The following is a 55,954-nucleotide window of genomic DNA, read 5'->3' as shown; positions in this document are numbered from 1 at the left end:
TCACCGGCCGCCTGCACCGTCGGCACCCCACCCTGAGCAAGGTCCTGCTCAATGACGGCCTCCGCCTGGCGAACTCGGACCGCGGGCTCGCACCCCGCGCACGCCGCGACATCGAGGCCGCGGCCGAAGCTGGACGCTTCACCATCGAAGACCCAGAACTGTCGATGACCATCGTCGCCGGTGCCGCCCTGTGCCTCGGACGGCTACTGCACGACCACCCCGAACGCGACGACGCCGAAGCCGCCGACCAGGTAGCCGAAGACCTACTGCGCATGTTCGGCCTCGCGCCCGACGAAGCCCACGAGATCTGCCGACGCCCACTGCCGCCACTGGACCTGCCGCGCGGCGGCTCGACTCCATAGATTCAGAGGTCGCAGCACCAGCGTGCTTGCCGCCACGAGGAACTGGATTGCGAGGTCGGCGTCGACCGATCAACCCGACTCGGCCTGCCCATTCCCACCTGGACCGCCGCCATGCTCAGCAGAGCCGGATCGACCGCGGCGGTGACCCCACCGTTTCCAGCCGGACCCGCACACGGTGGGCGGGTAAGACCGCGAACGTCGCCGTGGCCGAAAGCCACAGCGCCAGTATGGCTCCCAGCACGCGCGGGGTGAGGTCCGCGGCCAATCATGCCGAAGTCGTTGTCAGGGTCAAGGATTCGTCGTCCCGTTCTTCGAGCGAGACCCCAATCTCTGGTCGCGCGCACGGTGTCGCGCCATCATCCCGATCGTGAGAATTTTGTCGGGTGATCGTGAAGTTCGGCTACAAACCTCCCGACGACCGCACCCGGGAACGGTAAAGATCGGCGTGAATGTATTCGTCGCCGGGTTAACGCATATGCGTTAATTTCGGGGTATGGCGGCGAAAGCGCAGATCCTGGCTGCGGCGGAACGGCTGTTCGCGGAGTTCGGCATCGAGTCGGTGTCGTTGCGGCAGATCGCGGTGGCCGCGGGGCAGCGCAATACCTCGGCGGTCGCGTATCACTACGGCAGCAAGGAGGCGCTGGTCGAGGCGGTCTACGTGTGGCGGATGACCACCGTGAACGCGCAACGGCTGGCGCGGTTGAGCGAGCTCGGACCGGACGCCGAGGTCGGCGAGCTGGTGCGGGCCCTGGTCGAGCCGTTGGCCGCGACCCTGCACGATCCGGATCGCGGCGATGAGCCCAGCTGGTATCTGCGCTTCATCGCCGAAACCCTGTGGCGCCCACAGTTCGATCCGGTCGTCAACACCCTGCGCCTGCCCGAGGCCGAGAGCGTCCGGCTCGTCGTCGGCGGCCTGCGCGGTGCGCTCGACGAGCTCGCCCCCGAGATCTTCGACGAGCGCATGCGGCTGGTCTCCATGCTCGTCGTCACCGCACTCGCCGACCGCGAACGCCGTCTCCAGGAACCGAACCCGCCGGAACATCTCGGCGATCTCGGCCTCGATGTGCTCGCCGACGCGGCCACCGCCATCCTCACCGCCCCCTGGCCCACCCGAATCACAAGTCAACCAACAGAACAAGGATCACGATGACCGCCTCCTACGCCACCCTCGGCGAACTGCTGACCGGCCGCTCCCTGGCCGCCGGACCGCGCACCCTGCACCGGCTGCCCGGCGGCGCCGACAGCGCGCCCTACGAACTCTTCACTCTCACACCGCAAACCAATCTGATCGGCGCGGAGATCTCGGGCATCGACCTGCGCGAGCCGGTCGGCCCGGAACTGTTCGCCGAGCTCGACCGCGCGCTGCTGGAGTGGAAGGTGCTGTTCTTCCGCGACCAGCACCTCACCGGGGCGCAGCACCGCGACTTCGCGCGGCTGTGGGGCGAACTCGAGGTGCACCCGTTCCTGCCGCAGGGCGACGTCCCCGAAATCGTCCGCTTCGCCAAGGACGCCGACAATCCCGGCGTCGAGAATGCCTGGCACACCGACGTCACCTGGCGCGAGCGCCCCGCACTCGGCTCGGTGCTGCGCGCCATCGAGGTGCCCGCGGCTGGTGGCGACACCCTGTTCGCGGACATGGCCGCCGCCTACGACAATCTGCCCGACGACATCAAGGCCCGCATCGACGGCCTGGACGCGGTGCACGACTTCACGCTGCCGTTCGGCCGCTTCCTCGACGCCGACGAACTCGCCCGCCGCCAGGCCGAATTCCCGCCGGTCGCCCACCCCGTCGTGCGCACCCACCCGCGCACCGGCCGCAAGACCCTGTTCGTCAACGCCGTCTTCACCACCCACATCGCCGGTCTGGACACCGACGAAAGCGAAGACCTGCTGCGACAGCTGTTCCTACACGCCCGCACCCCGGAATACCAGGTCCGATTCCATTGGGCCGCAGGTTCGATCGCCTTCTGGGACAACCGCGCCACCCAGCACTACGCGGTCAACGACTACTTCCCGCAGCGCCGCGTGATGGAGCGCGCCGCCATCCTCGGCGACCGACCCCACCGGTGATTCGGGGCCGCCGACCGGCTTCGCGTCACGCTCGCAAGCGGGCGTGCGCGAGCTGGTCGACGGCACCGATCATGCGGTCGATCTCCGCGCAGGTGTTGTAGAAGGCGAACGACGGCCGCACGGTCGCCTCCACCCCGAAACGCCGCAGAATCGGCTGCGCGCAGTGGTGGCCCGCCCGAACGGCGATGCCCTTCTCGTTCAACGCCTTTCCGACCTCGAGGGGTTCGTAACCGGCCAGCGTGAAGGACAGAACGCTCGCCTTGTCCGCCGCGGTGCCGATCAGCCGGACGCCCGGGACGGCCGCCAGGCGCGGCGTCGCGTAGGCGAGCAGTTCGTGCTCGTAACGGGCGATATTGTCGATGCCGAGGGTCTCGACGTACTCGATGGCCGCGCCCAGCCCGACGGCATCGGCGATATTGCCCGTCCCCGCCTCGAAACGGCCCGGCGGCGGCTGGAACAACGACCGTTCCACCGTCACGTCGCTGATCATGTTGCCGCCGCCCTGCCACGGCGGAAGATCCCGCAGCACTTCGGATTTGCCGTACACCGCGCCGATGCCGGTGGGGCCGAAGAGCTTGTGGCCGGAGAAGACGAAGAAATCGGCGTCCAGCGCGCGCACGTCGATCCTGGTGTGCGGGACCGACTGCGCGCCGTCGACGAGGGTGACCGCGCCCGCGCGCCGCGCCTGCGCGACGACCTCGCGAATGGGAGTGATGGTGCCGAGTGCGTTCGAAACATGGGTGACGGAAACGAGTTTCGTGCGATCGGACAGCAGGCGCGTGTACTCGTCCATGCGGAGCTGCCCGGTCTCATCGACCGGTATCACCTTCAGCGCCGCGCCGGTCTCGGCGGCCAGCAGCTGCCACGGCACGATGTTCGCGTGATGCTCCAGGTGCGAGATCAGGATCTCGTCCCCGGCGCGAATGTGCCTGCGCCCCCAGGTCTGTGCGATCAGGTTGATGCCCTCGGTGGCCCCGCGCACGAAGATGATCTCCTCGGCCGACCCGGCCCCGAGGAACCGCGCCACCGCCTCTCGTGCGTGCTCGTAGGCATCGGTCGAGCGGGCCGCGAGTTCGTGTGCGGCACGGTGGATATTGGAGTTCTCGTGCTCGTAGAAGTGGCTGATACGGTCGATGACCGCCCGCGGCTTCTGTGTCGTCGCGGCATTGTCGAACCACACCAGCGGATGCCCGTTCACCCGTTCGCGCAGGATGGGGAAATCAGTGCGGACGGCGTGAACGTCGAAGGGCGGGTGTCGATCCGGCGCGGGCTGTCCCGGACCGTCACCGAGGAAATAGAACTGCGAGGCCGCCGGTGCCGCTGGGGCTTGCGGTCGTTCGAGGAAGTAGAAGCTCGGTGCGCCGGGCGCGGCGGTCGGTGCGCTGAAACGCGAAGGGGCCAGCGGCACGTCTAGTGACGGCAGTGGTGGCAGCAACGGATCACTGTGCACCCTTGCGGGTGTCGGCCGGGACTCCCATCCGGGCACCGTGGGGGTCGCTGTGGGACCGCCGGGCGGCACGGATCCCTGCGGAACCCCGCTCGACGCCGACGTCGGCGCAGCCACGGGTGCGGTCGGCAGGCCCGGTTCGGCGACGCCGACCGTGCCGAGCGTCGGCGTCGCCGTGGGCAGCGCCGAGAAGAATTCCCCGGCAAGGCGATTCAGCGTCGCCTCGTCGGGCAGCAGCCCGCTCCACTCGGCGCCGGTGGCTACCACCGGCTCCGGCGGGGTCGGCAGGTCAGCGGTAGGTCGGTGCGTAGTCATGGAACTTGTTCACCTCGGCGCCCTCGAGCAGTCCCACGGCATCGTCGGTCAGGATCGCCAGGGAGCAGTACAGCGACACCAGATACGAGGCAATGGCACTGCGGTCGATTCCCATGAACTTCACCGACAGTCCGGGACTCTGTTCACCGGCCAGGCCCGGCTGATACAGCCCGACCACACCCTGGCGTGCCTCACCGGTCCGGATCAGCAGGAATTTGGTCTTGCCGCCGGTCACCGGAACCTTGTCGGAGGGAATGATGGGAATGCCGCGCCAGGTGAGGAACTGGGAGCCGAAAAGGCTGACCGTCGGCGGCGGCACACCGCGCCGCGTGCACTCCCGGCCGAAGGCCGCGATGCCCTGGGGATGGGTGAGGAAGAATCCGGGCTCCTTCCACACCTTGGCGATCAGATTGTCCAGATCATCGGGCGTGGGCGGTCCCGCGATGGTCGAAATCCGCTGCTTCTTGGGCGTATTCGCGATCAGCCCGTAGTCGGGGCTGTTGATCAGCTCGCCTTCCTGATGCTCCTTGATCGCTTCGATGGTCAGGCGCAGCTGCTGGGCGATCTGATCGTGCGGACTGGAGTACAGGTCCGAGACCCGAGTGTGCACATCGAGAATCGTGTGCACGGCCTTGAGCCGGTATTCGCGCGGTTCCTTCTCATAGTCGATGAAGGTCTCAGGCAGCGGTGACTCGTCGTAGTTGTCGCACTTGATGTCGACGGTCTGCTCGTGGGTCACCCGGTTGCGCCGGTAGATGCCGGCCTCCACCGGCAGCCAGTTCAGCAGATGAACCAGCCACCGCGGAGTGATCGACTCCATCTGCGGAACGGTCTTGGTGGCATTGGCCAGCGTCCTCGCGGCCTCGTCACCCAACGCCACCGGTTGCGGTACAGAGCTCGTCATGAAAACCGCCTTCAATTAGGCAAATTGGCCGTTACCGGCTGCACGGATACTAACTCCGCGAATGTCCGGTGTCCTGGCGAGCACGCGCACGGGCGTGTCTTGGAAGTTCGCCCGGTGTTCACCCTTTCAGCTAACTGTGAGATATCGGCAATTCCTTGGAAACACGCTCGGAACTCACAGTCCGGGTCAGCGCTTTGTCCCACTCACCCGCACCAGCGGCGGCGGACCACCCCGGCCCGGGAACCAGCGGTAGATCGAGGCCGCCCCCGCCAGCGACAGCGCCCCCAGCGCGAGACCGGCGCCGCCCAGCATGGTCGCGCCGCCGATCACGCCGACCGCGATCGGTCCGGTGAACATTCCGATGTCGTGGGTCAGCCGCCACGCTCCGAGGAATTCGACGCGCTGGGACGCGGGCGCGATATCGGTGCCGACGGTCATGATGAGGCCGTTGCTCAGCCCGTTGGCGAAACCGAGCAGCACCGCGACGAGACACAGGCCGGTCGTGGTGGACGTGAGCGGCAATGTCGCGTAGCCGATCGCGAACAACACCAGCGACGGGGTGCCGGTGGCGCGCCGACCGTATCGGTCCAGCCAGAGGCCGGATGGATAGGACATGAGGACGTCGACCGCACCGGCGATGCCGAAGATCAGGCCGATGGTCGGTGCGCTCATCCCGATGTGCGCCGCCCACAGCGGCACCAGGGCGGTGCGGGCGGCTCGGGCCGCGCCGGTAGTGAGTGCGCCGAGGCCGAGAGTGCCCAGCGCACGGCGATTTTCGGTCACCACCGTCCAGAGGCCATGCCGGACCGCGTCCGGTTCCTCGATATCGCGCACCGACATCATCAACACACCGCCGACCACCATCGCCGCGAATTGCAGCCACAGCACGCCGGTCACATCCATCAGATGGGCCGCACCCGCGCCCGCGAACGGCCCGGCGAAGGTGCCGAATCGCTGCGATCCGGCGAGCGCCGACAGCGCCCGGCCGCGGTCGTCCGGCGGTACGACCGCCACCAGGTAGGTCTGCCGGGCCAGTCCCCACAGGGCCGCGGCGGCGCCGGTACACAGCATTCCGGCGGCCAGCACGCCGAGATTCGGTGCGAAGATCGCCATCAGGACGCCGAGCGCGCCGCACACCGAACTCGCGGCGATGGCCTGCCTTTCGCCGATCCTGGCGATGAGCTGTCCCGCCGGTAGATCCGCGAGGATCATGCCGAGGCCGGACAATGCCACGATGAGGCCCGCCGGTCCCGCTGTCGCGCCGAGCTCGAGGGCGCGCAGCGGATACATCGGCGCCGCGGCTCCGGCTCCCAACCCGAACACCGCGGTCGGTACGAACACCTGCCAGGCCAGGCTGCGCAGCCGCACCGGTTGCGCACTGGTACAGACGGATTCGGCGATGCCCTCGCTCACCGCGTCGGGCCGAACACGGGTGGACGCGGTGCGCGGTCAATGGGCATACCGGGATTGAAGCAACCGCCGCCGCGGGCGGACACCGTTTACCTTGGGCTGATTCCAACCTGGCCCGACAGCGGGTCCGCGACTCCGCGGCGCACGGTGTCGAGCATGGATGCGCGACGCACCTTGCCGGCGTCGTCGCGCAGAACCGCGGTGGTGTAGTCGAAGCTGCGGGGAACCTTGTAGCGCGCCAGCCTCGCTCCGGTGAAGACGCGCAGTTCGTCGTCGGTCAATGCGGCGGTGGTCTCCACGATGGCGTGCACGCGCTGGCCGAGATCCGGATCCGGGATACCCAGCACGACGACGCCGCGCACGGCGGGATGCTCACTCAGGGCGGCTTCCACCTCGGCGGGGTAGACGTTCGCGCCGCCGGTGATGATGAGGTCGGCGCGGCGGTCCTCGAGATAGAGATAGCCGTCCGCATCCAGCCGCCCGAGATCGCCGACCGCTTCCCAGCCGTCCACGAGGCGAGCCTCCGCACCCACGTAATGGTATGTGGGCGTGTCTTTCTCGGGGCGGACGAGGATCTCACCGATCTCACCGGGCGGGAGGTCGGTGCCGTCGGGCCCGGCCACGCGGACCCGACCGAAGAGCGGTCGTCCCACCGATCCGGGTCGGCGCAGCCAATCGGTGCCGTCGATGTGAGTCATCATCGTGCCCTCGGTGGTGGCGTACATCTCGTGCACCGCCGCCGCGCCCACCAGATCGATCCACGCCCGCTTGATCCAGTCCGGGCACGGTGCGGCGCCATGCCAGACCGACCGCAACGAGGTGATGTCGTATTCCGCAGGTGCACGCTGCATTTCACGCGCGATCCGGCTCATCATGGTGGGCACCAGGCTGATCCAGGTCACCCGATGGGCGGCAATGGCCCGCAATGCGGCGGTCGTCTCGAATTTGGGCAGCACCACCAGATGCTGTCCGGCCAGCAGGCCGTAGACCGAGAAGTTGAACGGCGCATTGTGATACAGCGGTCCGCACACCAGCTGGGTGTCGCCCTCGCGCTGGTCCAGGATCGTGGCGGTGCGGGTGACGTCGAGTTCGCCCGGTTGTGCCGAGACGATCAGCTTCGGCCGTCCGGTGCTGCCGCCCGAGGTGGGGGCTTTCCAGGACGGTGCGACGACGTCCGGGTCGAGTGGAGCATTCGAGGACTTGGCGGGCTCGAATCCGGCGGGAACCCACCGCCGCTCCGGATCTCGCGGCCGCACTCCGACGACGAGACTCGGTTGCGCCAGCTCCAGCACGGCCTCTCGCTCGGGCTCGGGCAGCAGCGGCGAAATCGGTTGCGGCACAGCGCCCAGCTTCCACAGCGCGAACAGCGCGATGTAGAACTCGGTGCGATTGGGGAGCGCAATGGTGACCAGATCTCCCGCTCGCACACCGAGATCCCGGTAGCCGCGGGCGAGGCGATCGGCCGCCGCGTCCAGCTCGGCGCGGGTCCGGGTGCCCTGTGCGTCGGTGATCGCGGGCGCTTCGGGTGCTCGGGCGGCCAGTTCGGTCAGCAGCCGCCCGAGCGGAATCGGCTCAGCCATGCAGAAACCTGTCCACGAAGGCCGGTTCGACCACGAGCCCGTGCACCTGCATATTGTGGCTGTGGGCCAGTTGATGCAGCGCGAAGGCCGTGCGAATCGCCTCGGGGCGACCCGACGCGTCCTGGGCGGCGTTCACCGACTGCTTGGCCAGCTTCAGGGCGAACGGCGGCTGCTGGGCGATGCGGGCCGCCAGTTCCAGTGTGGCCGTGGTGAGTTCGGCGCGCGGCACCACCTTGTTCACCATGCCGATGCGTTCGGCCTCGACGGCGCTCAACGATTGCGAGGTGAACAGCAGCTCCTTGGCCTTGCGGACGCCGAATTCATAAGGGTGATTGAAGAATTCGACGGCGTTCACGCCCATCGACACCACATTGTCGATGAACTCGGCGTCCTCGGCGGCGACGATCAGATCGCACGGCCACGCCAGCATGAGCCCGCCCGAGATCACCTTCCCGTGCACCTCGGCGATGGTCGGCTTGGGGATATTGCGCCAGCGCTCGCTGAATCCGAGATAGATCTCCTCCTCGCGCGCCATCACCCCGGCCGCACCCGGCGCTTCGAGGTCGCCGATGGGCGCGACGGTATCGAAACGGGTTGTCGCCGCGAGCGGTTCGGGCTCACGCATATCGTGTCCGGCGGAGAAGTGCGGGCCGTTGGCGGCCAGCACGATGACCACGATGTCGTCATCGTGGGCGGCGCGGTCGAAGGCGTCGTTGAGTGCGTAGAGCAGTGCCGTGTCCTGGGCATTGCGCCGCTCCGGCCGGTTCAGGACGATCCGGGCCACCTTCGGGATCGGAACCTCGTAGAGGACGGGGTCGGTGGTGACGGTCATCGCTTGCCCTCCCAGAGGATTCGCTCGTGGCCCGCGGGATCGGCGACCACGGTGACGGTGTCGGAAATGAGTGCGGTGGCCCGCTCGGTCGTGTCGTAGGGCGTCCAGCCCGGGTCGCCGTGGATGATGAACTCGACCCAGGCGCGATGGACGGTGTCGGCCACGGATTGCGGCGGGTTCGGACCCAGCCGCGCCGCCAGCCCGGGATCGGTGATGGTGTCGAAGACGAACGGGATGTCCACGCCATGGCCGGAACCGATGGTGGGAGAAGCCCAGTCGAAGCGGTAGAGCCAGGTGCCGCCGGGCTCGCGGGTCTCGGCGACCCGGATCGACGGGATCCGGAAATACCAGTCGGAGATGACGGCCGAGAGCAGTTCGCCGGGTGTGGCCTCGGGACGATCGAGCCGGTAGGCGCCGAGTGCCTCCGACGCGGGCAGGCCGTAGCCCTCGACGGCCGCCGCCAGGGTGGCCTCGTCGATGAAATCCAGTGCGCCGGAGGCGACCAGAATGGCGCGGGCCTCATCGGCGGTGGTTCCGATCAATAGCTTGACCCCCGCGCTACTGCCCGCGGCGAGCGCTTCCAGGGTCGGTTGCGGCAGGACCGTCCCGTCCACGGTCGGTACGTACGGCTGCTGCGACAGCGCGAGCGCGCCCCACTTCGCCGGGTCGGGTGCGGTCTGGATTTCGGTGATGACCGTGCGGCAGGTCTCGGCGAGCAGTTGCGGGTCCACCGTCGCAAACGCTTCGCGCTCCGGCGCGATGCCGAGTAGGCGGGCCAGCTCACGTGTCACCGTCAGCGACTGTTCGGGCAGCAGATAGTGGTGTGCGCCGCCGCTCTGCGAAATCGCCTGCTGGAACAGACCTTCCGCGTCGGGCGCGGCCAGCAGCGTGTTCACGCTCCACGCGCCCGCGGACTGCCCGGCGACCGTCACCCGGCTCGGGTCGCCACCGAAGGCGGCGATATTGTCGCGCACCCAGCGCAGGGCCGCGATCTGGTCCAGGATGCCGACATCGGCGATGCCGTCCCCGGTGTAGAGGAAACCCTCCGCGGCCAGCCGGTAGTTGATCACGACGGTGACGACGCCGTCACGGGCGAAGGCCGAACCCTCGTATTCCGGAAGCGAATTCGAGCCATTGGTGAACGCGCCGCCGTGGATCCACACCAGGACGGGCAGGCCGTCCGCGTCAACCCTGGTGTGCACGTTCAGGTTCAGGCACTCCTCGCCCGGGATGCGCACCTCGGGATAGAACGGCACATATCCGGCCACATAGTCGGCCTTGGGCACGGTCGGCCCGAACCGTCCGGCATCGCGGATACCGCTCCAGGGCGGGGCGGGTCGCGGTGGGCGCATGCGGTTCTCGCCGAATGGCGGTGCGGCATAGGGGATGCCCCGGAAGGTGAGCAGGTCGCCGTGCTGGACGCCCCGCACTGTGCCCTGCTGCACGGTCACCGTATCCGACACTGTGCTTCCCATTGCGGCCTCCTCGCCTGCGGGACACCCGAAACCGGTGGTGCAACATCTGCACATCGACTTTCAGGGATGAAACATTCTGATGAGATGTTTCACAGGCTAGAGAAGATGCAACATTCCGGCAAGGTGTTACATGAAGAAAAGAAGCGAACGATATGCTGCATCAGTGGCTCCGACACCGCTGCAACGACAGCTCGCCGAGGACTCCGATCCGCGCCGCCCCACCGCGCTCGACGCCTTCGCCCTGGCCCGCGCCGATTTCCTGGCCGGGGACCGGATCGATCTCGGGTCGATCGCGCAGCGCCTCGGCGTCAGCCGCGTCACCCTCTACCGCTGGGTCGGCACCCGCGAGCAGTTGATCGTCGAAGTGGTCTGGTGGCTCACCGAACGCACCCTCGACACAGGCTGGAAGGATCTCGAATCCCTGCCCGGCCCAAGGGTTCCCGCCCTCCTCGGCCACCTGCTGCACGCCATCTGGGACCAGCCGGGCTCGCGCCGCTCCATCGAACGCGACAACGCGATGTACATGACCCTGCTCACCGTCGCCTCCCACGGCTTCCAGCCCCGCATGCTCGCCTACGTCCGCGACAAGCTCGCCGCCGACATCGAAACCGGCCGCATCCACCCCGCTCTCACTCTCGACGACCTCGCCTACACCGTCCTGCGCGTCGCCGAGTCCTTCCACTACATGCCCACCCTCACCGGCGAACCCGCCGACCCCGACCGCGCCGTCCGAGTCCTCGACGCCCTGCTCGGCAACCCCGCCCAACCCTCCCCCGCCACCACGAAACCCGAATCGACAGCGCAACGACCGTCGAAGGAGTAACCGACGGCGAACCATGGACCGGGATGCTCAGCCAGCCGGCGATCAGGTCATCGAGCACACCGCGAAGGCGAATACCTCCGGTCGACCGCCGCATTCACGTCGGCAGGCTGGGCTCGGCCCGCTTCGACTGTCCAGACCCGGGCTGCGGCGTCGCGGGTCAGCTTCTCGAGCAGGATTTTTCGTGGAATCACCTGGCCGGCAAAGTGGTCCAGGGACGGCACCACGACGTGATGTGCATCGGCACGTTTGAGCTCTTCGGTCAACTCGACCAACGCCGTGCCGTCACCCGCGTTGGACTCGTGAAACGTCGCGGCGAAGCAGAATCCTCGCGTCAGCGCGAGAGCACGTAACTGCGCCTCGAGTTCCGCTCCGTGGCCGTCGGCGAGGTCATCGCGCAGATACCCGTACATCAACGCTTCCACCCGAACCTCCATCGATGGGGATCGCTGTTCCGGCAAGACTCCCGCAGGTACAAGTACCGACCTCGAACCCGACTGTCAACCAGTGACACGCAGATTAATCAAGTATGCCTAGAAGAAAATCTCCACTGAAGAACCGAGACAATCGAGTTCCGGGCCGCTTCTGGGCGGTATCCGGCCATACTTGTTCGGTGACGGACACAGGCAGTGGTAGCAATGTCGGCGATCTACCCTCCGGAGAGCTGCGCGCGGTCGAGAAGATCGTCGGTGCGGGGGATCCGGTACCGGTCGGGTCGTTCCGTTTCTGGTTCGACGAGCAGCGCTGGGAATGGTCCGACGAGCTGGCGCGCTTGCACGGCTACGAGCCCGGACTGGTGGAACCCACCACGGAACTACTGCTGTCACACAAGCACCCCGACGATCGCGACCGGGTGGAGGCCGAGTTGGTGACCTCGGTACGTGACCATGCGCCGTTCTCGAGCCTGCATCGCATCATCGATGCCGCCGGTATCGAACGTCAGGTGGTGGTGGTGTCCGAACCGATCATCGACGATGACGCGATCGTGGTCGGCACCAGCGGCTACTACCTCGACCTCACCGACACCATGCCCGATGTCGAGCCCGAACGCATCGGTGAGGCATTGACCGACATCGTGGCGAATAGGGCGGTGATCGAGCAGGCCAAAGGAATCCTGATGATGGTCTACGGGTTGTCGGCCGATCAGGCCTTCGGTGTGTTGCGGTGGCGTTCGCAGGAAACCAACACCAAACTGCGCGACCTTTCCGCCGCCCTGGTCACCGCCGTCAAACCCCTCACTCCCATGGACGCCCGCGTCCGTACCGCCTTCGACCATCTCCTGCTCACCGTTCACCGGCAGCGACCACCGCAGTAATGCCCGGACGCCCCGGTCTCGCAGCCGCGGATCGAGCGCGGCGTGCGAAGGGGTTGCTGCGCGGCGGGTGTGCCGCTGTCTCGTCGTGGATGGAAGGGGCCGGGTGAGCCCGCAAGCCGGATGCTGAACAGGCCCACCCGTCGACGGAAGTTGTCTTGAAATGTGATGCCGGGCAGGTTCAGGCGTTGATGGCCTGGCGGTCGCGTTCGGTGCGGGTGATCTCGATCTTGCGGGGCTTGGCCTTCTCCGCGATCGGTACGCTCAACCGCAGCACGCCGTCTCTGTAGTCGGCGCGGATCGCCTCGGTATCGAGGTTCTCCCCCAAAAACAGCTGTCGGGAGAATATGCCGCGGGTGCGTTCCGCGGCGATCATCGACCGCCCCGGGTCCAGTTCCGGGCGCGAAGCCTTCACTGTGACCACATTGCGTTCGACATCCAGGTCCAGCGAGTCCGGGTCGATACCCGGCAGGTCGAACTCCACGAAGAACTCGTCCCCGTCACGCCAGGCGTCCATCGGCATCACGGCCGGGCGGGCCGGTGTGCCGAAGACCTGCTGCGTCAAGCGATCCAGGTCACGGAAGGGATCGGTACGCATCAGCATGGTCGCCACCTCCAACTCACTCCATTCTCGATCGAAGGAACCAGATAACCTGTGCCATCTGGCACAGATATTTTTTAGCACTCGATGCAGTCGAGTGCAAGTAGATTCAAGAGATAATCCTCGGGAAGGCGAGCATGAGTGACGATCAGGACATTGGAGTCATATCCAGTTGCCGCACAACACCTCTCGAGGATTCTGAAACGACGAGAGGCCCCGGCGCTGGTGCGCCGGGGCCTCGGATCTACGTACACGAAACGAACGAACTGTTCATCGGCCCCCGAAGGCCGATGACCCACACCGCACCCCAGGAGTCCCGGGTCGCGGAACAGGTTGTCGACTACTCAGTGGCCACCACCTCCATCTGCACGGGTCCTGCCTGCGAAGGCCCTTGGCCTGCTACCCCACCCGAACCGGCACTGACCGGCACGTTGCGGACCGGAGAAAGCAGTCATCACGCGACCGAAAAATTCTTCAGTGGAAGCTATAGACACTCGCGGCTGTGTTGTGTAATTTCACTGTCGTTGAAGTGAGAGATCGAGTGGCTGGGCAGGGGAACTGCCTGGTATGCGGTACACACCTGGTCCCCTCCGGCGAAGACGAGAATCCGGCTGACCCCCCGCCGCCGGAGCCGCCGCCGGAGGGAGACCGGGCACACACGACACAGACCCTAGGCAGAGCAGTACTTGGACACGTACGGAGGTGGTGGTCACTGAGTAGTCCCGACCCTGTTTCGAGAACCGAGAAATCTCGGACGCGGTGCACATCATCAGACCCTGTCGGTCGGTGTACAGCGTGACTCTTCCGAATTCGTAGATCTCAGGCCCCGGCGCATCCCGCGCCGGGGCCTCCCGTCGTTGAAAAACCCGAGAGGTGTTGTGCAGCAATCAGAAACCAACTCCACCAGCGCGAGCGGCGGAGCGGACAAATTCGATGACGAGGACTACCCCGCCTACAGCATGGGTCGCGCGGCGGAAATCCTCGGCGTCACCCAGGCATTCCTGCGCACCCTCGACGCCGCGCGGCTGCTGACCCCGCAACGCTCGGCAGGCGGGCACCGCCGCTACTCGCGGTATCAACTGCGCATCGCCATGCGCGTGCGTGAACTGATCGACGCCGGCAACTCGCTGGACGGGGCCTGCCGGATCGTGATCCTCGAAGACCAACTGGCCGAAGCCCAAGCCCTCAACACCACTCTGCAAGACGCCCTCGACGAGCACGAATCTCGCGACCCGCAGAGCTGACCGGGCACGGCGAGATCGGCTTTCCGGCAAGGGCGTTGATGGCCCTCGACCTTGCGGGGCTCGGTGAGCCGGGCTCCGCCGCGCAGCGCTGCTCGATGGTCCGCAGCGCTGCTGAAGGTTTCCAACAGGTCCAGGGATCCGGTCGTGAGGAGGATGGGCGCGCGGAGCCCCTGGAAGTGACCGTTGATAGGGGAGACAGTCGGCGCGGATGTCGGCTCGGCGCCGACGTAGAGCGAGGCCGCTCGATCGAGCATTCCCTGCCAGCGAACGATCGGGTCGCGGCCCTCGTTGACCATGCGGCTGGACTCACTCGAAGCCGGTGGCGTCAGGTCGGACCAGCTCGTGGCGCAATCCTCCAGAGGGAACCTTGCCCTGGCGCTTCTGAACAGGATCGCGTCCGACCTTCCAGATGACGGTGGCGGCCTCGCGCACCCGGCTGGTGTCGTGCTCTTCTCGCCTGACGGGGGATCCTGACCAGGTCGAGGTGAGGGCACGCCACACTGCTGTCACCTGGTCCAGGCCGACGGGATACCGCTGCTCCGGGATGAGGTCGTGGAGACTGCGGGGAGCCCAGTGCCCGCAGCCAGGGCGAGCACGAGGGGATCGACCGGGCCGCCCATGAGGAACGCGCCTCCATGGATGTAGACGATGAAGGGTCGGCCGGACTCTTCCGCGGGCCCACCGCTGGATTCGGCCGTTGAAGTGGCGTGAGGTGTGATGCGGGTGGACTCGCACGCCTGCGACCCTGTCCTCGACCATGCCACCATCGAAATTCGCGAGCGCAGTTCGCATCTGGTGGCGAAGGCCCCAGTTGCTCAGTGCTCGGATGACAGGTGCCGTAGCTCGGTTGATCGGGACGGGGATTCGGCGCGGTGGGGCGGTCGCGGCGATGCGCGCTGCAGCCGCGGAGATCTCGACCGGTCTCGGACTGGAGCCCCCAGCGAGGTCTCGCGCGGGATCCTGAGCGGGTTGTGGAGACATCATGCGTTTCCTTCCCGTCGTGGGGCAGAGACGACACCATGCACAGCGAGCTGGGTTGCGAGCGCCCCGAGCCCGAGGATGTAGACCCGCGGGGTCGGGTGGCTGGTTACAAAATGTCGGTCGATGGCGCTTCATCAGGCATTGGCGGGTGCGCGGCGGAGTTCTTTGCGGTCGTAGTAGCGCGTGACCAGGCCGCCCAGGAGGAGGCCGATGCCGAGCCCGAGCAGCGTCATCCAGACCGCTCGGCTGAGACCGGCCGAGCCGTCGGCATTGAAGTAGAGGATGGCGCGGATACCGAGGTAGACCTGGTGCATCGGTTCGAATTGGGCAAGCCAGGCAACGGATTTGGGGATTGCCTCGACGGGGATGGTGCCGCCCGAGGAGGGCATGCCCAGGACGATGAAAAGCACCAGGTTGACCAGCAGGCCGGCGGTACCGAGAGCGGAGACGATCGACAGGGCGGTGACGCCGACGGCGATGATCGCGAAGGTGCTGTACAGGAACAACATCAGCGGGCGGTCGATCGGCATGCCGAGCCAGTGGCCGATCGCCATGAACAGCACCGACGCGACGGGTGCGACACCGATGATGATGCTCCACTTCAGCAGCAGGGTGTGTAGGCGGGAGATGGGAGTGGCCGGGTAGTGCACGTACCAGGGCCCGAATTCGGTGGGCGCGAATCCCAGTGACGAGTCGACCATTGCGTTGATGACCATGGCCCCGGTGAATCCGGCCAGCAGCACCATCATGGTGTAGAAGAAGGCGGTCAGTCCGCCGCCGGTGCCTTCCGGCAGCGGCCGGAACGGTGTGACGACCACGTCAATCGGTTTGGCGAGCATCAGTTTGCTCAGCCCGGCGAGCTCGGGCGTGGGCGCGCCGCCCGCGCTCTGGAGCTGGGCATGGACGGTTTGAGTGAGTTGCCTGCCGACGTTCTCGTTGGCTTTGGTGAGCGCGGTGCTGGCGATCGACTGGACGACCTGTGCGGAAAACGTCCCGATGCGTGGATTGGTGTAGACCGTGATCATGGGCTGGTCGACGTCACCCGACACCACACTCGCGGTGGCGAAGATGCCGAGCCGTTTGGTGAAGTCGCTGGGGATGATGATGGCCCCGTAAACCTTCCCGGAGGTCAGTTGCCGCTGTGCCTCACTGATCCCGAGCTGCCGCAGATCGACCTTGTCGCTCGGGATCTGTTGCACGAGTGCGTCGCTGATCTGCTTGCCGACATTGGTCGGCTGCCCGCCGAGCATGTCCCCGCTGTCCTGGTCGACCAGGGCGATGGGGAAGTCGTGCATGTGTTTGGACGGGTCGACCACGTAGCCGAGATACATGGTGGCCAGCAACGCCATCAGCAGCGACACCACCACGGCCGGTGCCAGCCACACCCGTAGACGCGACGGCCTGACCTGCGGTTTCGAGCCCTCATCCGGATTGGTCATGACAGCACCGTATTCCTTTCCCGGGTCGCTCAGCGGTTACTGCGGTCGTGTCGGCTTGGCGGGGTTCGGTTCGGCTTTGCGATTTACGGCGATTGGCAGCGCGGCTAATGCGCGGAGTGCCGTCGATGCGCCGAGAGCACATCGAACCCGAAGTCTCCCAGGGGATCTCGCCATACCGAGTGCGCATGGTTGGCGTTGCGCTGGGTGTTGTCGTATTCGATGAGCAGCCTCGGGCCTTGTATCCGGTAGTAGTGCGGGTCGCCGCGCTCGAGGCTACCGGCCCACGCGAAGCGAACCTTGTCGAGGACCGCTTCGTCGGCGTAGTGGCCGGTTTCCCGGTCGGCGAGCGGTTGCGGCGCTCGTCCCGTGTACAAGCCGATCAACTCGCGTAGCCATCCACGCTGCTCATGGTCGAGGCCCTGGGCACAGAGCCCCTTGGGAATGGTGGAGTAGGCGAGGCGAGCGTGATCGGCTTCGCCGTAGCCGCTGGCCTGTTCGGCACGGTGGTCGATCTGGTCGACCAGGTCGGTCAAGGCGGGATCGGCGAACTGGCCGCGCCAGAGGTCCTGCATGTGCATCATGCCGTCACCGTCAGCGAGGTGCGGCCGGTTGCCCGACACGATGTCCGAAATGGCCGAGCGGTGTAGCAACGCCCGATCCAACTGGTCGGAGTCCAGAGATCGCACCAGTCGGCGCGCCACCTCCTCGAGGCCCGCGAGAGGCCGCAGCGAACTGCCCAGCAGGGTCGTCGTCGCGGGATCGGCGCCGATGAAGCATGGCGTGGTGGCGACGAGCTTGCCCTCCACGATGAGGTTGTTCAGCGACACATGATGGCCGCCGAGCCGCCAGGCCCAGACGGTCTCGCCGGGGTGGCCGAATACTCTGAGCCAGTACAGTTCTGGGTCGCGCCCGCGTTCGCGCCCCCACGTGACGTGCCACCCCTCCACCCTGTCGAGGATGTGTTCCAATCCCATGACGGTAGCGACGGTGGCGTAGCCGCCTTCCGACAGACCGGTCGCCACCAATTGCATGGCGAGACTCTGCTGGCTCGGGGTCTGCTCGCGCAATGCCAGACCGCCATGGTCGGTGGGCGTGTAGAACCAGCGCAGCCGTTCGCGATCGGATTCGGGAAGCAGGGGCGAGGCATACCGGGCAGCTGACCTCTGGCCGCCCGTCAGCGAGTTCAGCCACGACTCAGCCGCTTTCGCCATCGCCGCCGCGACGGCGGCCTCGTCAGTCGGTGACATCGAGCATCACCTTGATCGCATTGTCCGCACGCCGCGTGTAGGCATCGAAGGCCGCGGCGATATCGGCCAGCGGGAAACGGTGGGTAACAAGGGAATCGGCGTTCAGGCGTCCCGAGCCCGCCAACGACACCGCACGCGCGACCGAACCTGCGCCCTCCCCACGCACGGTCGCGAGGGTGATGCCGTTCATGACCGCGTGATTGAGATCGGCGGTTACCGGCTGATCGAAGAAGCCGACAAGCACCACGTTGCCGCCGCGGGTGGCCATGTGCAGGGCCGTATCGACCGCAGGCCCGGCCCCGGAGCACTCGAGCACGATGTCGGCCCCGCGACCGCCGGTGGCTGCGCGCACCGCCGCGACCGGATCGCATTCGCGAGAGTTCACCGTCAGGTCGGCACCGTATTGCTTGCCCAGCGCCAGTCGGCCTTCGCGAGTACCGATGAGCGAAACGTGGGCAGCCCCGAGTTCCCGAGCGACCTGCACCGCGAGCAATCCGATCGGGCCGGGACCGATCACGGCGATGTTGGTTCCGACGGTGAGGACACCCAGCCGTTGGAAAGCGTGCATGACGGTGCCCGCGGTCGTGAGTACCACCGCGCTGTCGAAGTCGACGGTCTCGGGCAGCAATGTCAGCGTGGAGACGTGGTTGGCCACGTACTCTGCGAATCCACCCTGGACCGTCATCCCTTGTACGCGATGGCCTTTCGCGTGGACTCCGTAGTTGAGGCAGTTGGTATAGCCGCCGGAGAGACAGTTCGCGCACCGCATGCATCCCCGGTGCGCCTCGGTCACGACACGGTCCCCCACCACGAACTCGTCGACGCTGGAGCCGACGGCGGCAACGACACCGCTGTACTCGTGGCCGGGGGTGAACGTACCCGGATCCGGACCGATGCCACCGAAGAACTTGCGGCTCAGAATCTTCACGTCCGTTCCACACAACGAGGCTCGATGAACACGTACGAGTACGTCATCGGGGCCGATCTCGGGCACCGGCTTTCTCACCGGCTCGATCACTCCGGACTCCCCCAGTACCGCCGCCACCATTGTTTCCGGAACATTCATCCGTGCACAGCCCTTTCGAAGGCAAGGAGACAATTCCTTCCGACTGTATTCGTGAAATCGTCTCCACCCAAACATGATTCGGGCACAGATTCACCACCCGCCAGCCACGTCAGAACGCCCTACCTGCACGTATAAGCGATTCCTATACACCTCGATGGAAATTGATATGACCGGTAAAGCTAGGCGAGTGTTAGCGTCGCACTCAATTACGATGCGATTTTTGCGCACGAACCGAAGTATCGGTTGAGGAGAATCAATGGATCTTGGTATTTCTGGTCGTACTGCCTTGGTTCTGGGTGGCGGCGGCGGGCTGGGCGGTGCTATCGCGGAAACCCTTGCGGCAGAAGGAGCGGCGGTCGCGGTGGCGGATATCGACAAGCGAGCCGCGGAGAAGAGGGCCGAGGCGATCGCCGATCGAGGCGGCCGCGCCGACGCTTTCGAATGGAACATCGCCGATCTGCATCTCATCGATGACAGAATCGCCGCCATCGAGCGCAGCCTCGGCCCGGTGGACATCCTGATCAACAACACCGGCGGTCCCGCACCTTCGTCGGTCACCCACCAGCCGTCCGGCATCTGGGCCGAGCAGTTCATGTCGATGGTGCTCTCGGTCATCGCCATCACCGACGCCGTGATTCCGGGAATGCGCGCCCGCGGCTGGGGTCGAGTGATCACCAGCACCAGCTCGGGTGTCATCGCGCCGATTCCCAATCTCGGTCTGTCGAACACACTGCGCAGCAGCCTGCTGGGCTGGTCCAAGACCTTGGCACGGGAGGTAGCCGCGGACGGCATAACCGCGAACGTGGTGGTCCCCGGCCGAATCGGCACCGCGCGAACCGAATACCTCGACCGGGCCAAGGCCGAGCGCGACGGAATCGACATCGACCAGGTACGCGCCACGAGCACGGCGGCGATCCCGGTGGGCCGCTACGGGGACCCGACGGAGTACGCCGCCGCGATCGCATTCCTGGCCGGCGTGCCCGCCGCGTACATCACCGGCACGGTGGTACGGGTCGACGGCGGCCTCATCCCCAGCGTGTGAACCGAAAACCCAGGTGCAAGAAGGAGTTACAGACCCGTGACGCTCATAACCCGCGAGACCGCAGGCGTGTTCGCCATCGCACCGACCCCCTTCGACGAGAACGGCGCGATCGACTTCGATTCGCTCAGCCGCCTGGTGGACTTCTACGAATCGGTCGGCGTCGCCGGACTGACCTTGTTGGGTCAGCTCGGGGAAGCGCCGAAACTCGCGCACGAGGAGTCGACGCGCATCGTTCGCCATGTGCTGGAACGAACCTCGCTGCCGATTGTGGTCGGAGTCTCGGCGAGTGGCTATGCGGCCATGGCCGCGCTGACCAACGACGTCATGGACGCCGGAGCCGCCGGAGTCATGATCGCGCCGCCGAATACGCTACGCACCGACGACCAGATCGTGCAGTACTACGCAGGTGCCGCCAATACGATCGGCGATTCGGTCCCGTTCGTCATCCAGGACTACCCGCTGTCCTTCTCGGTGGTGATGACCCCGTCGGTCATCGCGAGAATCGCTGTCGCGGCACCGAACTGCGTGATGCTCAAGCACGAGGACTGGCCGGGCCTGGAGAAGATCAGCACCCTGCGCAAGCTCGAAGGCGACGGCCTGCTGCCGCGGTTGTCGATCCTGTGTGGCAACGGTGGGCTCTTCCTGGATTTCGAGATCGAGCGCGGGGCCGACGGCGCCATGACCGGCTACTGCTTCCCGGAACTGCTCGTCGACATCGTCGAAGCCACGGCCGCGAATCGCGACTCCGCGCACGACCTGTTCGACGCGCATCTGCCGCTGTTACGCTACGAGCAACAGCCGGTGATCGGCTTGGCGGTGCGGAAGTACATCATGAAACGCCGTGGCCTGCTTGCCAGTGACGCGCAGCGCAGCCCCCGGCCCGTCCTGACCGACACCAGCCGCGCGGAGATCGATTACCTGCTCGCGCGGCTGTCCCACCACGACCCCCGGGTCAAACTCCTCAAGTGAACCCACCACCTCGGCCGTGAGGAATCTGCGACGGTGCAGCTGCGTCAGCTCGAATACCTGGTCACGATCTGGGATGCCGGATCCTTCAGTGCGGCCGCGGCGCAGCTGTATCTGTCACAGCCCTCGTTGTCGCAGCAGATGCGTGCTCTGGAGCGAGAACTCGGCGTCGAGCTCCTCGAGCGGGGGCGACACGGCTTGTCCCTCACCCCGGCCGGTCGCGCGTTGCTACCGCACGCACGCCGGGTGCTCGCCGCGGCGCAGGACGCCGTCGATGCCGTCCGGCAAGTCTCCGAAAACCGGCTCGGCGATGTTCATGTCCTCACGGTCAGGTCCGTGGCCTCGGGGGTGCTGCCGCCCAGCGCCGCCCGCTGGCACACCCTGTACCCGACGATCATGCTGAGGCTGCACGACTTCTCCCATCGCCGCGAGCTCGAAGCCGCCACTCGCGGCGGGCAAGGTGATCTGTCCATCGGTCCTCGACCGTCCGAGTGGGACGGTCCCGTGATGTCGCTCGGCTACGAGGAGATGGTGCTCGTGGGTCCCGGCGATTACCGCCAGCACGCCCCCGTAGACCCGGGCGAGTTGGGAACGGCCGACTGGGTGCTCTACGAGCCGGAACAAGGCATGAGCGAGATCGTCGATTGGCTTTCTGCCGTACTGGATTTCACCCCTCGCGCGGTCGCTCGCACCGGACAGGTCGCGGCGGCGCTGTCGTTCGCGGTCGAAGGCACCGGGGTCGCGGTGACACCGGCCAATGCCGTGCCCGGTGGATGGGCTCATCACACCAGGCGCATCGGCCCCGGTGTCTTCCGGGAGATCGTCGCCTACAGCCGTCGCGAACCGACGGGCCTGGTCACGCAGTACCGAGACCTGCTGGGGTCGATCGAGCTTCCCCTGACCGCCGACGACAAACTGCCCGTGGGTTCGCTGCGCTGCTGAGCGCCGACGAACTACGGCTCGGTCGGACGACGGAGAACCGTAAGCAATTGGCGCGCAAAGGAATCCATCAGGGAAGGCCACAGCGGAAAATAACGGATACAATGTATCCGTTAATAAGGGGGTCCGACGCCAGAGAGGCATGTGATGCCCGTTCTGATCGCAATAGCGGTCTACGCCATCCGGATCCTGCGTGCTCCCATGGACGTGCGTCTGAAGATGCGCCACGCCGGACCGCTAGGGGTCGTGACCGGCGCTGTGCTGCTCTATCTGGCGTGGGATTGGCTCAGACCCGACGGTGTCACCGCGGTCTACTTTGTCGGCGAGTTCACTGGCGTGCTGGCCGCATACCTCATGTCCTGCAGCCTGGTCCTGGCCACCCGCTCCGGGCGGTTGGAACGGTGGTTCGGTGGCCTGGACCAGATGTACTTCCGGCACAAGCAGTACGCACTTGTATCGATGCTCTTGCTGACCCCCCACCTGTTGCTCCACTTCTTCTTCGGCTTCGACGACCAGGAAAACCATGTCGATGCCGCGGCCGTCCAGCAGGCGGGGGTGGGCCATCTCCTCGGCGCGATTTCCGCCCTCGGCCTGCTCACGCTGGTCGTCCTCTCACTCGGCCAGGTCGGCCAGATTCTGCGACTGCCCTACCACCGCTGGCTGTTCCTGCACCGCTTCACCGGGCTCCTGCTCCTGTCCGCTCTGATCCACGGATGGGCGCTGGACCTCATCATCGGCGGATCGAAGATCCTGCTGGCCATCTACGTCACCATGGCCGCTATCGGCATGGCCGCCTACATCTACGACGAGCTCGTGCTGCGGCGCAGAGAACCCAGCGGTGACTACACGATCGACCGTGTCGAACGGCCCGCATCGGACATCCTCGACCTCACCCTCACCCCGAACGGCCCGACCACCGTTTCCCCGACCAGCGGCCAGTTCGTCTATCTCCGCGTCGGCGGCTGGCATGAGCACCCTTTCAGCGTCGCGGGCACCGAGGACGACGGCTCGGTCCGCCTGACCATCCGCTCACTCGGCCGCGGCACGCGGCGGCTTTACTCGGATGTGCGCACGGGCTTACCCGCGACCCTCAAAGGCCCCTACGGCATGTTCGACTACACGGTGGGCGGACCCCGCCAGATCTGGATCGGCGCGGGCATCGGCATTGCCCCCTTCCTCGGCTGGCTCACCCACCCCCACGGAACACTCCCCCGGATAGATCTCTTCTACTGCACACCTGATGCCGACTTGGCTCCGTTCCTCCCGGAACTCGTCGCAAACACCGCGCGTCTCACGGAAGTTCGGCTCCATCCGATCTACAGCCGCAGCGACGGTCGCCTCACCGCTGACAAGATTCGGGCCGATGCCGGACCACTCACCCCCGACATTCATGTATTTCTCTGCGGCCCAAGCTCGATGGTCGAAGATCTCACCCGCACTCTCCACCGCTGCGGCATCCCTGGAGACCACCTCCACTCCGAACAATTCAACTTTCGCTGACAAGCCAACTCAGCCTTCGAGTGCTCCCGGTTGCGTTGCGGGGAGGGCATTCTCGATGAGAATCGCAGCGATGGCGGCGGCGGTCGGGAGGGTTTCGATGTCGAGTGCTCGGGTGCGCGCCGAGGCGCCGTCGAGAAGTAGCGCCAGTTGTTCGCCGAGTTGTTCGGGATCGGTGGCGCCGGCTTGGCGGGCGGTTTCGGCGAAGCGGGCAGCGACGGAAGTCTTGTAGTCGTGTGTGCGGCGGCGTGCGGGGTGGTGGGGGTCGGTGATCTCGACCGCGGCCGCGATGAACGGGCACAGCGGTGTCACCTCCTGCGGCAGTAGCTGCTGCGGCTTGTCGAAAGCGGCGAGCAGACGTTCGCGCGGGGTGAGATCGGGGCGGTCGAACACGTCGGGCATGGTGTCGGGATCGAGCCGACGCAGGTACTCCGTGACGAGCTCGTCTTTGCCGGTGAAGTGCTGGTACGCGGTGCGTTTCGACACTTCGGCGACCGCGCAGAGCTGGTCCATACCGGTGTTGTTGATGCCTTGTTCGCGAAACAGCCGCCGTGACGCGTCGAGGATCCGTTCGCGTGCCCCCCTTCCGCGACGTTGGCCGCGGGGACCCTTCTCCAACTCGGTCACCGTTCGATACTACCGCACGGGTAACGGTCGGTGTACTTAGCTTGCGTACTGGTTGGCGAGTCGCTAGCTTAAGCACACCATCCAGTTTACATAGTTGGGTTTGTGCAGGTGGAAGCGATGCTTCCGGCCGCTGCGAGATGAAGGAGTGATCATGGGCAAGCTCGATGGCAAGGTCGCGGTAGTCACGGGAGGGTCGAGCGGTATGGCGTTGGCGAGCGCCGAACTGTTCGTCGAGGAGGGCGCCTACGTCTACATCACAGGCCGGCGGAAAGACACTCTGGACGACGCCGTCGAACGGATCGGGCGCAATGTGACCGGCGTGCAGGGTGACGCTTCCAACCTGGCCGACTTGGACCGCCTGTTCGAGACGGTCGCACGGGAGCACTGCGGCATCGACGTGCTCTTCGCGAGTGCCGGGACGGCAGCGGCGGCCAAGCTCGGCGAGATCACCGAATCGCACTTCGACACCACTTTCGGACTGAACACGCGCGGCACGTTGTTCACGGTGCAGAAGGCGCTGCCATTGTTCAACGATGGCGGGTCGATCTTCATGACCGGGTCGATCGCCTCGGTCAAGGGCTGGCCCGACTACAGCGTCTACGCGGCGAGCAAGGCCGCGCTGCACGCACTGGCCCGCGTGTGGCTGTACGAGTTGAAGGACAGGCGGATCCGGGTCAATGTGCTGAGTCCGGGCCAGATCGCCACCCCGATCCAGGAACAGTTGTTCGACGCGGAGACCAAAGCCCGGTTCGAAGCCTTGATTCCGCGGGGGAAGATGGGCCGACCCGAGGAGATCGCCTCGGTCGCACTGTTTCTCGCCTCGGACGACTCGTCGTTCGTCAACGGCATGGAGTTGGCCGTCGACGGCGGCACCTCCGCGATCTGAGCTCACCTCGCTCCCGAGTCGAACTCACGAGCGTGGCTCGGCCGGTGCGCGCAATGGCCGGCAGGAGCGGGCCGTGCGCCTACCTCGAGCTACCGTCAGAAGGCCGATTCCTCGAGGGCCATGATGTCGGTATCGAGGCCGGCGATGACATCGCGGTCGGCATTCAAGTGGGGCAGGATCTGCTGGGCGAAGAAGATCGCCGTGGCCACCTTGCCCTCGTAGAAGTGACGATCGGCCGCAGTCGGGTTCGAATCCAGTGCTACGAGAGCAGTTTCGGCCCCCACGATCAGTCGCCACGCGATGAGCAGATCGCCTACCGCCAGCAGGAAGCGAACCGAGCTCAGCCCGACCTTGTACAGCTCGGCGGGCTGTTCCTCGGCGGCCACTAGATAGTCGGACAACACCCACAGCATGTCTGTCACCCGGTCCAGTGCGGAGGACAACAGGGTCCTGGCGATCTTCAGCTGTTGCGAACCACCATCTTCCACTGTCCGGCCAACCTGACGGAGCACGTGCGTGAGTGCGACGCCGCGGTTGCGGGCGATCTTACGAAAGAAGAAGTCCTGCGCCTGAATGGCCGTGGTGCCCTCGTACAGCGAGTCGATCTTCGCGTCGCGAATGTACTGCTCGATCGGATAGTCCTGCAGGAAGCCGGAACCGCCCAGGGTCTGCAGCGACTCCGCGAGGTACTGGTAGGCGCGCTCGGAACCCACACCCTTCACGATCGGCAGCAGCAGGTCGTTGACGGCCGCGGCCAGCTCCGGGTTCGCTCCCGCAATATGTTGCGCCACAACATCATTCTGGTGTCCGGCCGTATAGAGGTAGATCGACCGCAGCCCTTCGGCGTAGGCCTTCTGCATCAGCAGGGAGCGGCGCACGTCAGGATGGTTGATGATCGTCACCTTCGGGGCCGTCTTGTCGGTCTGTCGGGTCAGATCGACGCCCTGCACGCGCTGCTTGGCATAGTCCAACGCGTTCAGGTAACCAGTAGACAGGGTGGCGATTGCCTTGGTACCCACCATCATCCGGGCATCCTCGATCACCTTGAACATCTGCGCGATGCCATCGTGCACCTCGCCCACGAGCCAGCCGACCGCTGGGACGCCGTGCCCACCAAGGGTCAGTTCACAAGTCGCCGAGGCCTTGAGACCCATCTTGTGCTCGACATTGGTCACGAACACGCCGTTGCGATCACCGAGTTCCCCGGTCTCCGGATCGAAGTGGAACTTCGGCACGAAGAACAGCGACAGGCCCTTGGTGCCGGGACCCGCGCCCTCCGGCCGGGCCAGCACCAAGTGCGCGATGTTCTCGAACAGGTCGTCCGAATCCGCACCGGTGATGAAGCGCTTGACCCCTTCGAGTCGCCACGAACTGTCCTCTTGCCGAACAGCTTTCGTTCGGCCCGCCCCGACGTCCGAGCCCGCGTCGGGCTCGGTGAGCACCATGGTGCCGCCCCAGTTGCGCTCGACCATCAGTTTCGCCCAGCGGCGCTGCTGCTCGGTGCCGACGGCGAAGACGACATCGGCCATCATCGGACCGCTCAGATACATGTAAGCCGCGGGTTGCGCGCCCAGCACGAATTCGGAGACGGCCCAGGAGACCATCGCGGGAGCCGACATGCCACCGATCTCCTCGGCCTTGCCCACCCGCCACCAGTCCGCGTCATACCAGGCGCGGACCGCACGCTTGAAGTCCTCCGGCAGGAGCACGGTGTGGGTCGCCGCATCGAAAACCGGTGGCGTGCGATCCGTTTCGGCGTATGGCTCCGCCACCGGCCCCTCCGCGAGGCGGGCCGCCTCGGCCAGCATGGTGTGCACGGTATCGGCGTCGAGGTCGCCGAAGGCGCCCGTGTCCAGGACAGTCCCGAGATCGAACACCTCGAACAGGTTGAATTCGAGGTCACGGACATTGCTCTTGTAATGACTCATGCGCCAGTGCCTTTCGGGGAAACGGATAGTTGCCGCATGGCGCGACAGGGGCCGCTGAAGGCGATCACCCACGGGTCACTTTGCGACACGATCAACCGGCTGACAATCATCAGTTAATGACTGATAAGTAAGCGGGTGGCGGGACGCTCGCCCTTCACGCACAGGTAGTCAACAATTCGATTCGATAAGTGAATCGCGGCTAAGTGGTGTAACTCACTGTGCTGTCAGGTAATTCTCGATCGGAGCGGCCGCGATGCGTTCTCCGACAGCGACCAGCACGTCGACGAGATCGTCGCGTCGGCGCAGCCGTGGATTGCGGACCGCCTCGATCACGACGGTGGTGGAGGCGCGGATCATCAGCCGCGCCACGGCGGCGGGGACTTCGGGCCGGACGGCTTGCACCATGCGGCCCCATTGAGAAATGCCGTCAATTCTGACCCGGCGATAACGCTGCACGGCGTCGATGGGCAGGTGACGAGACTCGCTGACCGTGATGGCGAGTAGATCTGGTTCGTCAATGCCGAAAGCAGCGAAGTTTCGCAGGAGCGAGCGCATTGATTCCTCCGCGCTGCGCGTCTCGGAAACCGCTCGCACGAGAGTCAGGTACAGCCACTCATCCTGCCGCCGCACGATCCGGTCGAGCAGTTCAGCTTTGCTCGAGAAATGGTGGTACAGAGCCGGTCCGGAAACGCCGACCGCCGCGCCGATCTCCTCTATGCCGACGGCGGCGAATCCATGGGCACCGAACAGCTTGGCCGCCTCCGCAAGTATCCGCTCGGACCGCAGCACCCGGTTCAGTTCCGGATTGGCACGGTCTCCTCGCTGCGAGCGCGCGGGAGCGTGTCCCGCCGGGTACTGTGGCATCTCGGTCTCGATCACCGCTGCGACAAGGGAATCCAGGATTCCGGCCGCGATCGGGGTCGGTAGCTCGGTCCGGTGGTAGGACGGGCTGACCACGACCGACAGCACGCACCAACTCAGCAATTCGGCATCCGCGAAAGTCAATTCGGGGCGGCGACCGCGAATCCAGCGCCGCAGATACCCAATGAGCCGGGCCGCACGGACAAGCACCGCGATGCGGTCGTTCTGTGCGAGATTGCGGAACTCCAACTGCCACAACCTCGGCAGCTCACGCAGTTCGAGAGCGACGCGGACCAACTCGATCGGCGCGGACTCCCCCGACGAATCGGCTCGGTGGGCGGCATCGAGCCGTGCCAGAATCTCGTCGAGGCCGACCAGCAGACATTGTCCGAGCAAGTGCTGTTTGCTACGAAAATGGCGATACAACGCCGGTGCCGAAATGTCGACAGCGGCGGCGATGTCGGACATGGAAGTCCCCTGGTAACCCTGGTGCGCAAACGCATTCACGGCTGCGTCGAGAATCATGGACCGCCGCGTCCAAGGGCGTGTCCTGGTCGCAGGGGTTCTCGGCCGCCTACGTACCAGCGCGGATGGTCGGTCAGGTCGCGGGCTCACCAGTCACAGCCGATCCGGAGAGCTGACGTGCAATCGTCGGCGCGCGGCAGGTTGAGAGACGGCAGCGGGCGTTGGCAGATTTCGTGGGCTTCCTCGGCGGAGAGGCCGAACATGCGGAGCAGGTCCTCGGTCACCAGGTCGGCGGCCTCGGCGTCGTCGCGTTCTGGATGGTCGTGCAGCAACTGTCCGAGACGTAGGGCCGTGCCGGCGACGATGGCCATCGACAGTTCCGGATCGCGGACGACGAAGCGCCCGGCTTCAGCCGCGGCCTCGATGTCGCGGCGGGCGCGGGGCGCGAGCCCTCGGTCCGAATTCGTAAGACGGATACTGTCGTTGAGCAGAACTTTGCTGAGGGTGGGGCGCAGGCGGTGCAGACGACCGGTGAGGCGGAAGCTCTGCGCGAAGACCTGCGCCGGATCCTCTACGTCCTCGCACCGTAGGTCAAGTAGTGCGCCGTGGCGGTCGAGCGCTTCCTCGACGGACGCCTGGAACAGTTCCTCGCGGCTCTGAAAATGGTTGTAGAACGATCCCAGGCCGACGTCGGCGGCCTGGGTGATCTCGAGGACCGGCACGTTGACCCTCCCCTCGGCCAGCAGTGATTGGGCCGCGCCGACCAGTGCGGCGCGCGTACGGGCCTTGCGGCGTTCCAAGCGGTTTGGTCCCGACCCGTTGCTCGCGGTCATCGATACACCTCCTGCTGTACTGCCGTCGCCGCGCTGACCGACGCGGACGTCAGCACGACGAATGAGTCACGAGTGCACCGACGCTGTCAGGGTTTCGCGCAGGAAAGCAGCGATTTCTGCGCGGGATTCGATGGCCTCTGGAATGTCGGGTAGGTCGATGAAGGTGTGCCACATGCCTTCCCAGACGCGAAAGTCGCTCTGCACTCCTGCCGATCGCAGAGCTCGATGCATGCGCACGCAGTCGCTCAGGAAGAGGTCGCGGGTTCCGGCGATGATGATGCTGGGCGGAAGACCGCAAAGATTCGTCGAGTGGACAGGCGAAATCAATGGATCGGTCACACTCGCCGACGCGGCGTAGGCGCGGGCAGCCTTGTCGAGCTGGCCCCGCCATCTGATGACGGGGTCGCGGCCCTCGTTGCAGTGGCGGCTGGATCCGACGCGTGCGAGGTCGGTCCATGGCGCCAGGAGCCCCAGCCCGGAAGGTTCCGGGAGACCGAGCTGACGGATGCGTTGCATCAGGGCGAGTGCCAGTCCGCCACCGGCCGAAGCACCGAGTAGGACGAACTTCCCTTGTCGTTTCGTCACGATCTCTGTGTAGGCGGCGATCGCGTCATCGAGCGCGGCGGGGAACGGGGCCTCCGGAGCGAGCCGGTATTGGACGGAGTGCAGGGGCATTTCGAGCTCATCGGCCATGAGAACCGCCAGCTCGTCCCGTGCGTCGCCCAGCATGTATCCGCCGCCGTGCAGATAGATCGCGTAGGCGTCGTCAGGGCGCACTCGGCGTGGGGTCATGGTGCAGATCTCCACTCCACCGACCGTGCTGGTGGCGGCTCGGACACCGAACCTGCTCTCCAGGTCGAGGATCGAGGAGCGGCTTCGGTTGTACACCGCGCGGACGAGACGGATGGTCCACGGCGTCAAGGGAAACGGAATTCTCGCGGCCCGGTGGGCAACGAGGAAAGCTTTCGCTTCGTCGCTGATAGCAAGTTGTCGAATTTCCCGGCGACGCCCCCTCACTGTGCACCTGCATGAATTGCGATAGTCTGACCGTTCAGCCCGGCAGCTTCTTCCGAGGCGAGGAATGCCACTGCAGCGGCGACCTTGTCGTAGTCATCGAGTCTGGGCGGGAACGCATTTCGTACCGGCACGGCTGCATCGAATGCGGGTGCGAGAGATGACGCTACGATGCTGACACGGATGTCCGGGCCCAGTTCGACCGCGAGTTCGCGCGTCAGGTGGATCAACAGCGCAGAGGTTGTGGCGTCGATGCCGGGGACCGGTTCGAGCGCACCCATGGACACGATGTTGATGATCACCCCGCCGCGCGAGCCCATCCAGGCGTCGTACACCTGTTGTACCCACGAGATCGCAGCACCGTAGTTCTCGTTGATCGCTTGACCGACCGCAGCAGGGTCCCGATGGAGGACTGGTCCTGCGGGGGTTGCGGTTTCGGCCGTGTGGACGAGGACATCGATCGACCCGAATGATTCCAGCGCCAGCCGCGTCGTCCTCATCTGATGCCAGACGTCCTCGTTTTCTCCAGCAACAGCGACCGCGTTGTCGACGCCGCCGAGGTCTGCGACTGCTTTGTCGAGAAGGTCCTGGTCCCGGCCGGACAGGCAGACACCCGCGCCCTCGGCGATCAAACGCTTTGCGATGGACAGACCGAGGTCGTGGTCGGCGAGCGTGACGATCGCTGTTCTTCCGGCGAACCGGCGGGTGGGTGTGGGGGGCGTGGTCATCGTTTCTCCCTACCTCGATTGGTCATTTGCTCGCTCGAGGCCATCGACTACTTCCACAGATCGCTGCAGGGCAGTGTGGGAAGTCCGGAATCGACGTTGTCGTCGATGGTGACGGTGAGGTCGGCGATTGCGGCCAGTTCAACTGCGACACAACCGATCTGCTCGGCACTACCTTGAAAGTCCAAGGAGAGCGTGCGGTATTCGATATGGATATGGAATTTTGGCTTGGCGGGCTGTGTGGTGATGTCTTCTCCCCCGTGCTGTGCCGTCATCTCCGTGTGTCATCAAGACGATCACTTCATCGGCAGTGCCCCGTCCAGTCCTCCGACCTCGGTGATCTTCCAGCCGGCGTTCTTGTCGATGGTCAACGAGTAGGTGACGGTGGTCTGTCCGCCCTGTGGGGTTTGCACGCTGGTCGACGTGACGTTCACGAAGACGCTGACCTTGTAGATCCCGGAGGATTGGGAGGTCACGACCGCGGCGATCGGTCGGGCCGTCGACGTCCATTGCAGCGGCATGAGAATCTGGTCGAGTTGTGGTGCGGTGGCGTTGAACTGCCCGGCCAGCTGGGTCGTCGTGTTGGCCTCGAGCTTGGTGTACCAGGCTTTGGTGTCGTGGTAGTCGATGGTGGAGGCGCCCAGTGCGTAGTCGGTCGCAACCTGCTTGCCGTGGTCCTCGTCAGCGGTTCGGGCCTGTATCGCGGCGAGTTCACCACGAGTGTGCAGCCACATCACCGAGAAGAGCCCGATGGACGCTGCGGAGGCGATGATCAAGACGATGGCGATCGCCGACGGGGGTCGAAAAGTGAACCGGGGTTGCGCTTTTCGATTCTCTTCGTCGTTTTCAGGGGAAATCAGGTCACTGCTGTCGACCTGTTCTGCCAGAGTTTCCATCGGTCTCTCCTCGACTATTTGACGTTGACGTGCAGGTGTATGGAGCCGTCGGCGACCATCGCCAATGCTTGTGCGATGAGGGCGCTGATATCGATGTCCGCACCGGTGCGCACTGCGGTGTCGGCAAGCGGTTGGAGCATTGGAGTCAGCTGTTGGATCGCAGGTCCCGTCTTGGTGAGCACGCTGTCGAGCCGTTTCAGGAACGGCACCATCCCATCGCCGGTGTCGTAGTCGGCCGGTGAGTTGCCGACCTCGAACAGGCGGGACGCGACGTCGATGATGGTGTCGATGCTGACCCCGAATTGCTGCCATCCGGGCCCGGCGGTTTGCAGGCTCGGCCCGGCCCAGGACATGTCGGCGCCCATCGTCTGCATATCGGTGAGCAGCTGATGCAGCACCGTGCTGCGGCTGAGAATGGTGGCGGCCAGCAGCGTGTTGGCACGTTCGAGGCGCGGCATCTCGCCGCTCGTGCCGGCGATCGCGGTGTCGATCGTTCCGACCAGGGATTTCATTGTGGCGGGGTCGAATTGGCGTAGCAATTGCACGGCACGCACGGATACCTGCGGGATCGACATGGCCATCGGTGTGCCGCGGGTGTCCAGGAGTTGGTTGTCACTCAGATAGGGGCCGCTCTGGCTGGGCGGGTCGAACTCGACGTAGGGCTCCCCTAGGGCTGAAACCGCCTCGACACGAACAGTGCTCGCGGCGGGGACCCGGTATTGGTCGTCGAGGCGGAGTTGGAACTCGACACCGGTACCTGCCGTGGTGACCGCCGTGACCTTGCCGACCCGGACGCCGCTGAGAAGCACGGGCGTATCGGCGGTCGCGCCTCCCGAGTTGGCGAGAAGCATGCGAACGGTGATGTGGTCGCGCATCGGATTGATCTGCAGCACATCGATACTCAGATAGCTGATCCCGGTGACCAGAACGGCGGCGATGGCTGTCGCCGACAGCAGCGAACCTGGTTTGACCGAGCGCCTGATCCGGGTCATCGGACCACTCCGATCATCCGCAGTGTCGCGAGGATGTCTTGAACCTTGTCCTCGCGCGGGAGATCCGGGGCCGCGGCATCGGCGACGGTCGCTCCGACGATGTCGATCTTGGGACCGTGCTCGGTGAAGGGGATGATCTTTTCCCGGATCAAGGCGGTCAGCTTGCTGAGGTTCGAGGGGGCACTCAGGTCCAGGGGCCTGTTGGTGAACAAAAGGGGCACAATCGCGCGGGCCGAGTCGTCGAGGCCGGCGATCGCGGGGCCGAGCCAGCGGGCGTTGGTGGCGACGGGCCCGAGGGCGGACATGACGTACAGGACTCCGACGATCGAGCTGACAACGGTGGTCACATGTTGGACTCCGTAGTCGGAGAGCAGTTGGTCCAGCACGGGCTGGTCGTTGATCAGCTGGGTCGCGTTGGCTTGGAGCCCGTCGAGGAAGGTGTCGACATCGCCGAGGTTGGCCGCGACATCACGCAGGTCGCCGCCGAGTACGCCGAACATCCGTGCGGTGTCGGCCGGATCCGGGGGCAGTGCTGTATTGAGCTGGCGCACGGTTGTTTGCAGGTCGAGAAGTGCTCCGCTACCCATCGCGGTTGCGAGCCCGGCGAGGGTGTCTTCGACTTGCCGGGTCGGAATAGTCCGCTGCATCGGGATGGTCGAATCCGGGCCGAGGACCGGCCCTCCGGCATCCGGATGCGAGGTGAGAGCGACATACATATCGCCGAGAGGAGTTGCTTGCTGCAGCTCGGCGGTCGTGTCGACCGACAGTTTCGCCCTGTCGGTGATGTCCAGGGTGACTTCAGCAAACCCGTTCGGTCGGCCGTCAGGGCCGGGCACGACGATCCGGACGCTGTCGAGATTGCCTACCAGAACACCGTTCGCGAACACCTTGGCGCCAGGCGGCAGGTTCAGCACATCGGCGAACTGGATGTGTATCTGATAGGTGCGCCCACCGACGCGGGTTCCGGGCACCTCGATTGCGCCGGGGTCGAATCCGCATCCACCGACGGCCAGGGTCAACACCACGGCCGCAATCAGTGCTCCACGAATCTTCATCGGGCACCTACCGAAGCGAGTATCAGCTGCACGATTTGGGTGTACGCGAGCCCGTTGGCAGCTTCGGTGCATCTACCTGGTGCGAGCGCGTTGATCGCCGAACACAGCTGTGGTGCAGCCGCATCCGGAATGGCGAGAGTCGGTGGCGCGTAGGTGAGAGCCAGCCGTCCCGACTGCGGGTCGGTCGCGGTCGTGAACGCCTGTACGAGCGGGGGCATCATGGCGATCGCGTCCCGCATCGACCCCAGTCCAGCAGTGAGCAAAGGTATTTGGTCGGTTGCCGCATCGATCTTGCCCAGCAACGGGTCACCCAGCTCCATGATCGCCTCGTTGGCGGGAGGCAGTATGTCGCGCAGCGGGTCGAATACGTCGACCAGCGGCGGTACCACCTGGAAATTGGCGACATCGAGGACTGCGGTCAAGCGCGTGAGCATGTTCTCGACATCGGACCAGCCGTTCGCGGCGCTGTGCGCCAAGTCGGCCAGCGCATCGATCAGGGCACCGAGATGACCGATCGCGGCATCGGGCGAATTCATTGCCGAGCCCAGCCTGTGAATGATCGCGTTGATCTGGGGGCCCTGTCCGGCTGTCGCGTGGTCGACCGCTGTCAATCCCTGCGCGACGAGGTCGGGTTGGTCCGAATGGTCTCCACCGTTGAGCTCGTCGGCGAGACGGCCCAGTGCGTCGAACGTCGCGGTCATGCTCTTGGGTGTCACGGTCTTGGTGATGCATCGGCCCGGGTCCCAGTCGGGTCCGCTCGTTGTCGCGGTATCGAGGACAGCGAGCTTGCGGTCGGCGACGAGCGTGTCCGACAACGTGGTTGCTCCGACGTCACCGGCAAGACGACGATCGGCGGGGATCGCGAACTCGACGCGCGTACCGGCTCCTTCGGGGCGGATGGCGGTGACTCGCCCGATACGCAGCCCGAGCAGCGTGACGTCGCTGCCGGGGTAGAGCCCGATGCTGTCGGGCATCAGTGCACAGTAGGCGCGCATCCGCGGTGTGGGCTCGGCGATCCGATAGCCGACGATGGCAACGCCAGCGAGTACGAGAACCGTTGCCACGGAGACGAATCCGCGTGAGGCGAACAATCGGGTCACCATCAGCAAACCCTTCCTGGGACGGGCACGCAGATACCGGCGGCCTGGTAGGCGGTCTCGGAGCCGTCGACGGTGAGACCGTCTGGCGAAACAAGCTGTGTCAGGCGGGTTTCCAGCGTGTGGATGGAGTCCAGGAAGGCGTTCATCTTCCCGCCGATCTGATCGAGCTTCTGCATTGCCTCGATCAATGGCTGCGCCATCGGCCGAAGCGTCGTCTCCCATGCCTGCCCGATCGGGGCGAGCCGGTCGAGGACCCGGGCAAGAACCGTCAGGGCTTCGTGCATCTCCAGCCCGTGGTTCTCCACGATGGTCTCGAGGGTCCGCAGAGTACCGACCAGGGTGATCAGCACCTGTTTGCTGTCGTTCAGCGCAGTCAGGTACTCATCGGCCAACGACAGCGAACGCGAGATCTGGTCGTTCTGCTGATTCATGATGTCGACCACGCTCTCGACCGCGTTCAAGGTGCTGCGCAATGCTTCTGGGCTTTGCGTGATCGACGACTCGAGCGCCGCCACATTACGACGGAGGGTGTCACCATCGACTTGCTGGACGGGGGTGACCGCGTCCTGGAACACCTTCGGCAGGCTGTAGGGCAATATCACTCGGTCTGCGGGGATCACCGAGGTTCCCAGTGGTGCACTACCTCCGGGGATCAGAGCCACGTAGTGACCACCGACGATGGTCAGCATCCGCACGGCGAGTGTGGTTTGTGCACCGACGAATACGCTGTGATCGACTGTGAATCCCATGTCCACCTGGTGGTTTCGGATAGCCAGCGAGGTCACGTCGCCGACACGGATTCCCGCAAGCCGTACCTCGTCGCCGACCCGCACCGAGCCGGCGTCGGACATGTGAGCCGTGTATGTCCGTGCGCCGGGGGCGATGTGATTCACCCAGACAAGAGCGGCGGCTGACACGACCACGCAGACGAGGACGAGGACTCCCAGCCGAATGTCGACCCGCGCGCGGGCAGCGTCGGTTGGGGCGGGCCGAGCCCGTCGGCCGATCGGTCGGATCCGAATCAGTTGTTGCACAGTGAGATCCTTTGTCCGCCGAGGAGAAGCTGAAGAGGCCGCGGTGGCTGCGCGGCACCGTGGGCGCAGCCTGGCTGCAGGCCGGGTACCGCGCTGGGGATCATCGCTGCCAGTGCTTGCAGCACGGCAGGTAGGCGGTTCAAGGTCTCGACGGTCTGGCCGGGGTCCGGAAAAGCCGCCTGGAGTAGGCGATCGAAATCCGGGTTCGGCGAGGGCGTCAGGCCGATGGTGGCGAGCAGCCGGTCGGTCGGTAACAGGACTGGAGGAATCTGCTGAGAAAAGTCGACCAGCCCGCCGATCCGTTGGGTCAGGCCGACAAAGACCGAGGTGAGCTGGCGCAGCAGTTGAACGGTGTTGCCTGACTTTCCGCCGAGTTGCTGGGAGACCTGTCCGAGGTTGCGGACGAGGGTGGCGATTACCGTCTGCCGGTCGCTGACGTAGTTGCTCAGATTTTCGATAGCACCGAGCGCAGGGCCCAATCCGGTGCCGGAGCCCTCGATGACGGCCAGCATGCTGGTCGCGAACTGATTCAGGTCCGCCGGAGTCAACTGGGCGAGTACCGGCTCCAGTCCGTTGAACACGGTCGTGATATCGAACGAGGGAACGGTATGGTCGGTCCTGATCCGCTGGCGCGGATCACGCTGTTTACCTGGGTCTTTGGCCTGTTGAATGTCGAGATACCGCTGACCGCTGAGGTTCTGATACCGAATGGCGAGGGTGCTGTTGTCGAGCAGAGCAACCGATCGCCGAGCGGAGAACTGGACGGCGGCGTGGGTGCCGATCAGGCGGATCTCCCCTACTTTGCCGACCCGCACGCCGTAGACGCGCACGTCATCTCCCGTTCTCAGACCGCTGACGTCCGCGAATTCCGCTGTGTAGGTGTTGGTACCACCTGTTACCGGCCGTTCGATCACCTGGAAGATTCCAGTGAGCAACAGCGCCATCGCGCCCGCAAAGGCCATGATTCGCATCAGAACTGACCAGATGCTCATCGTGCCCCCTGTCCGGCAGCCAAGGCTGCGGTCAGCGGTGCCGCGAGACCTGGCACGCCGCGGAGGTCGACACTGACATTGAGCACGGGGCCGCCCGGGGTATCGGGCATGGCTTGGTTGAGCCGGTCGAGCAGCTCGCTCAGGTCGTGCCCGGATTGCTCCGGTGTCGGCACGATGTGAGCCAGTGCCGCAAGGACGGGTACCAGAGTCGCTGTGGTGCCGGCGAAGTATCGCTCGCCCGTGGCCAATACGCTCGTCACGCTGGGCAGGAGCTCGGTTTCGAGCATGCGCGCGCTGGCGTCGAATTTCTGAACATGTTCCGGGCTGCGCATGTATTCGGCGTTGTTGGCCGCGCCCAGTAGTTGCAGCAGTCCGTCAGTGGTGGAGGGCAATCCGCCGAGCATGGACCCGTACTGGCCGAGGAGAAACGAGCTCGGCAGCCGCTGGGTATCGGCGATATCTCGGGTGATCGAGATGATGGTTTCGATCAGTGGCGTGAATGCCTTTGTGCCCGTGGAGATTCGCTGTAACACCGGGACCAGTTCGGGAGAGAGGACGTCGTTGCTGAAGGATCCGAGCTGGTTGAGCAGTGTCGAGATCGTCGCGTCACGAGCACGGCCGGACCGAGTTCCCGTCAGGTCGACTATGGAGTGCGCTGATAGGCGGTCGCCCGCGGTCCCACGCTGCAGTTCGACCTCGGAGACACCGAAGAGATTGGCCGGCACGAAGTCGATTCCGAGACCATCGGTCAAGCCGGACGCCGAGCCCTTTTCCAGGTCCAAGGTGAGCTGCAGGTGGCGGTCGGTGGGTTCGATCGCCGCGATTCGCCCGATTTGCACGCCGTCGAGGCGTACGTCGTCGCCGACCACGATGCCGGCACCGACCTCGTCGGTGAGCACCGAGACCGCGAATGTGCCGTCATCGCTGGTCGGCCGGGCGGACCAGCCGATCAGGACGACGGTCGAGACAGCAGCCGCCAGCAGGCCGATCGAGCGCGCGCGACGCGCGTCGACGGTAGTTCCTGGAAGTCCGTATACAGGCATAGCGGTCACCCCACAAACCGAACGGGTGAGGTGAACCCCCACAGCAGCATGGTCATGATCATGTCGAGGGCGATGACCGCCACCAGGCTGGCCCGGATGGCTCGACCAGAGGCGATGCCGACACCCTCAGGACCGCCGGTTGCGAAAAACCCTTGGTAGCAGTGAATTACGATGACGGCCACCGCGAAAACCATCACCTTGACGACCGCAGCGGCGATGTCGCGGCCCGCTACGAACATGTCGAAGTAGTGGTTGTAGACACCACTCGGCTCACTGTGCAGCTGCAGGACGATCATCGCGCTGGCCGCGTAACCGAGAATCAGCGCGATCAGAAACGAGGGAACGATGGCGACCAGTGCCGCGATGACGCGGGTCGTGACCACGAAGGGCACCGACCGCACGCCCAGTGATTCGATCGCGTCGATCTCCTCTGCGATGCGCATCGACCCGATTTCGGCGGTCATCCGGCATCCGGCCTGCGCCGCGAACCCTATTCCGGCGGCGATCGGAGCGAGCTCACGGGTATTGGCGAACGCCGAAACGACTCCGGTGAGCTGTCCGAGAGAGACGAGATCGAGTGCGCTGTACGACTCGATGCCGGTGGTCGCGCCGACCGCCACGCCCATGACCGCCATGACCGCCGCTGTGCCGCCGCCGACGATCAACGCGCCACGGCCCCACATCATGTCCGTGATCACTGTCATCGTCTGTGCCCGATAGTGTTTCAGCACGAATGGCACCGATGACAGCACCTGCCACAGGAATCCGAGTGCGAATCCGAAAGTGTCGATCGGGGCCCACCCGTAGCGTTGGGCGCTCCGTGTCCAGCGCAGCCCCTTGGCCGTGTACGGCGCGGCCATCACGCCAGCTCCGTCGGCAGGAACATCGCGGCGACCTGTGTGATCGCGGCGTTGACCACGGCGATTGTGACGACAGACAGGATCACGGACGCGTTGACACCGTCCGCGACGCCACGGGGACCGCCTTTGGCCTCGAGTCCTCGCTGGCAGGCGATACAGACGACCAGGTAGCCGAAAAGCACCGACTTGCCCAGTGAAACCCACACGTCTGCTCCGCCGGTGAACGCGCCGAACGATTCCCAATAGCTTCCGGGTGTCACTCCGAGTTCGGCGATCGCGACGAGGTATCCGGCGATTACGCCCGTGGCGATGATCAGCACGTTGAGCAGTGGAGCGACCAGCAACATCGCGGCCATTCGTGGGACGGCAAGCCGTTGCCGGGGATCGATGCCCATGACCCGCATCGCGTCGACCTCGTCGCGTATCGTGCGGGCACCCAGATCCGCGGCAATCGCCGCCGCGCCGGCCCCGCCCAGCAACAGGCCGGTCGCCAGGGGCGCGCCCTGCTTGATGACCCCCAGCCCACCGGCAGCGCCGATCAAGGAGTTGGCGCCGAGCTGGTTGACCATATTGCCGACCTGAACCGAAACGATCACGCCGAACGGAATTGCCATCAGCACACCGGGAATCGCGGTTACCTTGATGAGAAACCATGCCTGCGTGAGCATTTCGCGCCATTGAAACCGACCACACACCAGATCGACGCTCGCGATCGCGGCAGCCTCGACACCCGAGCGCGCAGTCCTTCCGAGCGTGCCGACGCTGGCGATCACCGTCGCGGCCAACGTATTCCGCAGTACGCCTAGCCCAAACCGATCCCTTACTCGACTGGGGGTTGGTGGCCCGACCGAGCCGGGACGGCTGGCTACATTGCCGTTTCGCATCTCATTTTTTCCTTCGTCTCACCGCGGCCCGGTCATTCCGGCAGCGGCAGCGCGGTCCCTGAGTCCACGAGGTCGATGGGCTATGCCATCTCATGAATCGTGACTGGGATCACGTCGTACCTAATCAGTCGATCAGTTTTCTGTCAATACCCTGATCGATCGATTAGGCTTCGAGGATGACCAAGGGACCCGCGCCAGGACCGACCACACGGCCATCGGCCGATGCCACCCGCGAACGCATCCTCGCCGCCGCCCTCGACCTGTTCTCGACCCTGTCGTACGACGGCGCATCGATGCGAGAAATCGCCTCGCGAGCAGGCGTGACCCAGCCGCTGCTCAATTACCACTTCAGCTCGAAGGAAGAGTTGTGGCGGACAGCGGTCGACGGATTGTTCGACACCCTCGGGCAGGCGATATCGAATCGCAGTCAAGGGCTCCGGGGTGTCGACGAACTGACCGTGGCGAAGTTGCTGGTCCGCGAGTACATCTACTTCGCGGCCGAGCACCCAGAGTTGACTCGCATCGTCAACCAGGAGAACAAGGCCGACAGCTCACGCATGGACTGGCTGGTCGAAAAGCACGTTCGCCCCTTCTACAACATGGCGACGGCCATGTTCGGCCACCTGGTCAGCACCGGCGACATGCCCGACATACCGACCGAGTACGCCTACTACATCCTCACCGGCGCAGGCACGAACATGTTCGTCCTGGGACCGGAATGCCACCGCCTCTCCGGGGTCGACCCGACCGCCCGCGAGGTGATCGAGGGCTACGCAGACGCGATCATCTTGTTTCTTTTCGGCACCCAAGGACGGCACCACCCGTGATAGCAACCATCGCACTCGCCGCTCTACTGGCGATCCTCTTCCTCGTGGTCGGCATCAGCATGGTTCTGGCTCTCGATTTCCAACGGGCCAACGCCGCGCATCTCGGATACAGCGTCGCGGCCTTCCGCCGCATCGGCGTGCTCGCACTCCTCGGCGCTGTGGGCGTACTGCTCGGCCTGGCGATACCGGCCGTAGGCGTGCTGGCGGCGATCGGACTGGTGGCAATGATGGCTGGGGCCGTTATTTCCCACCGCCGCGCCCACGACGGGTTCGACAAGCTCACCCCTCCGATCGCGACCGCGATCATGGCGACCGTCTATCTGGTTCTCGTTGTACTCCATTGAGGCTGTTGACCTGGAGCCTAATTTCGGCAACACTGTAACCATTATGAACAGGCGACAGACAGCGGACGATTACATCGACGCAGATTCGCGGTTCACGACCGTCGAGGGCCTGGACGTGCATTACAAGCGCGCCGGAGCCGGACCGGCCGTGGTGCTGCTGCACGGCAGCGGTTCATCGCTGCACCACTTCGACGAGGTCGCGGCCGGTTTGGCGTCATCGTTCGACGTGATCCGGCCGGACCTGCCGGGCTTCGGACTCACGGGCCCTCGACCCGACCGCGACTACCACGTCCAGACCTACATACACACCGTGGCGGCCTTCATGGACGCCCTCGGCATCAAGACCGCCACGCTGGTCGGAAACTCTCTAGGCGGCAATATCGCCTGGAACTTCACGCTGGACTACCCCGACCGGGTGCATGCGCTCGTCCTCATCAATGCCACCGGCTATCCGGGGAAGTCACTTCCGTTGGGTATCAAGCTCGCACGGAACCCGGTGACGCGGCAGTTGCTGCGGCGCATGACCTCCCGGGCGGCGACCGAACGAAATCTGAGGCAGGCGTTCGGACCCGGAGTGAAGGTCGACGCAGCGACGATCGACCGCGTACACGCGATGTTGTCGCGGCCGGGAAACCTCGACGCGTTCATCGATTTCGCCAACACCGATCAGATCGACCGCACTGCGGAAATTCCACGAATCACCACACCGACATTGGTTCTGCGCGGCGCGGAGATGGAAGGGCAACTCTTCGCCCGAGACATCCCCGCCAGCAAGGAATCCGCGCACCCGGGCGGGGGACATCTCCTCCCGGAAGAGGCACCCGCCTGGGTCGAGACCGAGATCCGGAACTTCCTGACCACAGACTCCCGGTTCGCGCCGCATCAGCCGCAGGAGGAACGACCATGAGGTATTTCGTCGCCCGCGGCGAGCACCGTAGCTTGGACTCGTCCGCCCGATCGACGCTCCGTGGCAGTTTCGTCCAATGCTCCGACGGCGTCACCCATTACGAGTTTGCCGGTCCGGACGGCGGTGAGTTGGTCGTGCTCGCACCCGGCATAACGATCCCGTTGTTCTACTGGGACGGGTTCGCCGACGAACTGCACCGGCGCGGCTATCGAACGCTGGCATACAGCGCCTATGGACGCGGCTATTCCGATCGGGTGCAGGCGGTGTACGACGAGACCCTGTTCGTTCGTCAATTATCCGATCTGACAACGCAACTCGGCCTCGGCGGACCCTGGCACCTGATCGGAACATCGATGGGCGCATTGGTGGCAATGGCCTTCGCCACCGAGCACGTCGACCAAACGAAGACCCTCACCCTCGTCGGTCCCGCCGGCCTGCAGCAGACCTCACCGCCGGGAGCGGGATTGCTTCGGCACGACCGGATCGCCGCTCTGGTCGGCAAGTACCTCGGCCCGCGGATGCTGAACAACCATCTGTCCCACAACGTCCGTGATCCAGCACAGTCGGAAGTACTGACCGCAATGGTGCGCTCGTGCTACGAGATCGAGGGCTCCATCTTTTCCCTGTTCGCCACGCTGGCGGACTACCCGACGGCTTCCCGGCAGCACCTTTACGCGGCCATCGGCCGGACGCGGGTGCCGTCGTTGCTCCTCTGGGGCGACGATGACCAGGTCACTCCGATCTCCGCGCTCGACCAGGCCCGCGAACTACTCACCCCCGCCGAATGGCATGTCTTCAAGGAGTGCGGGCATATGGCCCCCTACGAGCGACCCGCCGAGGTGGCCGACCGATTCGTTGCGTTCGCTGAAGACGCAGACAGGAAGGCGCGCCGATGACTGAAGACATGCTCGACGTTCTCGTCGTCGGCGCAGGCCCGACCGGCACAGCGCTGGCCATCGACCTCGTGCGCCGAGGGCTCGACGTCCGCATCATCGACAAGGCAGCGGCTTCCTTCGAGGGTTCGAGAGCGAAGGGAGTCCAACCCCGCAGCCTCGAATTGCTCTACGATCTCGGCCTTCTCGACACCATCCTCGCCGCTGGTTCCACGTACCCTCGCCTCGGTATTCATCTGGGACCGGCGGCGATTCCGTGGGAGATGTTCCCTCAGTCCGACCCCACCTCGGATGTGCCGTACCCGAATACCTGGCTGATTCCGCAACACCGCACCGACGCGGCGCTGCATGCCCGGCTGAAAGAGTTGGGTACGGCAGTCGAGTACGCGCAGGAACTGGTCTCACTGGACCAAGGCCCGGATGCGGTCGTCACCACGGTCTCCGACGGTGAGGCCACGCAGACGATCCGGTCCCGTTACGTTGTCGGGGCCGACGGCGGTTCGAGTGCCGTTCGACGCTCGCTCGGAATCGGTTTCCTGGGAAACACCGACGAGGGCGACCGGATGGTCATCGTCGACGCCTCGGTCACCGGACTCAGTCGCGACCGCTGGCACGTCTGGCCGGGTCCACGCGGACGATTCGTCGGCGCGTGCCCGCTGCCGAACTCCGACCAGTTCCAATGGATGATCCGCCTGCGCCCGGACGAAGACCCGCCGCTCGATTTGGACCAAATCCAACAACGGATACGGAAACACACGCGCAACAAGGCAATTCGACTGTCCGACATCACATGGAAATCGGTGTTCCGGCCCAACGTTCGCATGGTCGAGAAATACCGATCGGGTCGAGTTCTGCTCGCCGGAGACGCGGCACATGTGCATACGCCGGCCGGGGCCCAAGGACTCAACACGGGACTGCAGGACGCCAACAACCTCGGGTGGAAGCTCGGGCAGGTGCTCGCGGGCGCCCCGGACACTTTGCTGGATTCATACGAAGCCGAACGCCTCCCGATCGCGGCCGGCGTGCTGAAACTGTCGACAGCGAAGTATGAGGGCGTCGCGAAACTGGATCCCTCCAGCATCAAACGCGGGAGCGACGAACGCCAACTCGGTCTGAACTACCGGGGCGGACCGTTGGCTCCGCCCAACGCCGGGCGTACAACCACACTGCAGGCAGGAGATCGTGCTCCGGACGCGAAATTCCTGAGTGCTGCCGGTGGCCCTGTGCGGTTGTTCGAGATCACCCGAGGGCCCCACTTCACTGCGATCGCTTTCGGTCCGGGTGCCGCGGCAGATCTCGAGACCGTGCAATGGCCCAGTGCCGGTGCATCGTTGATCCGGGTGGCGGTCAATGCGGGCGACCATGCTCATGCCGACTTCGTCGTCTCGGATATCACCGGCACATTCCGACGAACCTACGGACTGCAGGAGGACACACTGCTGCTGTTACGGCCCGACGGCTACATCGGATCGATCGCCACCCGCAACAGCGGCGATCTCACCCAGACGTTCATCCAAGCGCTCACACCACCCGTAGGCGACGCCGCGAAACAGCACAACTACTCGCGGTAATGCACAAACCCTGCCTGCGTTACCTCACAGCCCGCAGGCAGGGTCGATACCACACTCAGATCGAGACAACGCCCGATCCGCTCACCACGAGCGCCGAGATAGCATGGCACACAACAGAATCAACCCAGGGCTGCGCCGTGGAGGCTGGATCCCGTTGCCACGCACGGAGAATCGTCAGCGTCACCGCCCACACCTGATCCACAGCAACACAGGGGTCACAGACCTCGAATGACCCATTCTCCATTCCGGCCAACACCGGCTTGCGAAGATATTCCAGTACTGCCGCATGCTCCACAAAGCCGAATCCTTCGGTGAGCGCAACCAGGGCGACCTCTGGGTGGGACATCCCAAGCCCCGCGAGAGTACGCAGGTACGCCCCCAGGGTGACGACGGGCCCTTCAGTTTCATCCGATGATCGCTCGAGAGCCTCCAGGAGTTCAGAGATCAACTCAGCCATGGCTACTTCGAGGAGCTGAGCCTTGCTCTCGAAATGGTTATAGAACGATCCCGTGCTCACGCCTGCGTCATGGGCAAGATCCGCTATCCCGACCTGAGCTGCCCGCCCCCGCACGAGAGCGTGCCGTCCGGATCGCAGCAGCGCCTCACGAGTGGCACGCGACCGACGGGCGCGAGTGCCACCCTCTACGGCGGGCACGGAGCTCTTCCCGTCCACCTGGCTAGTCCCAACTGTCTCAGCCCACCCCGCTATAATGGCTACATTGTTGCCGATATCAGCGGGGCCGTCAACAATTGCGGCCACAACGTTGCCCATAGACTCCGATCAGGTGCACCAACGCCAACCCAGGAGACAGATGCGATGAGTACCGCCAGCCGCGATGCCGACTCAACGGGCACCCGTCGCTCACCTGGACGGCCACGGGTTCCCCTCGACCGGATCATCGCGGCCGCCATCACCATCGTCGACGAAGAAGGCCCCGACGCATTGACGATGCGATCAGTGGCCCAGCGCCTGGCAACCGGCACCGCGGTCCTCTACCGAGCCGTAGACAACCGCGCTGAACTACTCGCACATGTCGTGGACTGGGTATTCGGCCAGATCACCATCAGCCCGGACATCGGCGAACAGGGCTGGAAGAGGGGCTGCATCGACGCCGCCGAGGCCATCTTCGACACCATCAGCAAGCATCCCGGCATCGCGCCACTGCTGATCGAGCGAGTGCCGGTCGGACCGAATACCCTTGCACTACGGGAGCGCTTCCTGGCAGTACTGCTCGCCAATGGCTTCCCCCCACCGGCCGCAGCGCGGTCATACGCACTGCTCGCGCGCTACACACTCGGCTTCGCGGCGCAATTGCGAACCCATGCCCCCACCGAAAAAGTCGAAGCTACAGCCGTCGCTGCCCTTTTTCACCAACTCGATGCCGAACGCTTCCCCGCAACGATCGCAGTCGCCGACTACCTGCCTATGCAGACACTGCACGAGGAGTTCCGGTTCGGCCTCGAACTACTCGTCTCCGGCCTGGCAGCCCATCGCGAGGAAACCGAAGACTGACGAGAACGCGGGAGAACTTCTAGCTGTCGAGCAACGCCGGGGCGAAGATGTCGTCGATCTTCCACCGTCGAGACGACAAGCCTTGTTCGTAGTGATAACGCAGGTAGGTGTCGAGGGCTGTGTGGTTGGCGGCGATGCCGTAGGGCCACCAGTTATCGCCGAACTGTTCGCCGTTGCGTTCGATCAGCGCGTTCATCCACGGCACCATGGTTTGGACCTCGTACAGTCTGCGGTTGCGGCGATAGTATTCGGCGGCAATGTCTTTCGCTTGAGAGAAGACCCGGTAGACGTCCTGCGCGAGGCCGGGGCGCTCAGGCAGCAGATCCCGTCGGACGACGATGGTATGCATGATCGGGAAGATCCCGGTGCGCCGGTGATAGTCACGTTCCAGCGGCTCGAAGTCGGGGAACAGCCGGGCGACGTTCGCAGATCCGTCGAGCACGCACTGCGGAACGTTCGCCGAGAAGAGAGCGTCGATCTCGCCCGCATCCAGCATCGCGCTCAGCGTCGCACCCGGGGGCGCGGCGGTCACCTCGAGCTTGTCCGGGCGTGGGTGCGGGATGAAATCAAAAGGGGGCGTGGGAGATTCGAGGCCACCGATCACCCAGCGGTTCTGTTCGGGCTTGAATCCGTACTCGTCGGCGAGGATCCCCTTGGCCCACACGCCGGAGTCCTGGCCGTAGGTGCCGAATTCTCCGATGGTGCGTCCGGTCAGATCGGCAGGGCAGGTGATGCCGCGGTGGGTGTTGACGAAGATGCACGAGTGCCGGAACACCCGGTTCGGGAAGATCGGCAGCGCCACGTACGGCAAGCCTGTTTCGAGCAGGCGCAGGTAGAACGTCAACCCGAGTTCGGCGATGTCGAAGTCGTTTCCGCGGATCAGCCGCTCGAAGATCTCCGGCAGGGTGGCTGCGGTTTCCATGGTGACGTCGCTGCCGTCGACGGTAGTGCTCTCGTCGAAAAGCGCTCGCGTGGTGTCGTAGCGGAAGCATCCGATGGTGAGGGTGGGGTTGGTCATGAGCGTGAATCTCCTTGTCGGCTCTACGCTTTCAACACTTCTCCGTCGGCCGACGGGCTGTCCAAGTCCATTTCCGCAATCTCGATACCGCGTAGGTATCGTGTTGTGGTGGATCTTCGTGTGCTCCGGTACTTCGTGGCGGTCGCGGAGGAGCGTCACGTCGGGCGGGCGGCGAACCGGCTGCACATGACACAGCCGCCGCTGAGCCGCGCCATCCGGGAGCTCGAGGACGAATTCGGCGTCGAGCTGTTCGAGCGCACCCCCAAGGGCGTCGTCCTGACTCCGGCCGGAGCAGCGATGTACGACGAGGCGAGCGGGCTGCTGCAGCGCGCCGACCGGATCCGCGACCGGGTGACCGCCGCCGGGTCGGGGACCCTCACGATCGGGACGCTGGCCGATACCGCCGCGCACGTCGGCGGTCGGCTGGTGCTGCTGTTCCGGGCACGCCATCCGCACATCGACGTCAGTGTCCACGAAACCGACCTCGGTGACCCGACGGCCGGGCTCCGCGCCGGGCTCGTCGACGTCGCGCTGACCCGAACTCCCTTCGACGACAAGGGAATCAGCGCGCGCATCCTGCGCCCGGTACCCGTCGGCGTCGTGATGCGTGACGACGACCCGCTCGCCCGTCGCCCGTCGGTGTCGTCGGTCGACCTGATCGGCCGTCGTTGGGTCCGGCTGCCACTCGGCGCCGACCCGGTATGGACCGCCTACTGGACCTGCGGCGCGCACGATGAGGCAGCACCGGTGATGCGGACGATCCAGGAATGCCTGCAAGCGGTTCTCTGGAACGGAACCTCGGCGCTCTCCCCGCTCGACCAGCCGCTGCCCCCCCGGCCTCATCACCGTCCCGTTCCGTGATCGCCCGCCGAGCAACCTGGTAGTCGCGTGGTTGAAAACCGCTCACAGCCCACTGATCCGGAGTTTCGTCCAGGTTGCCGAGCACGCCCGCGGTTTCTACGACGAAAGCGGGGCATGACCGCTACCAGCCGTGAAACGGCCGGGCGGTCGAACCATCCTGGAACTGCTGAACCCGTTCAAAATGGCACCAAAGTGGCACACCGGGGCCTAGTTCAGCAGTTCACAACCCCCTGAACTGCAGAAACGCTTAATCCTTCTTCATCATTTCGTAGATGCGCTTGCAGTCCGGGCAGACCGGGGAGCCGGGCTTGGCGGACTTGGTGACGGGGAAGACTTCGCCGCAGAGGGCTACCACGTGGGTGCCCATGACGGCGGATTCCGCGATCTTGTTCTTCTTGACGTAGTGGAAGACCTTGGGACTGTCGTTGTCGGTCGACTCGTCGACGGTCTCTTCCGGACGTACCAGGGTGTCTGCGCTCACCCGTCCATGATGCCAGGGCCCGGGCGAGGCTTCAGCAGAAGCCCTGGGCGGAGACGGCGTGTGCATCCGACGCTGTGTAGTGGAAGACTCGGGGTATGCAGCGTGACGGCGATTCCCAGGCCGACGGCACCAGCGGCGAGGATCGCCCCGACGTCGAATTCCATCCTGCCGGTTCGATACCCATGCCGCCGCGCCCCGCCCAGGGGTACTTCCCCGGCGAGCAGAAGGAGCATCCGGCGCTGATCACCGAGGCGGCGACCTCGCTGGAGCAGCAGCATCGGGATCGGGTGCGGCGGTACATCATGATCATGTCGTTCCGCATTCCGTGCCTGATCGGCGCGGCCATCGCGTATGGGTTGTGGCACAACTGGTGGGTGTCGCTGCTGATCATCGGCGTTTCGATTCCGCTGCCGTGGATCGCGGTGCTCGGGGCGAACGATCGGCCGCCCCGCAGCAAGGAAGAACCCAGCCGCTGGGACGGACGACGCGATCAGAAGGCGCTCGACTCACAGCCGCACAAGGCCATCGACGGGTAGACCCCGTCAATTCAGCGCGGGGGCGGCTTTCAACGGTCGGATACCGGCCGAGAACAGCGCGGCCAGCCCGCACAGCCCGCCCGCGATGAACCACGCCAGGGTGTAACTGCCCTGCATATCGCGGATCACGCCGGCACCGAACGCGGCCACCGCGGCACCGATCTGGTGCGAGGCGAAGACCCAGCCGAAGGCGACCGGTCCGTCCTCACCGAAGTTCTCCCGGCACAGCGCCACAGTCGGCGGCACGGTCGCGATCCAATCCAGGCCGTAGAAGATGATGAACGCCCACGTCGTGGGGTGCACGTCCGGACCGAGCAGGATCGGCAGCCACAGCAGCGAGGTGCCGCGCAGCGTGTAGTAGATGATCAGCAGGTAGCGGGAGTCGTAGCGGTCGGTGAGCCACCCCGACGCGATGGTGCCCGCGACATCGAAGGCGCCACACACGGCCAACAGGCCAGCGGCGGTGGTGGCGGGCATGCCGTGATCGTGCGCGGCACTCACGAAATGGGTGCCGATCAGGCCGTTGGTGGAGGCTCCGCAGATCGCGAAACCACCTGCGAGCAGCCAGAACACGGGCTTGCGGACGATCTTGGCCAGCACCGTCACGGCGCGCGACGCGCCACCGGGGGCCGAGCTGCGCACCCCGACCGTGCTGCCCGGCTCGGCACCGTAGGCGAGCACACCGACGTCGCTGGGGAAGTCGCGCAGGAACAGCAGTACCAGCGGCACGACGGCGAGGGCCAGCACCGACACCACCAGAGACGGTGTGCGCCAACCGTGGTCACGCGCGAGGGCCGCGATGAGCGGCAGGAACACCAGCTGCCCGGCCGCGCCCGCGGCGGTGAGCACGCCGGTGACCAATCCGCGGTTCGTCACGAACCAGCGGCCGGTGATGGTGGCCACGAACGACATCGACATCGACCCCACGCCGACCCCGACCAGCACACCCCAGGTGGCCATGAGCTGCCACGCCTGGGTCATGAACAACGTCAGACCGCTGCCCGCCGCGATCAGCACCAGCGCGCACGCCACGATGCGACGCAACCCGAAGCGATCCATCAGCGCCGCGGCGAACGGCGAGATCAGGCCATACAGCACCACATTCACCGAGACCGCCGCGCCGATCGTGCCGCGCGACCAGCCGAACTCGTTGTGCAGCGGATCCATCAGCACGCCGGGCACCGACCGGAACCCGGCCGCCCCGATCAGCGCGACAAAACTCACGGCCGCCACGATCCACGCCGGGTGCAGACCCCTCCGCCGGTCGGACGAGTAGGCCGCAGGTGAACCGACGGTCGCCCTCCGGTCATCACCGTGCGCTCCGCCATGGTGGCCGAACGCATCTCCTCGATCACCGCCGAGCGCGTCCTCACCGTCACGGTCAGACGCCACCGCGTGGTTACCGCCGAGCTCAGGCTGCGGGTTGTCCGCCGTCGGTGCGGGCGCGGACGTTGTGCTGTCGCCTACCGTCGCGTCCAATGTGCCTGCACCGGGCCCGGATTCCCGATCGAGGCCGTCCTTCAATTCGCTCACCCGACAGAGCGTGACCGAAAAGCCCTTTCGCCACGAGTGGCCTGAATGACACAATGCGTCAAGATTCAGCCATTGCGAGAGGAGCCTCGTGCCAACACCCCACCTCGTGGCCGTTCTGGTCCTGGCACCGACCGTCGGATTCGATATGTCGATCCCGCCCCTGGTGCTCGGCGAGGCCACCGACGACGACGGAAATCCGCTCTACGAGGTGCACACCTGCGGTGTCGACACCGGCGGCGTCGAGGCCACGGCCGGGTACACCGTCATCCCGGAATGCGGGCCGGAATTGCTGGCGCGCGCCGACACGGTGATCGTGCCGGGCACCCGCATCCACGAGCCGCGCCAGGAAGGCCGCCTGCCGCCCGCGGTCGCCGCGGCGCTGGCCACCATCCGCCCGGATGCCCGCATCGTGTCCATCTGCACCGGCGCCTTCGTGCTGGGCGCGGCGGGGCTGCTGAACGGTCGGCGCGCTACTACGCACTGGCACTTCGCCGACCGGTTCCGGGCCCTCTACCCCGAGGTGCTGCTGGACGAGAACCTGCTGTTCGTGCAGGACGGAAACGTCTGGACCTCCGCGGGATTGGCCGCGGGCATCGACTTGTGCCTGCACCTGATCCGCACCGATCACGGCAGCGCCGTCGCCAATCGAGCGGCCCGCTACTGCGTGGTCCCGCCGTGGCGCGACGGCGGGCAGTCGCAGTTCATCGAACGGCAGGTGCCGGAGTCCGGCAGCGACGGCACGGCCCCGACACGCCGCTGGGCGCTGGATCATCTGGATCGGGAACTGGACCTGAACTCGCTTGCCGCGCATGCTCATATGAGCGTGCGGACCTTCACCCGCCGGTTCAAGGCCGAGACCGGAATGGCGCCGGGCGCGTGGATCCTGCAGCAGCGGGTGCGGCACGCCCGACATCTGCTCGAGACCACCGACCTGCCGATCGACGAGGTGGCGCGCAGCGCGGGCATGGGCACCTCCGCATCGCTGCGCCACCACATGCGCCTCGAGTTGGGGGTGCCGCCGCTGGCCTACCGCAAGACCTTCCGCAAACGCGAAACCCTGGAGACAGCATGATGATTCGCTGGGTGTGGGCCTTCCTGGACCGGCCCGCCGCACACTTCGACGCCGCCACCGAATTCTGGACGGCCGTGACCGGCACCACGCTGTCGCCGCGCCGCGGCGAGCGTGACGAATTCCTCACGCTGCTGCCGGAATCCGGCGCGGCCACCGTCAAGATGCAGTCCATCGACGGCCCGGCGCGCATTCATTTGGACCTCGACGTCGACGACGTCTCGGCGGCCACCGACCACGCCGTCGGGCTCGGCGCCACCCTGGCCGCGGACTACATCCTCACCTCGCGCATCGGCTACGCGGTGCTGCGCTCCCCCGCCGGAATGCCGTTCTGCTTCACACCCTTTCACGACTCGGCGGGCGAACTCACCCCGACGGTCGTGGGCCCGGCCGGTGACCGCAGCCGCCTGGACCAGATCTGTCTGGACATCGGCGACAGCGACTACGACATCGAATCCCGCTTCTGGACCGATCTGACCGGCTGGGCGTGGCGTCCGAGCACCTTCCCGGAATTCTCCCGCCTGTCCGCCCGCCCGGAGCTCCCAATCGACTTCCTGCTGCAGCGCCTCGGCGAAACCCGCTCCACCACAGCGCATCCCGACCTCGCCTGCACCGATATCGACGCCACCGCCGCCTGGCACGAATCCCTCGGCGCCCACCGCACCGACCGCGGCAAGCACTGGATCGTCATGGCCGACCCGGCCGGCCAGCCCTACTGCCTGACCAGCCGCAAACCCGCCTGACAAACTGAGGGCCACCCCTGACACGCTGAAACCCCGGACAGTATCCGGGGTTTCAGCGTATTCGGGGTTTCAGGGGGAACCCCTGAGAGTCCCGAGAGTTGGTTACTTCCGCTCGGTCTGCGGCTCCCGCCGCGCCTCACCGGAATTGGCCAGCGCCTCCAGATCCTCCAGGAACCTGTCGATGCTGTCCGCCCGCTGTTGCGGCGAGCCGAGCTGTTCGCGCACCTTCTCCTCGGTGAGCGCCAGCATGGCGGCCGCCAGATCCGTTTCCAGGTCGCGAATCATCTGCCTGCGGTACTGCAGGATCTGATCGCGGCCCTGCTTGCGGACCCGCTCCACCTCGGCCGCGGCGGCCTCCCGCATCTGGGCGATGATGCGATCGGCGTCGACGCGAGCCTCCTCGCGCATGCGCAGGAGTTCGGCTTGGGCCTCGGCCACGGCATTGTCGTAGGCGGCCTTGGCGGTGGCCAGGCGGTCGGCGGCCGCCTCGCTCTCCTCCAGCTGGCGGCGAATCTGGTTCTGCGCGTTGTTCATGATCCGCTTGAGCGGCGGCACAACGTATTTCGCGAAGAACCAGACGATCACCGCGAACCCGAACAGCTGACTGAAGAAGACGGGCCAATTGAAGGTGATGTTGTAACCCTCGGCGAGTAGGGCATGGTTGAGGATCATGCGGACCCCCGTCCTCTCTGCTGGCCCGCACTGGTCCGGGCACGATCGTTCCCGCCGAGAACCCGGCCGGCCAGGTTCTGTGCGAGTGGTTCGACGGATTCGCGTAGTTCGGCGGCCACCTGGTCGGCCTCGGCGCGTAGGTGCGCCGTGGACTCGGCCACGATCTGGTCGGCCTCTTTCTGCGCTTCGCCACGCATCTCCTCGAGAATGGCCCGGCCTTGCGCCCGTGCCTCATTCCGGATGTCGGCCGCTTCGTTGCGGGCCTTCTCGAGTGCGGATTCGTAGCGCGCCTCGGCTTCGGCGAACGTTTCGCTCGCCTCCTTGGCGGTGGCCGTCGTGACCTCGACGCGTGCCTCCCGCTCCGCCAACACCTTTCGTATCGGCGGAACCACGAAGAACCAGATGACCGCGAGCACGATCAGGAAGATCAATAACTCGGCGAAGAAAGTGCCGTTGGGAACCAGGAAGTTCCCCGCGGCCTCCACATCCGTTCTGGGAGACATGATGCCGTCTACTTACCGGGAGTAGCGAATACGAACAGGGCCATGAACGCTAGATTGATGAAGTACGCCGCTTCGACCAGACCGACGGTCAGGAAGAAGTTGACGCGCAGGCGGCCTTCGGCCTCCGGCTGCCGGGTGACACCGTTGATCAATGCGGCACCGGCCAATCCGTCACCGATACCCGCGCCGATGGCACCGCCCGCCAGAATGATGCCGCCGCCGATAAGAGCGCCCTGGACGATACTCGCGGTTGCTGGGTCAGCCATTTTTCACTTCCTTATACAAAGGGTTATTGCGCTGAACGACTGAAGTCGCTCAGTGGTTTTCACTCTCCAGCGACATCGACTGGCTGAAGTAGAGGATGGTCAGCAGGGCGAAGATGAATGCCTGAATGGCTCCGACGAACAGGTCGAAGATCTTCCAGAGGGCATTCGGACCCCAGCTGATCCAGAACGGGAACAACGTGATCACCGAAACCATGACGCCGCCCGCGAACATGTTGCCGAAAAGTCGCAGCGAGAGCGACAGCGGTTTGGCGATTTCCTCGACCACATTGATGAAAACCATGGGGCCCCAGCCGGTGTGACCCTTGAGCAACTGCTTGATGTGCCCGCCCGGCCCGCGCCGGTAGGCACCGGCGGCGTGGTAGAAGAGGAACACGAACAGCGCCAGCGAGAGCGTGAAGTTGAAGTCGGAGGCCGGCGGCGCGATCAATTCGCCCGAACCGTACTGAACGGGCAAGACCGACAACCAGTTCGACAACAGGATGAAGGTGAACAGCGTGACCGCCAGCGGCAGCACGAACGGCGCGATCTTCATCCCGATCGCCGTCTCCACCTGATTGCGCATCTGGACGGTGACGGCCTCGAAGAACAGCTGCACGCCGTTCGGCACCCCGGAGGTGATCTTGGCCCGCAGGTAGAAGGCCAGGCCCAGCACGATCACCGCGGCCACCGAGGTGGACACGATGGTGTCCACATTGAAGGTCAGGCCCCAGAGCTGCGCCTGGGCATGGTCACCGACGTGAATCTTGGAGTCCCCCGAGGAATCCTCGGCGGCCAGCACTGTCGGTGCCGACAAATGGGCGAGGGAAGCAACGGAGATGCTCATGATTGCTGTCGGAGCCCTTTCACCTCGGGCAGTGCGGTATGCAGCACCAGGATCAACTGAAAGAGGGCCAGCCCGAAGAAGATTCCGACGCCGTTGGGCCGAGTCAGAAACGCCACCAGAATCGACAATCCGGTCAGAATGAGGAGGCGCGATGCCGAGGACAACGCCAGCTTTTGTTTGCTGGGTGTTTCCGCATCGGTGATGCGCACGATCGACATCCAGGTGAGCCGGGCATTAACCCAGCCGAGCGTCAAACCGCCGGCTATGAAAACACCCAGCAACAATCGATCCAACGCGCCTGAGATCATCAAAGCCAGAACACCGAAAGCGATTGCAATAGCAGTCGCTCTGCGCATCCGAAGCCTGTTGACGTCCAATACGACACCGCCTTGCCGTCATCCCACCTCGTAGTGGGGCTGTGCATGATCAGTAGCATACACAGCCCAACCTCGTTGCGGGCCAGTATTTTTGATCTTCAAATTGTTGATCTTGAAATTCTGAAACGCCTTTCAGCTAACTTTTCGCCATTTTAATCGGACTTTACTGTTGCACAGCCTTTTCGGCTCCGACGCCGGTCAGCGACCGCACTTGCATCTCGGCATACTTGGCATTGTCGCTTTCCTTCGACAAGATCGTTCCCAGCCAACCCAGAGCGAACGAAACCGGGATGGACACCAGACCCGGGTTCGAGAGCGGGAACCAGTGGAAGTCTTGGGATTTGATCATGGCGGTGGGCGCTCCGGAGACCGCCGGGGAGAACACGATCAACACGATCGTGACGGCCAGCCCGCCGTAGATGCTCCACAGCGCGCCCGCGGTGTTGAAGCGCCGCCAGAACAGCGAATACAGGATGGTCGGCAGGTTTGCCGAGGCGGCGACCGCGAACGCCAGCGCCACCAGGAACGCCACATTCTGATTCTTAGCCAGAATGCCGCCCACGATCGCCACCGCCCCGATCACCACGGCGGTGATCCGCGCGACCCGCACCTCACCCTTGCCATCGGCCTGTCCGCGCTTGAACACATTGGCGTAGACATCGTGCGCGAAGGACGCCGACGCGGTGATCGTCAGCCCGGCCACCACGGCCAGAATCGTCGCGAACGCCACGGCCGCAACGAATCCCAGCAGCACCGGCCCGCCCAGCTCCAGGGCCAGCAGCGGGGCGGCCGCGTTCTCCTTGCCCGGCGCCTTGGCGATCTTCTCCGGCCCGACCAACGCCGCCGCGCCATAGCCCAGCACCAGTGTGAACAGATAGAAGACGCCGATCAGTCCGATCGCCCATACCACCGAGCGGCGCGCCTCCTTGGCCGTCGGCACCGTATAGAACCGCATCAGCACGTGCGGCAGCCCCGCGGTGCCCAACACCAGAGCCAGTGCGAGGGAAAGGAAGTCGAGCTTGGTGGTGCCGTTCTTGCCGTACTTGAAGCCGGGCTCGAGCAGCTTCGCGCCGGTCTTGCCGCCGTGGTTCACCGCATCGGCGAACAGATTCGACAGGTTGAAGTCGTAGCGCCCCAGCACCCACACCGTCATGGCCGCGGCCGCCGCGATCAGCAGCACCGCCTTGACGATCTGCACCCAGGTGGTGCCCTTCATACCGCCGACGAGCACGTAGACGATCATGATCGCGCC

Annotated in this window: 58 protein-coding genes (2 of these 58 only partly in view); 21 read left to right on the top strand and 37 right to left on the bottom strand. The window is 65.3% G+C overall.

All coding sequences use genetic code 11. The features are described 5' to 3' along the window. The 3 genes from ACYVN4_RS35300 to ACYVN4_RS35290 form a co-directional block, all read left to right on the top strand. On the top strand, positions 1–362 hold the 3' portion of the coding sequence (locus ACYVN4_RS35300) for a TetR/AcrR family transcriptional regulator (protein WP_460726681.1). It extends 298 nt beyond the left edge of the window; the window shows 362 of its 660 coding nt (coding positions 299–660); its start codon lies off the left edge, out of view; its stop codon occupies positions 360–362. A gap of 493 nt (positions 363–855) precedes the next feature. Next, positions 856–1,512, top strand: coding sequence for a TetR/AcrR family transcriptional regulator (locus ACYVN4_RS35295; RefSeq protein ID WP_460726679.1), 657 nt, complete (start codon positions 856–858; stop codon positions 1,510–1,512). Beyond that, the gene (locus ACYVN4_RS35290; RefSeq protein ID WP_460726677.1) at positions 1,509–2,432 is read left to right on the top strand and encodes a TauD/TfdA dioxygenase family protein; all 924 of its coding nucleotides are present in this window, start codon (positions 1,509–1,511) and stop codon (positions 2,430–2,432) included. The genes ACYVN4_RS35295 and ACYVN4_RS35290 overlap by 4 nt, the downstream gene beginning before the upstream one ends. A gap of 25 nt (positions 2,433–2,457) precedes the next feature. Here the strand turns inward: ACYVN4_RS35290 and ACYVN4_RS35285 are convergent, their stop codons facing one another. The 6 genes from ACYVN4_RS35285 to ACYVN4_RS35260 form a co-directional block, all read right to left on the bottom strand. Next, a complete protein-coding gene (locus ACYVN4_RS35285; RefSeq protein WP_460726675.1) occupies positions 2,458–4,194 on the bottom strand; it encodes a family 2A encapsulin nanocompartment cargo protein cysteine desulfurase in 1,737 nt (578 codons plus the stop codon). After that, a complete protein-coding gene (locus ACYVN4_RS35280) occupies positions 4,169–5,098 on the bottom strand; it encodes a family 2A encapsulin nanocompartment shell protein (protein WP_460726673.1) in 930 nt (309 codons plus the stop codon). The genes ACYVN4_RS35285 and ACYVN4_RS35280 overlap by 26 nt, the downstream gene beginning before the upstream one ends. Before the next feature lie 186 nt (positions 5,099–5,284). Continuing rightward, positions 5,285–6,511 (bottom strand): MFS transporter, encoded by a 1,227-nt coding sequence (locus ACYVN4_RS35275; RefSeq protein ID WP_460726671.1) that lies wholly within the window; start codon positions 6,509–6,511, stop codon positions 5,285–5,287. Positions 6,512–6,597: 86 nt separating this feature from the next. Further along, positions 6,598–8,088, bottom strand: coding sequence for an AMP-binding protein (locus tag ACYVN4_RS35270; protein ID WP_460726669.1), 1,491 nt, complete (start codon positions 8,086–8,088; stop codon positions 6,598–6,600). Then, positions 8,081–8,920, bottom strand: a complete 840-nt coding sequence (locus tag ACYVN4_RS35265; protein WP_460726667.1) for an enoyl-CoA hydratase — start codon at positions 8,918–8,920, stop codon at positions 8,081–8,083. The genes ACYVN4_RS35270 and ACYVN4_RS35265 overlap by 8 nt, the downstream gene beginning before the upstream one ends. Further along, on the bottom strand, positions 8,917–10,395 hold the full coding sequence (locus tag ACYVN4_RS35260) for a carboxylesterase/lipase family protein (RefSeq protein ID WP_460726665.1): 1,479 nt from the start codon (positions 10,393–10,395) through the stop codon (positions 8,917–8,919). The genes ACYVN4_RS35265 and ACYVN4_RS35260 overlap by 4 nt, the downstream gene beginning before the upstream one ends. Positions 10,396–10,558: 163 nt before the next feature. On the opposite strand from ACYVN4_RS35260, the gene ACYVN4_RS35255 reads away from it, so the two are divergent. After that, complete coding sequence (locus ACYVN4_RS35255; RefSeq protein WP_460726663.1) at positions 10,559–11,218, top strand: QsdR family transcriptional regulator; 660 nt, start codon at positions 10,559–10,561, stop codon at positions 11,216–11,218. A gap of 47 nt (positions 11,219–11,265) precedes the next feature. Here ACYVN4_RS35255 and ACYVN4_RS35250 read toward each other — a convergent pair whose 3' ends face one another. Then, positions 11,266–11,640, bottom strand: a complete 375-nt coding sequence (locus ACYVN4_RS35250; protein WP_460726661.1) for a hypothetical protein — start codon at positions 11,638–11,640, stop codon at positions 11,266–11,268. Positions 11,641–11,828: 188 nt separating this feature from the next. Between ACYVN4_RS35250 and ACYVN4_RS35245 the strand changes: the two genes are divergently transcribed. Beyond that, the gene (locus tag ACYVN4_RS35245; RefSeq protein ID WP_460726659.1) at positions 11,829–12,530 is read left to right on the top strand and encodes a PAS and ANTAR domain-containing protein; all 702 of its coding nucleotides are present in this window, start codon (positions 11,829–11,831) and stop codon (positions 12,528–12,530) included. Between the two features lie 178 nt (positions 12,531–12,708). On the opposite strand, the gene ACYVN4_RS35240 is transcribed toward ACYVN4_RS35245, so the two are convergent. Then, positions 12,709–13,146, bottom strand: coding sequence for an Hsp20/alpha crystallin family protein (locus ACYVN4_RS35240; RefSeq protein ID WP_460726658.1), 438 nt, complete (start codon positions 13,144–13,146; stop codon positions 12,709–12,711). Between the two features lie 860 nt (positions 13,147–14,006). Here ACYVN4_RS35240 and ACYVN4_RS35235 point away from each other — a divergent pair. Continuing rightward, complete coding sequence (locus ACYVN4_RS35235; protein WP_460726656.1) at positions 14,007–14,372, top strand: MerR family transcriptional regulator; 366 nt, start codon at positions 14,007–14,009, stop codon at positions 14,370–14,372. A 1,115-nt stretch (positions 14,373–15,487) separates the two neighbouring features. Here ACYVN4_RS35235 and ACYVN4_RS35230 read toward each other — a convergent pair. The 3 genes from ACYVN4_RS35230 to ACYVN4_RS35220 form a co-directional block, all read right to left on the bottom strand. Further along, positions 15,488–16,792: a YhgE/Pip domain-containing protein gene (locus tag ACYVN4_RS35230; protein ID WP_460726654.1), complete on the bottom strand. Its 1,305-nt coding sequence runs from the start codon at positions 16,790–16,792 to the stop codon at positions 15,488–15,490. A 104-nt stretch (positions 16,793–16,896) separates the two neighbouring features. Beyond that, on the bottom strand, positions 16,897–18,039 hold the full coding sequence (locus ACYVN4_RS35225) for a DUF3500 domain-containing protein (protein WP_460726652.1): 1,143 nt from the start codon (positions 18,037–18,039) through the stop codon (positions 16,897–16,899). Further along, positions 18,026–19,087: a zinc-dependent alcohol dehydrogenase gene (locus ACYVN4_RS35220; protein WP_460726862.1), complete on the bottom strand. Its 1,062-nt coding sequence runs from the start codon at positions 19,085–19,087 to the stop codon at positions 18,026–18,028. The genes ACYVN4_RS35225 and ACYVN4_RS35220 overlap by 14 nt, the downstream gene beginning before the upstream one ends. Positions 19,088–19,361: 274 nt before the next feature. Here ACYVN4_RS35220 and ACYVN4_RS35215 point away from each other — a divergent pair, with 274 nt between their 5' ends. The 4 genes from ACYVN4_RS35215 to ACYVN4_RS35200 all read left to right on the top strand — a co-directional run bounded on the left by ACYVN4_RS35215 (position 19,362) and on the right by ACYVN4_RS35200 (position 23,552). Continuing rightward, positions 19,362–20,147: an SDR family oxidoreductase gene (locus ACYVN4_RS35215; RefSeq protein WP_460726650.1), complete on the top strand. Its 786-nt coding sequence runs from the start codon at positions 19,362–19,364 to the stop codon at positions 20,145–20,147. Positions 20,148–20,183: 36 nt separating this feature from the next. Then, positions 20,184–21,116: a dihydrodipicolinate synthase family protein gene (locus ACYVN4_RS35210; protein WP_460726648.1), complete on the top strand. Its 933-nt coding sequence runs from the start codon at positions 20,184–20,186 to the stop codon at positions 21,114–21,116. Between the two features lie 33 nt (positions 21,117–21,149). Continuing rightward, positions 21,150–22,055, top strand: a complete 906-nt coding sequence (locus ACYVN4_RS35205; RefSeq protein WP_460726646.1) for a LysR family transcriptional regulator — start codon at positions 21,150–21,152, stop codon at positions 22,053–22,055. A gap of 144 nt (positions 22,056–22,199) precedes the next feature. Beyond that, positions 22,200–23,552, top strand: a complete 1,353-nt coding sequence (locus ACYVN4_RS35200; RefSeq protein WP_460726644.1) for a ferredoxin reductase family protein — start codon at positions 22,200–22,202, stop codon at positions 23,550–23,552. Between the two features lie 9 nt (positions 23,553–23,561). On the opposite strand, the gene ACYVN4_RS35195 is transcribed toward ACYVN4_RS35200, so the two are convergent. Then, on the bottom strand, positions 23,562–24,176 hold the full coding sequence (locus tag ACYVN4_RS35195) for a TetR/AcrR family transcriptional regulator (protein WP_460726642.1): 615 nt from the start codon (positions 24,174–24,176) through the stop codon (positions 23,562–23,564). 151 nt (positions 24,177–24,327) lie between these two features. On the opposite strand from ACYVN4_RS35195, the gene ACYVN4_RS35190 reads away from it, so the two are divergent. Further along, complete coding sequence (locus ACYVN4_RS35190) at positions 24,328–25,062, top strand: SDR family NAD(P)-dependent oxidoreductase (protein ID WP_460726640.1); 735 nt, start codon at positions 24,328–24,330, stop codon at positions 25,060–25,062. Positions 25,063–25,157: 95 nt separating this feature from the next. Here the strand turns inward: ACYVN4_RS35190 and ACYVN4_RS35185 are convergent, their stop codons facing one another. The 15 genes from ACYVN4_RS35185 to ACYVN4_RS35115 all read right to left on the bottom strand — a co-directional run bounded on the left by ACYVN4_RS35185 (position 25,158) and on the right by ACYVN4_RS35115 (position 39,633). After that, positions 25,158–26,990 (bottom strand): acyl-CoA dehydrogenase, encoded by a 1,833-nt coding sequence (locus tag ACYVN4_RS35185; RefSeq protein ID WP_460726638.1) that lies wholly within the window; start codon positions 26,988–26,990, stop codon positions 25,158–25,160. A gap of 213 nt (positions 26,991–27,203) precedes the next feature. Continuing rightward, positions 27,204–28,376: a TetR/AcrR family transcriptional regulator gene (locus ACYVN4_RS35180; RefSeq protein ID WP_460726636.1), complete on the bottom strand. Its 1,173-nt coding sequence runs from the start codon at positions 28,374–28,376 to the stop codon at positions 27,204–27,206. Positions 28,377–28,462: 86 nt separating this feature from the next. Beyond that, positions 28,463–29,149 (bottom strand): TetR/AcrR family transcriptional regulator, encoded by a 687-nt coding sequence (locus tag ACYVN4_RS35175; protein ID WP_460726634.1) that lies wholly within the window; start codon positions 29,147–29,149, stop codon positions 28,463–28,465. A 66-nt stretch (positions 29,150–29,215) separates the two neighbouring features. After that, positions 29,216–30,037 carry an alpha/beta hydrolase gene (locus ACYVN4_RS35170; RefSeq protein ID WP_460726632.1) on the bottom strand — a complete coding sequence of 274 codons (822 nt, stop codon included), beginning with the start codon at positions 30,035–30,037 and terminating at the stop codon, positions 29,216–29,218. 125 nt (positions 30,038–30,162) lie between these two features. Continuing rightward, positions 30,163–30,891, bottom strand: a complete 729-nt coding sequence (locus tag ACYVN4_RS35165; protein WP_460726630.1) for an SDR family oxidoreductase — start codon at positions 30,889–30,891, stop codon at positions 30,163–30,165. Positions 30,892–30,938: 47 nt separating this feature from the next. Then, positions 30,939–31,163, bottom strand: coding sequence for a hypothetical protein (locus ACYVN4_RS35160; protein ID WP_460726628.1), 225 nt, complete (start codon positions 31,161–31,163; stop codon positions 30,939–30,941). Between the two features lie 21 nt (positions 31,164–31,184). Next, positions 31,185–31,784 (bottom strand): hypothetical protein, encoded by a 600-nt coding sequence (locus tag ACYVN4_RS35155; RefSeq protein ID WP_460726626.1) that lies wholly within the window; start codon positions 31,782–31,784, stop codon positions 31,185–31,187. Between the two features lie 14 nt (positions 31,785–31,798). Beyond that, positions 31,799–32,776 (bottom strand): MlaD family protein, encoded by a 978-nt coding sequence (locus ACYVN4_RS35150; protein WP_460726624.1) that lies wholly within the window; start codon positions 32,774–32,776, stop codon positions 31,799–31,801. Further along, the gene (locus ACYVN4_RS35145) at positions 32,773–33,831 is read right to left on the bottom strand and encodes an MlaD family protein (RefSeq protein ID WP_460726622.1); all 1,059 of its coding nucleotides are present in this window, start codon (positions 33,829–33,831) and stop codon (positions 32,773–32,775) included. The genes ACYVN4_RS35150 and ACYVN4_RS35145 overlap by 4 nt, the downstream gene beginning before the upstream one ends. Continuing rightward, a complete protein-coding gene (locus ACYVN4_RS35140; RefSeq protein WP_460726620.1) occupies positions 33,828–34,934 on the bottom strand; it encodes an MlaD family protein in 1,107 nt (368 codons plus the stop codon). The genes ACYVN4_RS35145 and ACYVN4_RS35140 overlap by 4 nt, the downstream gene beginning before the upstream one ends. Beyond that, positions 34,934–35,965 carry an MlaD family protein gene (locus ACYVN4_RS35135; protein ID WP_460726618.1) on the bottom strand — a complete coding sequence of 344 codons (1,032 nt, stop codon included), beginning with the start codon at positions 35,963–35,965 and terminating at the stop codon, positions 34,934–34,936. Before ACYVN4_RS35135 ends, ACYVN4_RS35140 begins: the two co-directional genes overlap by 1 nt. Further along, a complete protein-coding gene (locus ACYVN4_RS35130; RefSeq protein WP_460726617.1) occupies positions 35,953–36,957 on the bottom strand; it encodes an MlaD family protein in 1,005 nt (334 codons plus the stop codon). The genes ACYVN4_RS35135 and ACYVN4_RS35130 overlap by 13 nt, the downstream gene beginning before the upstream one ends. Then, positions 36,954–37,856 carry an MlaD family protein gene (locus tag ACYVN4_RS35125; protein WP_460726615.1) on the bottom strand — a complete coding sequence of 301 codons (903 nt, stop codon included), beginning with the start codon at positions 37,854–37,856 and terminating at the stop codon, positions 36,954–36,956. Before ACYVN4_RS35125 ends, ACYVN4_RS35130 begins: the two co-directional genes overlap by 4 nt. A 149-nt stretch (positions 37,857–38,005) precedes the next feature. Further along, complete coding sequence (locus tag ACYVN4_RS35120) at positions 38,006–38,860, bottom strand: ABC transporter permease (protein WP_460726613.1); 855 nt, start codon at positions 38,858–38,860, stop codon at positions 38,006–38,008. Beyond that, positions 38,860–39,633, bottom strand: coding sequence for an ABC transporter permease (locus ACYVN4_RS35115; protein WP_460726611.1), 774 nt, complete (start codon positions 39,631–39,633; stop codon positions 38,860–38,862). Before ACYVN4_RS35115 ends, ACYVN4_RS35120 begins: the two co-directional genes overlap by 1 nt. A 287-nt stretch (positions 39,634–39,920) precedes the next feature. Here ACYVN4_RS35115 and ACYVN4_RS35110 point away from each other — a divergent pair, with 287 nt between their 5' ends. Genes ACYVN4_RS35110 through ACYVN4_RS35090 form a run of 5 tightly spaced genes read left to right on the top strand, consistent with a single transcriptional unit; the run spans position 39,921 to position 44,286 of the window. Further along, on the top strand, positions 39,921–40,571 hold the full coding sequence (locus ACYVN4_RS35110; protein WP_460726609.1) for a TetR/AcrR family transcriptional regulator: 651 nt from the start codon (positions 39,921–39,923) through the stop codon (positions 40,569–40,571). After that, positions 40,568–40,915: a DoxX family protein gene (locus ACYVN4_RS35105; protein ID WP_460726607.1), complete on the top strand. Its 348-nt coding sequence runs from the start codon at positions 40,568–40,570 to the stop codon at positions 40,913–40,915. The genes ACYVN4_RS35110 and ACYVN4_RS35105 overlap by 4 nt, the downstream gene beginning before the upstream one ends. A gap of 43 nt (positions 40,916–40,958) precedes the next feature. After that, positions 40,959–41,822: an alpha/beta fold hydrolase gene (locus ACYVN4_RS35100; protein ID WP_460726606.1), complete on the top strand. Its 864-nt coding sequence runs from the start codon at positions 40,959–40,961 to the stop codon at positions 41,820–41,822. Continuing rightward, positions 41,819–42,718 (top strand): alpha/beta fold hydrolase, encoded by a 900-nt coding sequence (locus ACYVN4_RS35095; protein WP_460726604.1) that lies wholly within the window; start codon positions 41,819–41,821, stop codon positions 42,716–42,718. The genes ACYVN4_RS35100 and ACYVN4_RS35095 overlap by 4 nt, the downstream gene beginning before the upstream one ends. Next, positions 42,715–44,286, top strand: coding sequence for an FAD-dependent oxidoreductase (locus ACYVN4_RS35090; RefSeq protein ID WP_460726602.1), 1,572 nt, complete (start codon positions 42,715–42,717; stop codon positions 44,284–44,286). The genes ACYVN4_RS35095 and ACYVN4_RS35090 overlap by 4 nt, the downstream gene beginning before the upstream one ends. A 55-nt stretch (positions 44,287–44,341) precedes the next feature. On the opposite strand, the gene ACYVN4_RS35085 is transcribed toward ACYVN4_RS35090, so the two are convergent. Next, entirely contained in the window at positions 44,342–44,803 is a 462-nt protein-coding gene (locus tag ACYVN4_RS35085; protein ID WP_460726601.1) for a TetR/AcrR family transcriptional regulator, read from the bottom strand. A gap of 9 nt (positions 44,804–44,812) precedes the next feature. On the opposite strand from ACYVN4_RS35085, the gene ACYVN4_RS35080 reads away from it, so the two are divergent. Beyond that, positions 44,813–45,799: a TetR/AcrR family transcriptional regulator gene (locus ACYVN4_RS35080; protein WP_460726599.1), complete on the top strand. Its 987-nt coding sequence runs from the start codon at positions 44,813–44,815 to the stop codon at positions 45,797–45,799. 19 nt (positions 45,800–45,818) lie between these two features. Here ACYVN4_RS35080 and ACYVN4_RS35075 read toward each other — a convergent pair whose 3' ends face one another. Continuing rightward, positions 45,819–46,817, bottom strand: coding sequence for a substrate-binding domain-containing protein (locus ACYVN4_RS35075; RefSeq protein ID WP_460726597.1), 999 nt, complete (start codon positions 46,815–46,817; stop codon positions 45,819–45,821). Positions 46,818–46,925: 108 nt separating this feature from the next. Here ACYVN4_RS35075 and ACYVN4_RS35070 point away from each other — a divergent pair, with 108 nt between their 5' ends. Then, the gene (locus ACYVN4_RS35070) at positions 46,926–47,678 is read left to right on the top strand and encodes a LysR family transcriptional regulator (RefSeq protein ID WP_460726595.1); all 753 of its coding nucleotides are present in this window, start codon (positions 46,926–46,928) and stop codon (positions 47,676–47,678) included. A 247-nt stretch (positions 47,679–47,925) separates the two neighbouring features. On the opposite strand, the gene ACYVN4_RS35065 is transcribed toward ACYVN4_RS35070, so the two are convergent. Continuing rightward, entirely contained in the window at positions 47,926–48,159 is a 234-nt protein-coding gene (locus ACYVN4_RS35065; protein WP_460726593.1) for a DUF3039 domain-containing protein, read from the bottom strand. 182 nt (positions 48,160–48,341) lie between these two features. On the opposite strand from ACYVN4_RS35065, the gene ACYVN4_RS35060 reads away from it, so the two are divergent. Beyond that, the gene (locus ACYVN4_RS35060; RefSeq protein WP_460726860.1) at positions 48,342–48,695 is read left to right on the top strand and encodes a DUF3099 domain-containing protein; all 354 of its coding nucleotides are present in this window, start codon (positions 48,342–48,344) and stop codon (positions 48,693–48,695) included. A 6-nt stretch (positions 48,696–48,701) separates the two neighbouring features. Here ACYVN4_RS35060 and ACYVN4_RS35055 read toward each other — a convergent pair whose 3' ends face one another. Beyond that, the gene (locus tag ACYVN4_RS35055; protein WP_460726859.1) at positions 48,702–49,946 is read right to left on the bottom strand and encodes an MFS transporter; all 1,245 of its coding nucleotides are present in this window, start codon (positions 49,944–49,946) and stop codon (positions 48,702–48,704) included. Between the two features lie 427 nt (positions 49,947–50,373). Between ACYVN4_RS35055 and ACYVN4_RS35050 the strand changes: the two genes are divergently transcribed. Both ACYVN4_RS35050 and ACYVN4_RS35045 read left to right on the top strand, forming a co-directional pair. Continuing rightward, positions 50,374–51,300, top strand: coding sequence for a GlxA family transcriptional regulator (locus ACYVN4_RS35050; protein ID WP_460726857.1), 927 nt, complete (start codon positions 50,374–50,376; stop codon positions 51,298–51,300). Further along, on the top strand, positions 51,297–52,040 hold the full coding sequence (locus ACYVN4_RS35045) for a VOC family protein (protein WP_460726591.1): 744 nt from the start codon (positions 51,297–51,299) through the stop codon (positions 52,038–52,040). Before ACYVN4_RS35050 ends, ACYVN4_RS35045 begins: the two co-directional genes overlap by 4 nt. A 102-nt stretch (positions 52,041–52,142) precedes the next feature. Here ACYVN4_RS35045 and ACYVN4_RS35040 read toward each other — a convergent pair whose 3' ends face one another. The 6 genes from ACYVN4_RS35040 to ACYVN4_RS35015 all read right to left on the bottom strand — a co-directional run. Then, positions 52,143–52,712: a F0F1 ATP synthase subunit B family protein gene (locus ACYVN4_RS35040; RefSeq protein ID WP_460726589.1), complete on the bottom strand. Its 570-nt coding sequence runs from the start codon at positions 52,710–52,712 to the stop codon at positions 52,143–52,145. Beyond that, complete coding sequence (locus ACYVN4_RS35035) at positions 52,709–53,215, bottom strand: F0F1 ATP synthase subunit B (RefSeq protein WP_460726587.1); 507 nt, start codon at positions 53,213–53,215, stop codon at positions 52,709–52,711. Before ACYVN4_RS35035 ends, ACYVN4_RS35040 begins: the two co-directional genes overlap by 4 nt. 8 nt (positions 53,216–53,223) lie before the next feature. Next, positions 53,224–53,481 (bottom strand): F0F1 ATP synthase subunit C, encoded by a 258-nt coding sequence (locus ACYVN4_RS35030; RefSeq protein ID WP_040810042.1) that lies wholly within the window; start codon positions 53,479–53,481, stop codon positions 53,224–53,226. Between the two features lie 49 nt (positions 53,482–53,530). Then, entirely contained in the window at positions 53,531–54,325 is a 795-nt protein-coding gene (gene atpB / locus ACYVN4_RS35025) for a F0F1 ATP synthase subunit A (protein ID WP_460726585.1), read from the bottom strand. Continuing rightward, entirely contained in the window at positions 54,322–54,702 is a 381-nt protein-coding gene (locus ACYVN4_RS35020) for a hypothetical protein (protein WP_460726583.1), read from the bottom strand. Before ACYVN4_RS35020 ends, atpB begins: the two co-directional genes overlap by 4 nt. 163 nt (positions 54,703–54,865) lie before the next feature. Next, positions 54,866–55,954: the 3' portion of a solute symporter family protein gene (locus ACYVN4_RS35015; protein ID WP_460726581.1), read on the bottom strand. It continues 522 nt past the right edge of the window; only the last 1,089 of its 1,611 coding nucleotides appear in the window; its start codon lies beyond the right edge, outside the window — the gene reads right to left on this strand; its stop codon occupies positions 54,866–54,868.

It is taken from the genome of Nocardia heshunensis (assembly GCF_054782115.1).
The sequence above is the reverse complement of the archived record's forward strand: the minus strand, read 5'-3'. Positions and strand labels throughout refer to the sequence as shown.

Coding starts and splice junctions, on each gene's coding strand:
- ACYVN4_RS35295 (WP_460726679.1), top strand. CDS start 856: ATGGCGGCGAAAGCGCAGATCCTGGCTGCGGCGGAACGGCTGTTCGCG.
- ACYVN4_RS35290 (WP_460726677.1), top strand. CDS start 1,509: ATGACCGCCTCCTACGCCACCCTCGGCGAACTGCTGACCGGCCGCTCC.
- ACYVN4_RS35285 (WP_460726675.1), bottom strand. CDS start 4,194: ATGACTACGCACCGACCTACCGCTGACCTGCCGACCCCGCCGGAGCCG.
- ACYVN4_RS35280 (WP_460726673.1), bottom strand. CDS start 5,098: ATGACGAGCTCTGTACCGCAACCGGTGGCGTTGGGTGACGAGGCCGCG.
- ACYVN4_RS35270 (WP_460726669.1), bottom strand. CDS start 8,088: ATGGCTGAGCCGATTCCGCTCGGGCGGCTGCTGACCGAACTGGCCGCC.
- ACYVN4_RS35265 (WP_460726667.1), bottom strand. CDS start 8,920: ATGACCGTCACCACCGACCCCGTCCTCTACGAGGTTCCGATCCCGAAG.
- ACYVN4_RS35260 (WP_460726665.1), bottom strand. CDS start 10,395: ATGGGAAGCACAGTGTCGGATACGGTGACCGTGCAGCAGGGCACAGTG.
- ACYVN4_RS35230 (WP_460726654.1), bottom strand. CDS start 16,792: ATGACCAATCCGGATGAGGGCTCGAAACCGCAGGTCAGGCCGTCGCGT.
- ACYVN4_RS35225 (WP_460726652.1), bottom strand. CDS start 18,039: ATGTCACCGACTGACGAGGCCGCCGTCGCGGCGGCGATGGCGAAAGCG.
- ACYVN4_RS35220 (WP_460726862.1), bottom strand. CDS start 19,087: ATGGTGGCGGCGGTACTGGGGGAGTCCGGAGTGATCGAGCCGGTGAGA.
- ACYVN4_RS35215 (WP_460726650.1), top strand. CDS start 19,362: ATGGATCTTGGTATTTCTGGTCGTACTGCCTTGGTTCTGGGTGGCGGC.
- ACYVN4_RS35200 (WP_460726644.1), top strand. CDS start 22,200: ATGCCCGTTCTGATCGCAATAGCGGTCTACGCCATCCGGATCCTGCGT.
- ACYVN4_RS35190 (WP_460726640.1), top strand. CDS start 24,328: ATGGGCAAGCTCGATGGCAAGGTCGCGGTAGTCACGGGAGGGTCGAGC.
- ACYVN4_RS35185 (WP_460726638.1), bottom strand. CDS start 26,990: ATGAGTCATTACAAGAGCAATGTCCGTGACCTCGAATTCAACCTGTTC.
- ACYVN4_RS35180 (WP_460726636.1), bottom strand. CDS start 28,376: ATGATTCTCGACGCAGCCGTGAATGCGTTTGCGCACCAGGGTTACCAG.
- ACYVN4_RS35175 (WP_460726634.1), bottom strand. CDS start 29,149: ATGACCGCGAGCAACGGGTCGGGACCAAACCGCTTGGAACGCCGCAAG.
- ACYVN4_RS35165 (WP_460726630.1), bottom strand. CDS start 30,891: ATGACCACGCCCCCCACACCCACCCGCCGGTTCGCCGGAAGAACAGCG.
- ACYVN4_RS35160 (WP_460726628.1), bottom strand. CDS start 31,163: ATGACGGCACAGCACGGGGGAGAAGACATCACCACACAGCCCGCCAAG.
- ACYVN4_RS35155 (WP_460726626.1), bottom strand. CDS start 31,784: ATGGAAACTCTGGCAGAACAGGTCGACAGCAGTGACCTGATTTCCCCT.
- ACYVN4_RS35150 (WP_460726624.1), bottom strand. CDS start 32,776: ATGACCCGGATCAGGCGCTCGGTCAAACCAGGTTCGCTGCTGTCGGCG.
- ACYVN4_RS35145 (WP_460726622.1), bottom strand. CDS start 33,831: ATGAAGATTCGTGGAGCACTGATTGCGGCCGTGGTGTTGACCCTGGCC.
- ACYVN4_RS35140 (WP_460726620.1), bottom strand. CDS start 34,934: ATGGTGACCCGATTGTTCGCCTCACGCGGATTCGTCTCCGTGGCAACG.
- ACYVN4_RS35130 (WP_460726617.1), bottom strand. CDS start 36,957: ATGAGCATCTGGTCAGTTCTGATGCGAATCATGGCCTTTGCGGGCGCG.
- ACYVN4_RS35120 (WP_460726613.1), bottom strand. CDS start 38,860: ATGGCCGCGCCGTACACGGCCAAGGGGCTGCGCTGGACACGGAGCGCC.
- ACYVN4_RS35110 (WP_460726609.1), top strand. CDS start 39,921: ATGACCAAGGGACCCGCGCCAGGACCGACCACACGGCCATCGGCCGAT.
- ACYVN4_RS35100 (WP_460726606.1), top strand. CDS start 40,959: ATGAACAGGCGACAGACAGCGGACGATTACATCGACGCAGATTCGCGG.
- ACYVN4_RS35095 (WP_460726604.1), top strand. CDS start 41,819: ATGAGGTATTTCGTCGCCCGCGGCGAGCACCGTAGCTTGGACTCGTCC.
- ACYVN4_RS35090 (WP_460726602.1), top strand. CDS start 42,715: ATGACTGAAGACATGCTCGACGTTCTCGTCGTCGGCGCAGGCCCGACC.
- ACYVN4_RS35080 (WP_460726599.1), top strand. CDS start 44,813: ATGGGCAAGATCCGCTATCCCGACCTGAGCTGCCCGCCCCCGCACGAG.
- ACYVN4_RS35075 (WP_460726597.1), bottom strand. CDS start 46,817: ATGACCAACCCCACCCTCACCATCGGATGCTTCCGCTACGACACCACG.
- ACYVN4_RS35060 (WP_460726860.1), top strand. CDS start 48,342: ATGCCGCCGCGCCCCGCCCAGGGGTACTTCCCCGGCGAGCAGAAGGAG.
- ACYVN4_RS35050 (WP_460726857.1), top strand. CDS start 50,374: ATGTCGATCCCGCCCCTGGTGCTCGGCGAGGCCACCGACGACGACGGA.
- ACYVN4_RS35045 (WP_460726591.1), top strand. CDS start 51,297: ATGATGATTCGCTGGGTGTGGGCCTTCCTGGACCGGCCCGCCGCACAC.
- ACYVN4_RS35040 (WP_460726589.1), bottom strand. CDS start 52,712: ATGATCCTCAACCATGCCCTACTCGCCGAGGGTTACAACATCACCTTC.
- ACYVN4_RS35035 (WP_460726587.1), bottom strand. CDS start 53,215: ATGTCTCCCAGAACGGATGTGGAGGCCGCGGGGAACTTCCTGGTTCCC.
- ACYVN4_RS35030 (WP_040810042.1), bottom strand. CDS start 53,481: ATGGCTGACCCAGCAACCGCGAGTATCGTCCAGGGCGCTCTTATCGGC.
- atpB (WP_460726585.1), bottom strand. CDS start 54,325: ATGAGCATCTCCGTTGCTTCCCTCGCCCATTTGTCGGCACCGACAGTG.